Below are 48767 nucleotides of genomic sequence, written 5' to 3' on the forward strand. Positions count from 1 at the left end.
GGTGGGAGGCGCCGTTGCCGTGCGACGCCGGAGCGCCAGGGCGGCGAGACGGGCGGCCGTGGCGAAGGGCATGGGGCGAGCCTAGTGGCGAGGTGAGGGCGGCGTCGCCGATCCATCCGGCGCGTGGCCGCCGGATCAGTAGGGTGGACCCCATGTCTGTCGAGAGTCAGGTGGCGGCGCCGATCGCCAAGCGGGTGCCGACCGAGCGGGTCCATCACGGCGACGTCTTCGTCGACGAGTACGAATGGCTGCGCGACAAGGAGAGCCCCGAGGTCATCGGCTACCTCGAGGCCGAGAACGCCTACACCGAGGCGCAGACCGCGCACCTGGCCGGGCTGCGGGACAAGATCTTCGAGGAGATCAAGTCGCGCACCCAGGAGACCGACCTGTCGGTGCCGACCCGCATGGGCGAGTACTGGTACTACTCCCGCAGCTTCGAGGGCAAGCAGTACGGCGTGCACTGCCGGTGTCCGATCGACGCGAGCGCGGGCGAGATACAGGCGTGGACGCCGCCGCAGCTCGAGGTCGACCGGGAGATCCCCGGCGAGCAGGTGCTGCTCGACAGCAACGCGCTCGCCGAAGGCCACGATTTCTTCGCCCTCGGCGCGTTCTCGATCAGTCACGACGGCCATCTGCTGGCCTACTCGGTCGACACCGTCGGCGACGAGCGCTACACGCTGCGGGTGAAGGATCTGCGCACCGGCGAACTGCTGCCCGACGAGGTCGCGGGCACCGCGCCCGGGGCCACCTGGTCGCTGGACGGGACCCACATCTTCTACCAGACCGTCGACGAATCCTGGCGACCCGACACCGTCTGGCGCCATCGCCTCGGCACCGCCACCGACGCCGATGTGAAGGTCTTCCACGAGCCCGACGAGCGCTACTGGGTCAGCGTCGGCGCGACCCGCTCGGAGAAGTACCTGATGATCTGGGTCGGCTCCAAGATCACCACCGAGGGCTGGGTACTGGAGTCCGACGATCCCGAAGGCGAGTTCCGGGTGATCCTGCCGCGCCGCGAGGGCGTGGAGTACTCCGCCGAACACGCGGTGATCGGCGGAGTGGACCGTTTCCTGATCCTGCACAACGACATCGGCGCCGACGGTGTGAAGGCACAGAACTTCGTGCTGACCGAAGCGCCCGTGGACAACCCGTCCGAGCTGCGTACCCTCATCGAGCACCGCGACGACGTGCGGCTCGAGGACATCGACGCCTTCGCCGACCACCTGGTGCTCAGCTACCGTCGTGAGGCGCTGACCCGGGTCGCGGTCTGGCCGCTCACCGAGTCCGGCTACGGCGAGCTGCGCGAGCTGGAGTTCGATCTCGAATTGTTCTCCGTCGGCATGGGCGGGAACCCGGAATGGGAACAGCCGACCCTGCGCATCGGACTGACCTCGTTCATCACCCCGATGCAGGTCTTCGACTACGTGCCCGCCACCGGCGCGCTGCTGCTGCGCAAGGAACAACCGGTGCTCGGCGGCTACGACGCGGGCGACTACGAACAGCGCCGGGACTGGGCGGTCGCCGAAGACGGCACCCGGGTGCCGATCTCGGTGGTGTGGCGCAAGGGCTCGGCCGATCCCGGTGAGCAGGCCCGCCCGCTGCTGCTCTACGGCTACGGCTCCTACGAGTCGAGCATCGATCCGGGCTTCTCGGTGGCGCGGTTGTCGCTGCTGGACCGCGGCATGGTGTTCGCGGTCGCGCATGTGCGCGGCGGCGGTGAGATGGGCAGGCTCTGGTACGAGAACGGCAAGACGCTCAGCAAGAAGAACACCTTCACCGACTTCGTGGCCTGCGCCCGCCACCTGATCGAGACCGGGGTCACCGCGCCGGATCGCCTGGTCGCCGACGGCGGCAGCGCGGGCGGGCTGCTGATGGGCGCGGTCGCCAATCTGGCGCCGGAGCTGTTCGCGGGCATCCTGGCCAATGTGCCGTTCGTCGACCCTCTGACCTCGATCCTCGACCCGTCGTTGCCGCTCACCGTCATCGAGTGGGACGAGTGGGGCAACCCGCTGGCCGACAAGGACGTCTACGAGTACATGAAGTCGTACTCGCCGTACGAGAACGTGCGGGCCGGGGACTACCCGGCGATTCTGGCGATCACCAGCATCAACGACACCAGGGTGCTGTACGTGGAGCCGGCCAAGTGGGTCGCCAAACTGCGCGCCACCCGCACCGGCGACGCGCCGCTGCTGCTCAAGACCGAGATGAGCGCCGGGCACGGCGGGGTCAGCGGCCGGTACGCGAAGTGGAAGGAAATCGCCTTCGAGTTCGCCTGGGTGCTCGACACCGTCGGTCTCGCCGCGTGAGGTGACGGACTGCGCCGTCGCGGTGCCGGTGGTGCCCGTGTGACGGTATTGCCGACGTCGTGACAGGGAGTTCGTCGCCCCGTCATGTCGGCTGCACGGGGTGTACACGTGCGTCCGGCATCGTGGTGTCATGAACGCCGAGCTGATCGTTTCCGTGTCGGGGATCAGGGACACCACGCGCGATGCGGCGATCGAATTCGCCGCCGAGATGGATCGGCGGCGGGTCCGGCTCTCGCTGTTGGTGGCACCTCGGCTCAAAGGCGGCTACCGGCTGACCGAGGACCCAGCCACCCAGGCGTGGTTGCGCGGCAGGCGCGCCAGGGAGGACGCGATCGTGCTGCACGGCTACGACCAGGCCGCCACCAAGCGCCGCCGCGCGGAATTCGCCGCGCTGCCTCGCCATGAGGCGCGGCTACGGCTGACCGCCGCCGACCGGGTGATGGAGCAGGTGGAGTTGCGCACCCGCTTGTTCGCCGCGCCCCGCTGGAGCGCCTCGGACGGCGCGCTGGACGCGCTGCCCGACGTCGGCTTCCGGGTCGCCCTCGGTCTGACCGGCATCTACGACCTCGAACGCGGCAGCGTGCAGCGGGCCCGTGTCTACGGGATCGGCGAAGGGTTCCGTGCCGAGCCCTGGTGGTGCCGGGCACTGGTGATGGGCGCGGCCAGAACCGCGCGCCGGGGCGGTGTGCTGCGGCTGGCGATCTCCGGTGCTCAACTCCAGCGCCCCGGCCCGCGTCAGGCGATGCTCGACGCGGTGGATCTGGCGCTGTACCACGGCGCGATCAGCGAGGTCTACCGCCGCGAGCCTGCCTCCGTCCGCCGCGCGGCGTGAGCCGGCTCCTCGGGGGATGACAATTCGGGTCGCGATTCCGCGGCGCAATTGTGACCAAGATCGCGGGTAGTGGCGCGGCCGGGCGGCATACCCGGCCCGAGTGATCCGAATCAGGCTGTGGGTGGCGGCATTCGCGGCGTTCGATTCCCGGCGTGCAAACACACCGCTATCTACGATGTCGGCGGCGATTTCCGGTGTTTCGGTCGGATTCCTGCGATTTCAGATGATCGTGGCCGGTCAATCCGGTGGCCTGGGAAAGATTTTCGAGAAAATTTCGCCCGCGCGGTTTGTGATCACCGCGAATGAGCAAACCTCCCAGTGCAAGCACCCATGACACAGACGAAAGGATGCACCATGGATAGCCTGCTCGAACTCATCGTGGAACTGATGGTCTCGCTGAGCGCGGACGATCCGATCTGAGTCGGTTCCGCCGTTCTCTTGACCGCCGCCCCGCACCGGAGTTCTCCGGTGCGGGGCGGCAGTCGTTCGCCCTTGCTCGTCGCGGCGCGAAACAGTCGCGGGAGAAGGGGATCAGGCCGGGAAGTCGCGGCTGTCCTCGGCGGGCAGCACGGTGAACTCGGTTCCCTCCGGTCGCATTTCGGTGAGCCGCCCGAAGTAGATGCCCCTGGCCTCCGGGGCGACGATGCCGTAATGGATCGGAATCGCGGTGCGCGGGTTGACCGCTCGCAGATAGTCCACCGCCTCGCTGATCTTCATCCACGGCGCGGCCGCGGGCGTGGCCAATACGCCGACCGGCACCGGCGGCACCCACAGCGAATCGCCGGGGTGCACCAACTGTGCGGGGTCCTCGGCCGTCCCCAGCTGGAAGACGGTGTTGTCGATCACCGGCAGCTCGGGATGGATGACCGCGTGCCTGCCGCCCCCGCCGGTGATGCGCAGCCCGTCGAGATCCAGGACGTTGCCCGCGCGCACCGCCTCCCAGCGGCCGCCGCGCTGTACCGCGGTCTGCGGGTCCGACAGCAGCCGCGCGCCGGGATTGGCCTCGGTCAATGCGTCGATGCGTGCCGGGTCGATGTGGTCGGGATGCTGATGGGTGATCGCGATCGCGTCCAGGCCGGTGATGCCTTCGAAACCGTGGGAGAACGTCCCCGGATCGAACAGGATCTTCTTGCCGTGCAGCTCCACGAGCAGGCAGGAGTGTCCGAAATGGGCTATGCGCATGGCGCCATGCTATGCGGCTCGACCCCGCAGGTGGCCGGACACCGGAGGACAACTAGGCTGCATGGGTATTCCCCGCAACCACCACCCTGCTCGGGTGGTGTCCTCAGAGCTAGGAGCAACTCGTGGCACGAGTCGTGGTCGAGGTGATGCCGAAGGCCGAGATCCTGGACCCCCAGGGACAGGCCATCGTCGGCGCACTCCCGCGCCTGGGATTCGAGGGCATCTCGGATGTCCGCCAGGGCAAGCGGTTCGAACTCGACGTGGCCGACGACGTCAGCGATGCCGAGCTCGAGCAGATCGCCGAGCGCCTGCTGGCCAACACCGTCATCGAGGAGTGGAAGGTGGTGCGGCTCTCGTGAGCGCGCGCATCGGCGTCATCACCTTCCCCGGCACCCTCGACGACGTCGACGCGGCGCGGGCGGTGCGGCTGGCCGGCTCCGAGGCGGTGAACCTCTGGCACGCCGACGCCGATCTGAAGAACGTCGACGCGGTGATCGTGCCCGGTGGCTTCTCCTACGGCGACTACCTGCGCGCGGGCGCCATCGCCCGGTTCGCGCCGGTCATGGGCGAGGTCGTCCGGGCGGCCGGGCAGGGCCTGCCGGTGCTGGGCATCTGCAACGGCTTCCAGGTGCTCTGCGAGGCGGGCCTGCTGCCCGGCGCGCTGACCCGCAACGAGGGCCTGCACTTCATCTGCCGCGACCAGTGGTTGTCGGTCGAGTCGGTGAACACCGCCTGGACCTCCCGTTACGAACCCGGCGCGCAGATCCTGGTGCCGCTGAAGTCCGGCGAGGGCCGCTACCAGGCCTCGGCCGCGGTGCTCGACGAACTCGAGGGCGAGGGCCGCGTGGTGTTCCGCTACGCGGGTGAGAACCCGAACGGCTCGCAGCGCGGCATCGCGGGCATCGCCTCGGCCAACGGCCGGGTCGTGGGCCTGATGCCGCACCCCGAGCACGCCACCGAGCCGTTGACCGGTCCCAGTGACGACGGCCTCGGCCTGTTCCTGTCGGTGCTCGACAGCCTCGTCACGGCCTGATCCCGACGCCGTGGAGGGTGTCGACGATCTCGAAGTCGACGCCATCGACGCGTGCCAGGCGGCTGGGGCGCACGGCTTGCCTGCCACGGAAGAAGCACGGCCCGTCCGGTGCGTCGAAGGCGGGCTTGTCGCGGACACTCCGCTCGATGGCGGGCACCTCGAGGGAGCCCGCGGTCTCGGCGACCTCGCGCAGTGTGTGCAGGGCCTCGTACCCGGCGTTGCTGAAGGTCGTCAGGCCCGGGGTGAAGGTTCCGAAGCGGCGGCGATATCGCGCCCTGAGATCGTTGCCACGGCACTGACCGACGAAGAAGCTCGAGGGCACGTAGAGATTGCGGTGCGCGGTCGGACCGCCCGCCAGCAGCACGTTCTCATCGACCGACGGGCCGACCCTGACCTGCGTACCGTCCCGGCCCGAAGCGGCGAACTGCCGGTTGAACGCCGCGGCGTCGGCGCCGAGCAGCAGGACCAGCACGCCTTCGGCGCGGTCCAGATCGGGGTGGTTCAGGAAGTCGGTGAAGTCGCCGAGACCCGGCGCCAGGAACTGTTCGAGCACCACCTCGCCGAACTCCGCGTCCTCCCGACGCATCGTCTTGGCGAGTTCGCGCGGCCAGACGTAATCGGCGCCGATGATCGCCCAGCGTTGCACCCCGAGTTCACGGCGGGCCCAGGACAGCGCCGCCAAGGTGTGCTCGGCCGGATGCTCGCCGAGCATCAGCACGCCGGGTGGCGTCGGCAGGCCCTCGTGACAGGCGGCGTAGACATACGGCACGCGCCCGCTGTTGGCCTCCGCCACCGCCATCCGCACCGCCGAGGTGTGCCAGCCGGTGATGGCGTGCACCATGCCGGTCGCCAGCAGCGCCGAGATCTCCGCCGCGACACGTTCCGGCGCGCGTCCGCCGTCGATGTTCGTGACGCGGATCTCGCGGCCGAGAATCCCGGTGCCCGAGTTGATCTCCTCGGTGGCCAGCGACACCGCGTTGTCGCTGGAAGGGACGGCGATCGCCAGCGGTCCGCGCATCGGCACTATGTTGAGGATCTCGACGGTGTCCTCGGCGCTCTCGCCGTACGCGGACATTCGGTACTCTTCTTCTCGATCGAGCGAAAATGGCAGGCGGGAAAACGATGACCACCATTGTAAGCCGCACCGCGACATTGCACGGTGCGCTGCGCGCCGCGGAACGCCGATGGCTGCGCCACCTCGACGACACCCTGTGCGCGCGGCAACTCTCGCCCGATCAGTGGTCGATGCTGTGCAATCTGTCCGCCGATACCGGCATCACCATGAGCCAGCTGGCGGCCAGGGCGCAGCTGGCGCCGTCCTCGGCCACCCGGCACGCCGACCATCTGGCCGAACGCGGACTCATCTTCCGGGTCGCGGCCGAGGAGGACCGCAGGCGCATCCTGATCGGGCTGAGCACGCGCGGTGTGGAGCTGGTCGCCGCGGTGCGCGCCGACGAGGCGCTCGCCGAACAGCGGGTACGGACGACGCTGGGCGCGCGCCGCTACGAGGAGCTGTTGCGGCTGCTCGAGGTCGTCGCCGAGGCCTGAGCGCGGCGAGCCGCGGACCGTCCCGGCACCGTGGTCTTTCCCGGCGTCGCGGGCGGTGCTGCCTAGGATCGGCGGTATGCCAGTTGCCGCCACCCCGACCACCCCGACCACCACCGCCACCGCCGAAGGGCTGTGCGCTTTCATCGACGCCTCGCCCTCGCCGTTCCACGTCTGCCGGACCGTCGCCGCCGAACTCGACGCGGCGGGTTTCACCCGGTTGTCGGAATCCGCCGCGTGGACCGCGGGTGCACCGGGCAGGTACTACGTGGTGCGCGGAGGTTCGCTGGTGGCCTGGGCCGACACCCCCGGCTCCGCCGCCACGCCGTTCCGGGTGGTCGGCGCGCACACCGACAGTCCCAACCTGCGCGTCAAGCAGCATCCCGACCTGGTCTCGGCCGGGTGGCGGATGGTCGGCCTCGAGCCCTACGGCGGCGCGTGGCTGAACTCCTGGCTCGACCGTGAGCTGGGATTGTCCGGCCGCTTGACCGTCCGCGACGGCAACTCCGTGCGCACCGAACTGGTCCGCATCGACGATCCGATTCTGCGGGTGCCGCAACTGGCGATCCACCTGTCCGAGGACCGGCGCGGGGTCAGTCTCGATCCGCAGCGCCACGTCAACGCCATCTGGGGCGTCGGCGAAACGGGCGGCGCGTTCCTGGATGTGGTCGCCGAATATGCCGCAGTGCCACCGGAATCGGTGCTCGGCTGGGAACTGATGACCCACGATCTGGCCCCGAGCCGCCTGGTCGGCCGCGAACGCGACCTGGTCAGCGCGCCGCGGCTGGACAATCAAGGCACCTGCTACGCCGGTCTGCACGGGTTCCTGGCCGCGGCCGCCGCGCCCGGCACGGCCACCCCGGTGCTGGCCATGTTCGATCACGAGGAGGTCGGCAGCCAGTCCGACCGCGGCGCGCAGTCGGATCTGCTGCCCGCCGTGCTCGAGCGCATCGTGCTCACCCGGGGCGGCGGCCGCGCCGAATACCTGGCCGCGCTGGCCGGTTCGATCTGCGCGTCCGGGGACATGGCGCATGCCACCCATCCGAACTACCCCGAGCGCCACGAACCCGCGCACCGCATCGAGGTCAACGGCGGACCGGTGCTCAAGGTCAATCAGAACCTGCGCTACGCCACCGACGCCACCGGCGCGGGCGCGTTCGCGCTGGCCTGTGCCCAGGCCGGAGTCCGGTTGCAGCGCTATGTGCATCGCGCGGATCTGCCCTGTGGTTCCACGATCGGCCCGATGACCGCGGCGCGCACCGGTATGCCGACCGTGGACGTGGGAGCGCCGCAGCTGGCGATGCATTCGGCGCGCGAACTGATGGGCGCGGCCGACGTGGTCTCCTACGCCGCCGCGCTGGCCGCGTTCTCGGCGCCCGAAGGCGAGGCCGCGGACTCGGGCCGGTAGGTGAACGCGGCGACCGCGAGTACGCCCAGGGTGACCAGCACGTAGCTGCTGCCGATGATCTGTTGCCACCACGCCCAGTCGAGCTCGCGGTCCTCGGAATGCGGCAGCAGCCAGTGCGGCCCGATCAGATACAGCACGGTGATCGCGCCCGCGACGCCGGCGAACAGCCGCCACGGCGCCTGCCCCGCGCGTCTGCGCACGATCACCTCGGCGGTGAGCAGCAGGGCGGGCGCGGCCCACACCCAGTGGTGCGACCAGGAGACGGGGGAGACCAGCAGGATCGCGGCCGCGTTCACCAGCAGCGCCGCGACGTGCGCCCCGGCCCGGATCAGATGGTGCATCCACACCGCGGCCAGCGCCACCGCGATCACCGCGAGGACGAGCCAGACGACCGTCGCCGCGGTGTCGGGGACGCCGAGCCGGAAAGCCAGGCCCTTGAGTGACTGGTTGCCCGCGAAGTAGGGCGGACCGATGCGGCCGGTGTCGGCGAGCGTGCGGAACCAGTACTCCACCGAATCGCTCGGGAACAGCAGGAAGCCCAGCCCGACCGCGCCGATCGCGGAGACCACCATGGTGCCCGCGGCCTTCCAGTCCCGGCGCAGCAGGAAGTACAGCAGGAAGCCGCCCGGAATCAGCTTGATGGACACCGTGATACCGATGAGCATGCCGCGCGGCCAGAAAGGCTTGCGCACCAGGCAGTCCACCGCGACCGCGGCCATCAGCACCAGGTTGATCTGACCGAAGCCGAAGGTCTGGCGCACCGGTTCCAGGTAGAGCGCCAGCGCCAGCGCGGCGATCACCACCGGCACCGCCACGCGCGGGTCCAGGCCGGGGCGCAGCCGGGCGAGCACCAGCCACAGCGTCAGGCCGAGGCAGCCGAGCGAGGTGAGCAACACGACGACCTCGGCCAGTACCAGCGGCATCAGCGCCAGCGGGGCGAAGAACAGCGCGGCCAGCGGCGGATAGGTGAACGGCAGTCCGATCCCCGCGACCGGCGGCATCGGCCCGTACAGCTCGCCGCCGTCCAGCCACACCCGGGCGCCGTTGCGGTAGACCTGCAGGTCGATGTATCCGCTCCACCAGTGCGCCAGCAGCGAGACCAGCGCGGAGACGGCGAAGAGCGCGAGCGCCGCGGCCAATAGGCGCAGCCGCGAACCCGCGGGCCCGGCCGCGGGTTCTGCCGATCGGCGGGAGGGGGATTCGGCGCTGTCGGGGTGGGGGGTGCCCAGGTCGGCAGGCTTCGCGGCCTGCTCGGCCACCCCCGATCGTTCGTTCACCCGCCCAGAGTACCGGTGCGCTCCCCTTGCCCGGCCCGGAGTTCGGAGTCCGGGCAACCGCACGGTCACGGGCGGTGCTCTGTTCCTGACCGGCTGTGTGGTGCGCGGACACTCTGTGCCGCGCGCGATCTCGGGTGCGCTGCGCGCCCGCGGCAACGGCGCAGCGACCGCAGTGGACGGGGAATCGGTTGTCGGCGGGGCGTGCCCGGTATGTCCGAGTGTGCCCCCGCGGCCGTCGGCGGGGCCCTCACCTGCGGGGCCGTCGCGGGTGACCCGTAGACTGAGCCCGCCCTCCCGTCATGTCGACGGGACCGGAGCTCGTCGCTTCACAATGCCCGGCCGAAAGGACCCTGGTACTCCGTGACTCCGCAGGTCGACACCGTCAGCGCAGCCGCAGCAACCCCCGAGGTCGCGCAACCCTACAAAGAACTGGGTCTCAAGGACGACGAGTACGCCCGCATCAAAGAGATCCTCGGTCGCAGGCCGACCGACGCCGAGCTGGCGATGTACTCGGTGATGTGGAGCGAGCACTGCTCGTACAAGTCCTCCAAGGTGCACCTGCGCTATTTCGGTCAGACCACCACCGACGAGATGCGCGCCTCCATGCTGGCGGGCATCGGCGAGAACGCGGGCGTGGTCGACATCGGCGACGGCTGGGCGGTCACCTTCAAGGTGGAGAGCCACAACCACCCCTCCTACGTGGAGCCCTACCAGGGCGCGGCCACCGGCGTCGGCGGCATCGTGCGCGACATCATGGCGATGGGCGCGCGCCCGATCGCGGTGATGGACCAGTTGCGCTTCGGCGCGGCCGACGCCCCCGACACCCGTCGCGTGGTCGACGGCGTGGTGCGTGGTGTCGGCGGCTACGGCAACTCCCTCGGCCTGCCGAATGTCGGCGGCGAGACCGTCTTCGACGCCTCCTACCAGGGCAACCCGCTGGTCAACGCGCTGTGCGCGGGCGTGATGCGGGTCGAGGACCTGCACCTGGCCTTCGCCTCCGGCACCGGCAACAAGATCATCCTGTTCGGCGCGCGCACCGGTCTCGACGGCATCGGCGGCGTGTCCGTGCTCGCCTCGGACACCTTCTCCGGTGACGAGTCGGGCTCCGGGCGCAAGAAGCTGCCCAGCGTCCAGGTGGGCGACCCGTTCACCGAGAAGGTGCTCATCGAGTGCTGTCTCGAGCTGTACGCGGCCGAGTTGGTGGTCGGCATCCAGGACCTCGGCGGCGCCGGATTGTCCTGCGCCACCTCCGAACTCGCGGCGGCCGGCGACGGCGGCATGTTCATCGAACTGGACAAGGTACCGCTGCGCGCGACCGGCATGACCCCGGCCGAGGTGCTCTCCAGCGAGTCCCAGGAGCGCATGTGCGCCGTGGTGACCCCGGAGAACGTCGACGCCTTCATGGCGGTCTGCGCCAAGTGGGACGTGCTGGCCACGGTGATCGGCGAGGTCACCGACGGTGATCGCCTGGTCGTCAGCTGGCACGGCGAGACCGTGGTGGACGTGCCGCCGCGCACCGTCGCCCACGAGGGCCCGGTCTACGAGCGCCCGGTGCGGCGTCCCGATTACCAGGACGCGCTGATCGCCGACGCCGCCGACGCGCTGGCCCGGCCGAAGACCGGCGAGGAACTGCGCGAGACGCTGCTGAGGATGATCTCCAGCCCGCAGCTGTGCAGCCGCAAGTGGATCACCGAGCAGTACGACCGCTACGTGCGCGGCAACACGGTGCTCGCCGAGAACGCCGACGCCGGCGTCATCCGCATCGACGAGGAGTCCGGCCGCGGCATCGCCCTGGCCACCGACGCCTCCGGCCGCTACACCAAGCTCGACCCGTACACCGGCGCGCAGCTGGCGCTGGCCGAGGCGTTCCGCAATGTCGCCACCACCGGGGCGACCCCGAAGGCCGTCACCAACTGCCTGAACTTCGGTTCGCCCGAGGATCCCGGCGTGATGTGGCAGTTCCAGCAGGCCGTGCGCGGCCTGGCCGACGGCTGTGTGGCCCTGGGCATTCCGGTGACCGGCGGCAATGTCAGCTTCTACAACCAGACCGGTCAGGACGCGATCCTGCCGACCCCGGTGGTCGGGGTGCTCGGCGTCATCGACGACGTGCACCGGCGCATCCCCACCGGTCTGGGCCTCGAGCCCGGCGAGACGCTGATCCTGCTCGGCGACACCCACGACGAGTTCGGCGGCTCGATCTGGGCGCAGGTCGTCCACGATCATCTCGGCGGCGTGCCGCCGAAGGTCGACTTCGCCCGTGAGCAGCTGATCGCCGAGGTGCTGGTCGCCGGCTCGCGCGACGGCATGATCTCGGCCGCGCACGACCTGTCCGAGGGCGGTCTGGCCCAGGCGGTCATCGAGGCCGCGCTGGCGGGAGAGACCGGCTGCCGCATTCTGCTGCCCGAGGGCGCCGACCCGTTCGTGACGCTGTTCTCGGAATCGGCCGGTCGCGTGCTGGTGGCGGTGCCGCGCTCGGAGGAGACCCGGTTCACCAAGATGTGCGAGGCCAGGCAGCTGCCGTGGGTCCGCATCGGCGTGGTCGATCAGGGCTCCGAGGAGATCGAGGTGCAGGGGCAGTTCTCCATCCCGATGACCGAGCTGCGTGCGGCCTTCGAGGGCACCCTGCCGAAACTGTTCGGCGCGCAGACAGTCTGAGCGGACAACCGGCATCCGGTCGCGGCCGTCCGGCCACTCCGTGGCAGGCCGGGCTGCGCCGGGCAGGTATCCGGACCGACCACGCATACTGTTCGGGTGCTCGAGAAAGCGGACACCTTGACGAGGCTGCGTACGCGCGGCGCCGTCCTGGCGCGCCGGGCCGAGGTCGTCATCGACCTCAATTACGTCGGAATGGTCGTCGCCACGCTGTTCTTCGCGCTGTCGGTGACCCCGTCCCTGGTGCCGCGTGACTGGCTCTTCCAAGGGCTGATCAGCGGGGTCAACGCCGCGCTCGGCTACGGCCTGGGCTGTCTGCTGGAGTGGGGCTTCCGTTCCTGGATCCGGCCCAGGCTCACCAGGATTCCGCCCGCGCCGACCTGGGTGCTCTACGCGGTGAAGACGGCGGTGCTGGTGACCGCCGGGCTGACCGCGGCGCTGATGCTGGTGCAGTCGGCGCGCTGGCAGCGCGAGATCACCGCGCTGATGGGCATGGAGGGCACCACCACCCCCGCCTACCTGCGTACCGGGCTGCTGAGCCTGGTGATCGGCGTCGTGGTGGTGGCCGTCTACCGCACAGTCCGCGAGATGGTGCTCTTCCTGGCCAGGCACCTCAACCGCTGGGTGCGGGTGCCGCGCGAGCTGGCCCCCGCCGTCGGCGCGCTGGTGCTGGTGGTGGTGGCGACCACGATCTTCAACGGCGTCGCCACCCGGGCCTTCTTCGCCGTCGCCAACTCGGCGTTCAGCGTGCGCAACGATCACACCTCGCCCAACGCGGTGCAGCCGCAACTGCCGCAGCGCTCGGGCAGCCCGGATTCCTTCGCGGCCTGGGACACCCTGGGTTTCGAGGGGCGCTGGTTCGTCTCGCAGGGGCCCACCGCGAGCCGGATCGCCGCGGTCACCGGCCGTCCCGCTCGAGAGCCCATCCGCGCCTACGTCGGCCTGGAATCCGCCGAAGGTGCGGAGACCCAAGCCGAGCTGGCGGTGCGCGAGCTCGACCGCGCGGGCGCTTTCGACCGGAAGGTGCTGGTCGTGGCCACCAGCACCGGCACCGGCTGGGTGAACTCGATGGCCGCGGGCGCGATCGAGTACATGTACGGCGGGGACAGCGCGATACTGGCCACTCAGTACTCGTATCTGCCCAGTGTGCTGTCGTTCCTGGCGGACAAGAGCAAGGCCGCCTCGGCGGGCAGGCAGATCTTCGACGCGGTGTACCAGCGCTGGTCGCGTGAGCCGGTGGAGGGCAGGCCGAAGCTGTTCGTCTACGGGGAGAGCCTCGGTTCGCAAGGGTCGGAGGAGGCGTTCACCGGGCTGGCGGATCTGCGCGGCAAGGTCGACGGCGCGCTGTGGGTCGGGCCGCCGAATTCCAACCGGCTGTGGAAGCAGATCGTCGATCGCCGCGACCCCGGCTCGCCGGAGGTACTGCCGGTGTACGCCGACGGGCTGGTCGTGCGCTTCGCCGCCGACGCACCGGATCTGGCGGTGCCCGGCCCGGAATGGCAGTCGCCGCGCATCGCCTACCTCCAGCACGCCTCCGACCCGATCGTCTGGTGGTCGCCTGACCTGATCTTCTCCCGCCCCGACTGGCTGGCGGAACCGCGCGGTTCGGATGTGTCCTCGCAGATGCGCTGGGCGCCGTTCATCACCTTCTGGCAGGTCACCGCCGACCTCACCAACGCTCAGGGTGTCTCCGACGGTCACGGCCATCGCTACGGCAGCCTGGTCGTCGACGCCTGGGCCGCCATCGCCCAGCCCGCCGGCTGGACCCCCGAACTCGCCGAACGGGTGCGTTTCCAGCTGGAGTCGGCCGAGGACTTCGAACGAGCCACCAAGTGAGCCGGCGCTTTTCCCGCGGGCACGCGATCCGGTCGCTCCCCGCAGTCGCCGCGCTGATCGCCCCGCCGCTGTGGAACAACCGGATCGCCCCCGCGCTCGGCCTGGGCCGCCGCGGCCGCACCCTGGCCCACCTGGGCTTCGCCGCCGGTTACGCCGCCATCCTGGGGGGTCGGCCGAACTGGCGTTCCACCGAGGGCGTTCGGGTAGGGCTCACGGTGAGCTCGGTCCTCGCGACCGGCGCCGCCGCCGCGCTCGCCGTCGCCCCGGTGCGCTCCGCCCTCATCGAGACCCCCGCCCGCGTGCCGGAGGTGTCACCGGCGGAATGGATCGCCGTGCACATCCCGTTCGGCACCGTTCTGGTCGAGGAACTCGTCTTCCGCGCCACCCTCGACCCGCTCCTGGCCGACCGGTTCGGCCCCCGCCCGGCCCTGTTCCTCGGCGCGGCCGCCTTCGGCCTCTGGCACGTCCACCCCGCCCGCAGCGCGGGTGATCCGGTGATTCCCACCGTCGTCGCCACCACCGCCGCGGGCGCCCTGTTCACCCTGCTGAACCGCTACGCCCACAGCACCGCCGCCCCCGCCCTGCTGCACTTGACCCTCGATGCCACCGGAGCGGTGATCGCCACCCTCGTTCGGCTCGGCGGATAGCGCGCCACCGGGCACTGTTCCCGTGTGCCGGTAGCGAGCGGTCCGCGGCGTCGACGGTGTGGGCAACGGACACCTCCCGAAGCCGGTCGGTGTCGTCGCAGGACCGAGACGTCGTGGCAGCGGCCGGCGAGGACGGCGGTAGCCTCGGCGGGTGGCACGGCGCAGAGTTGATCCGGGGGAGTTGCTGGCCGCGGTGGCGGCGGTGGGCGAGTGGTTGCGCGACGAGCGGTCGGCCGCGCCGACGCGCGCGGAGATCGCGGCCGCGGTGCGGGCGACCGCGCGGGCGCTGGCGGATTCCGCGCCGGGCCACTCCGTGGAGGTGCGGGTACCGCCGTTCGTCGCGGTGCAGTGCGTGGAGGGGCCGAGGCACACGCGCGGGACGCCGCCCAATGTCGTGGAGACCGATCCACGCACCTGGTTGCTGCTGGCCACGGGACTGTCGGAATTCGCCCGCGCGGTAGAGGACGGGGTGGTCACGGCGTCGGGAAGCCGGGCGGGCGAGATCGCGCGCTGGCTGCCGATCACGCGACCGCCCGCTGAATAGTAGGCGACGAACAGCCCGCGACCGATCTCACACCCGGTCCGCGCCCGAGCGCGTGCCGAGCCCACGCCGGGCGCCCCGGCTCAGGCGGGAACGCGCTCGCCCGCGCTGCGGTGCAACCCCTTGTGGTCGTAGAAGCGGGTGACCACCAGGCCGAAGATCGCGCCGAACACCAGGCCGAAGATCGTCATCCACAGCCCGCGGCTCAGCCCGGCCGTGAAGTCGGCGTTGAAGTACAGGATGGCGCGCACGGACAGGTACACCTGGTGCATGGGCTCGAACGTCGCCAGCCAGGCGAAGTAGCTCGGCGTCGCCTCGATCGGCACGGTGCCGCCCGAGGAGGGCAGGCCGAGCACCACGAACAGGATCAGGTTCACCAGCAGACCGGCCGAGCCGAACGCCGCCAGCATGGACAGGCCCGTCACCCCGACCGCGATGATCGCCAGCGCGCTGTAGAGGTACAGCGCCAGCGGGCGCTCGACCGGCATGTCGAGGGCGTGCGCCACCACCAGGAAGACCCCGGCGATGACGATCGCCGCGACGGTCATCACGCCCCATTTCAGCGCCAGGGTGCGCACCCGCGAGATCGGCGTCGGCGGGAAGTGCACGTACCAGGGGCCGTACTCGGTCGGAACGAAACCGAACGCCGCGTCGACCATGGTGTGGATCGTCATCGCGCCGATCACGCCGACGAGCAGCAGCAACAGCGCGAAGAAGAACGCGGTCAAGCCCTCGCCGGTGCCGCTGGGCAACGGCCGGAACTCCTCGTGCACCAGCCGGAGCGGGGATTCCAGGGTGAGCTGGGTCGCGCCGCTGATCTCGGTGGGCTCGCCGCCGTCGGGCGGGGTGAGCTGGGCCCGCACCTGCTCGGTCAGCTGTCTGCCGACCTGCTCGTTCACCCGGGGGAACATCTGATCGGCGATGCGGTCGACGATGGTGGTCGCGAACGGGCCGACCCGGGGATTGGTCTGCACGATGATGATCGGCTGCTCCATGTCGCCGGGCACCACGCTGCCCACGCCCAGGATGCCCAGGCGCTTGCTGAAATCGCCGGGGATGATGATCGCGCCGTACACCTGCCCGTTGCGCAACTGCCGTTGCGCCTCGCCGATGCCCAGCTCGCGCAGGTCGATCTCGTCGGCCGGAACCTCGGCCAGGATGCCCTCGGCGACCTGTGTGCCGAAATTCACCTGCCTGGGTTCTTCGGGTGTGCCGAGCGTGTCGCCGACGTCCATGTTCACCAGCGCCACGGGGAACCCGTGCAGGTTCTCCTCCGGATCGGCCACGTAGGCCAGGTACAGATAGCTCAGCAAGGTCGCGACCAGTGTGATCACGACCAGCGGAAAGACCGTCGCGCGCAGCAGTGTGTGCGACCCGCGCGGGCGGGACGGTTCGGTCTTTTCCGTCGGCTGGTTCTCGATGGTCACGATCGAAAGGTACCGCCGAGGCGGCTGTCGGCACATCGGCCGGAAGTGTGATTGCCGTCGGTATGCCGAAGCGATGATCGCGCGACCAGCCGACACCCGTAGAATGGCTGGAGCCCCCAAGCCCGCCCGAACAGGGAGCGTACGGTGATCAACGCCGAATCCGCGGCCGACTACGTCGCCGCCACCTCGGACCAGGACGAGAACGAACCACGCGAGGAGTGTGGTGTTTTCGGTGTCTGGGCCCCGAGCGAGGACGTGGCAAAGCTCACGTACTACGGCCTCTACGCGCTCCAGCATCGCGGCCAGGAAGCAGCGGGCATCGCCGTCTCCGACGGTCAGCAGATCCTGGTGTTCAAGGATCTCGGCCTGGTCAGTCAGGTGTTCGACGAGCAGACGCTGGCCGCCATGCCCGGTCACATCGCCGTCGGGCACTGTCGCTACTCCACCACCGGTGGGGTGACCTGGGAGAACGCTCAGCCCATCTTCCGCACCACCGCCGTCGGCTCCGGCCTGGCCCTCGGCCACAACGGCAATCTCGTCAACACCGCCGAACTGGCCGGTCGCGCGCGGGAACTCGGCCTGATCGGCACGCCGGTCGCCGAAGGCCGCCCGCAGCCGGTGGGAGCCACCTCCGACTCCGATGTGATGACCGCGCTGCTGGCCCACGCCGCCGCGGACTCGAGCATCGAGCAGGCCGCGATGACACTGCTGCCGCAGTTGCGCGGCGCGTTCTGCCTGACCTTCATGGACGAGCACACCCTCTACGCCGCGCGTGACCCGCACGGCGTACGCCCGCTGTGCCTGGGCAGGCTCGAGCGCGGCTGGGTCGTGGCCAGCGAGACCGCCGCCCTCGACATCGTCGGCGCCGCCTTCGTCCGCGAGATCGAACCCGGCGAGCTGCTGGCCATCGACGCCGAGGGCGTGCGGTCGATGCGCTTCGCCAACCCCGAGCCCAAAGGCTGTGTCTTCGAGTACGTGTACCTGGCCCGCCCGGACTCCACGATCGCCGGCCGCTCGGTACACGCGACCCGCGTGGAGATCGGGCGCAGGCTCGCCAAGGAGCATCCGATCGAGGCCGATCTGGTGATCCCGGTGCCCGAATCCGGGACGCCCGCCGCGGTCGGCTACGCCCAGGGTTCCGGGGTGCCCTACGGCCAGGGTCTGATGAAGAACGCCTACGTGGGCCGCACCTTCATCCAGCCCAGCCAGACCATCCGTCAGCTCGGCATCCGGCTCAAGCTCAATCCGCTGCGCGAGGTCATCCGCGGCAAGCGCCTGGTCGTGGTCGACGACTCGATCGTGCGCGGCAACACCCAGCGCGCCCTGATCCGGATGCTGCGCGAGGCGGGTGCGCTGGAGATCCACGTGCGCATCGCCTCTCCGCCGGTCAAGTGGCCCTGCTTCTACGGCATCGACTTCGCCTCCAGGGCCGAGCTGATCGCCAACGGCGCGGGCGCCGACGACAGTTACCAGGACATGGTCGAGGCCGTGCGGCGCTCCATCGGCGCGGATTCGCTCGGCTATATCTCCACCGAAGGCATGATCGCCGCCACCGAGCAGCCGCGCTCGCGACTGTGCTGCGCGTGCTTCGACGGCGATTATCCGATTCCGCTCCCGACCGAAGCTTCCATCGGGAAGAATCTGCTGGAGGGCATGCTCACCGGACAGCCGGAATCGGTTCTGCTCGGCGACAATGCCAACGCCAGCGCGCTGAGTCGACCCTGACTACCGAGTCGACCCTGACTACTGTCCTCGAGCCGTCTCGCGATCGGGTCGCGTGCGGCCGACACCATGCGTGCCCGATATCCGGTTCGGGTAGCGTGATCAGGCATGTATCCGCCGATCCGGTTTGGAGCTCTCCCCGAAAATGACTGAACAGACCCCCACCGGCGGCGCCTCGTACGCCGCGGCAGGCGTGGACATCGAAGCCGGTGATCGCGCAGTCGAGTTGTTCGGGCCATTGGCGAAGAAGGCCACTCGCCCCGAAGTCCAAGGTGGCCTCGGTGGGTTCGCCGGTCTCTTCGCGCTCAAGGGTGGCTACCGCGAGCCGCTGCTCGCCGCCTCCACCGACGGCGTGGGCACCAAGATCGCGGTCGCCCAGGCCATGGACAAGCACGACACCGTCGGACTCGACCTGGTCGCCATGGTGGTCGACGACCTTGTCGTCTGCGGCGCCGAACCGCTGTTCCTGCAGGACTACATCGCCATCGGCAAGGTTGTCCCGGAGAAGGTCGCCGAACTGGTCTCCGGCATCGCCGAGGGCTGTGTGCTGGCCGGCTGCGCGTTGCTCGGCGGCGAGACCGCCGAACATCCCGGGCTGATGGACCCCGACGACTACGACCTGTCCGCCACCGGCGTGGGCGTCGTGGAAGCCGACGCGGTGCTCGGTCCGGACCGGGTGCGCCCCGGCGACGTGGTGCTCGCCATGGGCGCCTCGGGCCTGCACTCCAACGGCTACAGCCTGGCCCGCAAGGTGCTGCTGGACATCGACCGGATGTCGCTGACCGGTCACGTCGAGGAGTTCGGCCGCACCCTCGGTGAGGAACTGCTCGAGCCGACCCGCATCTACGCCAAGGACTGCCTGGCGCTGATCGCCGAGACCGATGTGCGCACCTTCGCGCACGTGACCGGCGGCGGCCTGGCGGCCAACCTCGCGCGCGTGATCCCGGCCGGCCTGGTGGCCGAACTCGATCGCGGCACCTGGAACCCGGCGCCGGTGTTCAAGATGATCGCCCAGCGCGGCCGGGTCGAGCGGGCCGAGATGGAGAAGACGTTCAATATGGGTGTCGGCATGGTCGCCGTGGTGGCGCCCGAGGATGTCGACCGCGCGCTGGCGGTGCTGACCGCCCGCCACGTCGAATGCTGGACGCTGGGCACCGTGAAGAAAGCCAAGGACGCCGATTCCGCGCGGGCCCATTTGCTGGGCGAGCATCCTCGATTCTGAGGTTTTTCGCGGACCGACGAGAAGGGCCGATCATCCGTTGTGCGGACGATCGGCCCTTTTTTCGTGCCGAGGGAAAATCCGGTTCCGGTGAATTCCGCGGCTGATCGGTATCGATGAGAAATTGCCGGACGCCCGCGCTGCGGCGACGACGAAATCGTCGTTCGGGACTACCCGGCGAAATTCGTTGCCCGGCAACCACAAAGGGTCACCGGCCACCGAATTGTCTTGGCAAGCCTGCTCGACCGAGCCGCGTACCCGGCAACGTGCAAAAGGGAGGCCCCGTCGGCCTCCCCTGTTGACGTTGATTCCGAGTCAGCGGCGCCAGTCGTCGTAGTCGTCCTCGTCCCAGCGGGACAAGGAGTCGTCCGAGTCGTGCTCATCGGACAACACGCCACCACTGTGCTTGGTGGGGTGTCCCGAGAGCTCGCGCTGAAGGCTCGCGAAGTCGGTTGGCGTCGAGCTGTACTTGAGCTCTCGAGCAACCTTGGTCTGCTTTGCCTTAGCCCGGCCACGGCCCATGGCTGACCCCCTCGCGTCACAGCGGGGCGGCCTGGGGTGTGTTGGCGGCCCCGTTCGAATTAATACTCTTCCTGACAGACACTTTAGCGTGTGTCAGGCGTCCGCGCCTCCATGAGTGACCGAAGTGCCCTCACCTGGGGTTCGGGTGCCGGAATTCCGCCGTATGCCGCGTCGCTCAGAGTATGCCGGGGATGGCCCGGATCACCCCCACCCGAGCGCCGCCGCCGAGCACCGGTCGGGCCGCCAAATCGTCATGGACGGCTGTCCAATGGATCCCCATCCGCTGCAGAATCGCCAGCGTCAGGGGCATGCGCGCGCGGTCGCCGCCGTCTTCGATCTTGTAAGCGAAAGCCGATCCGTCGGGCAGCGCGCCGGCGTGCACTCCGTCGGCCCCGATCTTGCAGACGAGTCCGGGAGTCGCGTTCATGATCATCAGGTCCGGCGCGTTCGTGCCCGAAATCACTCGCGGATGGGCGCGGATGGCGTCGGCGACCCGACGCTGCGGGGTGCCGGCATCGGCGGTGGCCAGCCGGGCGTACGCGCGGGCGAGGTTGACCAGCGAGACGGGGATGATGGGCAACCCGCAGCCGTCGATGCCCAGATCGGTCTCGGGTTCGCCGGTCAGTTCGACGACCGTGGCGGCGACGGCCTGCTGCAGCGGGTGGTTCTCCGCGAGGTAGCCCTCGGTGGGCCAGCCGTTGACCGCGCAGGTGGCGAGCATGGCGGCGTGCTTGCCCGAGCAGTTCATATAGATCGGGCGCGGGCCCGCGGCCAGTGCCTGCGCGCGGGCGTGTTCCTCGAACGGCAGATCCGGTGGGCAGGCCAGGTCGGCCTCGGTGAAACCGAATCGGGTGAGCAGGCGCTCGACCAGTTCGATGTGGTCGCGCTCGCCGTAGTGCGAGGCGCTCGACAGCGCCAACTCCACCTCGTCGGCAGGTTCGAACCCGAGACGCAGCAAGGTCAGCGCCTGCATCGGCTTGTTGGTCGAGCGCGGGAAGATCGGCAGATGCGTTTCGCCGAGCGACACCGTCGGTTCGCCGTCCGGGCCGAGGACGACCACCGAACCCCGGTGCACGCACTCGCGGAAGCCGGAACGCACCACCTCGACCAGTTCCACGCTCATGAGGCCACCTCGTCCTCGACGTTCCCCCCGGGTACAGCGCCGGCGGGCACAGCGGCGGTGGGGGAGAAGACTCCGTGACGGCGGGCATGCCGGTCGATCTGCATCCGGACGTCGTCGGAGATCGTCGGCTCCTCGGCGAGCAGGGTGGCCAGCCGGTTCATATCCCCGCCGGTGAACACATCGCGCACGGTGATGCCGTGGCCGGGCTGGTGCACCACCTCGACGCGATCGCCCGCCCCGATCGTGCCGGCTTCGAGCACCCTCAGGTACGCGCCGGTATGCGCGCGCTCGGCGAAGCGCTTGACCCACCGTGCCTCACCGGCCACGTGTCCGAAGGTCGCGCACGGCACGCGTGGCGCGCTCACCTCGAGCAGGGTGTCGCCGATCGCCCAGCGAGCGCCGACCACCGCGTCGGAGACGGCCATCCCCTCGATGCGCAGGTTCTCGCCGAACCAGCCCGCCGGTAGCTCACGGCCGAGTTCGGCCGCCCACAGCCGCGCGTCCTGCTCGGCATAGGCGTAGACGGCTTGGTGCACGCCGCCGTGGTCGGCGGTGTTGCAGACGTGGTCGCCGGTCAGCCCGAGCGGACCGACCTCGACCCGGCCCGGCACCGGGCGCTTGTCGATGGCGGTACGCCCGACCCGGCCCGGCACGATGAGTTCCGCGTGGACCACGCACACGGCGAGCACCCGGGCGGGCCCGGGGTGATCATCGGTACGCCGCATCGGTTCGCCTCCCCTGTTCGGCCGAGCGCGCGAAGCGGCTCGGTACGGACACGTCATCGCTGCCGATCCGGCGCCGCCCGCGCCGGGGGGTGCCGATCACCGGCCCCGCAGCCGCTCGACCGCGAGCCTGCCCGCCTGCGGGCCGCCTTCGCCGGGCACCGAGTCGGGGTCGATGGCCGCGGCGCAGGAGCCCACGGTGAGCGCGGTATCGACGGGCACGGCGCGCTTGATCAGCGCCAGGGCGATCGGGCCGTATTCGAAGTGGTCGACGACGGTGCCGAGCCTGCCCACCGTGCGCCCGCCCGCGGTCACATCGTCACCGGGTGCGGGGCGCTCGTCGCTGGAGCCGTCCAGATGCAGCAGCACCAGCTGCCGGGGCGGCTTGCCGAGATTGTGGACCCGGGCGACCGTCTCCTGCCCGCGGTAGCACCCTTTGTCCAGGTGCACGGCGCCGCGTTCGGCGACTCCGCCGATCCAGCGCGCCTCGTGCGGGATGGTGCGCTCGTCGGTGTCCAGCCCGATCCGGGGGCGCAGCGCGGCCACCCGCAGGGCCTCGAACGCCCACATCCCGGCGGGCTCGGCGCCTGCCTCGGTGAGTTCGGACCACCAGGCGGTGAGCTGGTCGCGGGGGACGACGAGGTCGTAGGAATCATCGGTGGGCCAGGGCATCCGGCGCAGGAAGCCGCCGCGGGGCAGCGGGGTGACCTCGTAGACGTCCGGCAGTTCGGGCACGCCGAGCGCGTCGCGCAGGCTGTCCACCCGGGGACCGAGCAAACTCAGCACCGCGTGATCGGTGGCGGCGACAGGTTCAGCGGCGGCCCAGAACACCATCTTCGTCAGGAAGTCCAGCAGCGCGGGCCCGCGCTCGCCTTCGGTGTCGATCCACAGGGTGCCGTCGAGATCGCTGAGCACGAAGTGGTGCTGCACGCGACCGTTGAGATCCAGATCGAGGTTCTCCGCCGACTGCCGGTCGGCGAGCCCGGTGAGATGCTGACTGGAGATGGTGTGCAGCCAGCTCAGCCGCTCGGCTCCGGTGATCCTCAGGACGAACCGGTGCGAGCGATCCACGATCGCGACCCGCTCGGCGGCCGCGCGTTGTTCGCCGAGGGGATCGCCGTGATGCCAGGCCACGGCGGCGTCCGGAGAACCGGGCGGGCCCGCGACAGCGCCCGCGACGGAGAGCAAAGGGCTGGGTGCATCGTCCACGGACACCTCATCCACTCTAGGCGTGCCCGGGCTCAGGTGTGCGCACCGGTCCCGGACGAGCCCGAAATCTCACGCGCCGACGGTGAATACGCGCCGTTTCGGCGGTCGCGGGACGGGCGGGGGCGCATCCGGTGCGAAGAATGCGAATCCGGTGGTGGAAACTCGCGATTGACGTAGGCACGGGCAACCCGTTCCGCCTAGGCTCGACGCATGGTAGATCGAGTTCTTGTCACCCTCGACGGCGTCGTTCGCGACGCCGACGAGCCGCTGCTGTTCGCCGACGACATCGGGGTGCTGCGCGGCGACGGAGTCTTCGAGACGGTGCTGGTGCGCGATGGCGATCCGTGTGCGCTGGAATTCCATCTCGGCCGGCTGCGCCGCTCCTCGCAGGCGCTGGATCTACCCGAGCCCGAACTGGCCAAGTGGCGCGAGGCCGCGCAGATCGCCGCCAAGGAGTGGGGCAGCGACCGCGAGGGCATCCTTCGCCTGGTGCTCACCCGCGGCCGCGAGTCCGAACTGAACGCGCCCTCCTCGGTCACCTCGGGTGATCTGGCCGCGGCGGTGCCGGTGCCGACCGCCTACGTACTGGTGACGCCGGTGCCCGAGCGCGTCGAGAAGGCCCGCACCGAGGGCGTGTCGGTGGTGACGCTGGCCCGCGGTATCTCGATCGACCTGGCTCAGGCCGCGCCGTGGCAGCTCATCGGCGCCAAGACGCTGTCCTATGCGACGAATATGGCCGCGCTGCGGTTCGCGCACCGGATGGGCGCCGACGACGTGATCTTCACCAGCACCGAGAACCGGGTCCTGGAAGGGCCGCGTTCGACGGTCGTCATCGCCAGGGACAAGGAGCTGATCACTCCACCCGCCAAGAACAGTGTGCTGCCGGGCGTGACGCAGCGCGCGCTCTATACCGAGGCGACCAAAGCGGGCTGGGAATGCCGCTACGCGCCGCTGTTCACCGCCGACCTGCTGACCTGCGACAGCATCTGGATGCTGTCGAGCGTCACGCTGGCCGCGCGGGTGAATTCGCTGGACGGTCTGCGGATGTCGGCGCCGGACAACGCCGAGGAGATCATCGACCTCGTCGGTCGCGGCATCGAACGCGGCGGAGCGATCGGCGACTGGTGATCCTCGCGGCCCGGCGGCGTGACGCTGCGCACTTCCGGTGCGTGGTAGGCACCGCCGGGCCGGAAAACCGCAGCTCAGTGACGAGGTGATGTCAGTTCGTGATGCGCGCCTCGTTCTCTCCTGGCGCCAGCCGACGTAGCCTTGGCTACGACATTTCGTAGTAGGTCGGGTTGGAGGTTCGGATGGATGTGCTGGACATATCCCGGTGGCAGTTCGGTATCACCACCGTCTACCACTTCATGTTCGTCCCGCTCACCATCGGTCTGGCGCCGCTGGTCGCGGGCATGCAGACCGCCTGGGTGATCACCGGCAACGAACGCTGGTATCGCCTGACGAAGTTCTTCGGCAAGCTGTTCCTGATCAATTTCGCGCTCGGCGTCGCCACCGGCATCGTGCAGGAATTCCAGTTCGGCATGAACTGGAGCGAATACTCCCGCTTCGTCGGCGACGTCTTCGGCGCGCCCTTGGCGCTGGAAGCGCTCATCGCCTTCTTCATGGAGTCGACCTTCATCGGCCTGTGGATCTTCGGCTGGACCCGGCTGCCCCGGCTGGTGCACCTGGCCACCATCTGGATCGCCGCGATCGGCGTGAACGCCTCCGCCTACTTCATCATCGCCGCCAACTCGTTCATGCAGCACCCGGTCGGTGCGCGCTACAACCCCGAACGCGGCCGCGCCGAGCTCACCAGCATCTGGGAAGTGCTCACCAACAACACCACCCTGGCCGCGTTCCCGCATGTGATCGCGGGCTCGTTCCTGGTGTCGGGCACCTTCGTGGCCGGTATCGCCGGCTGGTGGATGGTGCGCAACGCGCGCAGCGGTGACCCCGAGAAGCTGGAAGAAGCGCGCAGCATGTGGCGTCCGGCCGGGCGGATGGGCGCGTGGGTGATCGCGGTCTCGATGATCGGACTGGTGATCACCGGCGACATCCAGGGCAAGCTGATGTTCGACCAGCAGCCCATGAAGATGGCCTCGGCCGAATCGCTGTGCCACACGCAGGAAGATCCCGACTTCTCGGTGCTCACCGTCGGCACCCACAACAACTGCGACAGCGTCAGCCACCTCATCGAGGTGCCCTATGTGCTGCCGTACCTGGCCGAGGGCAAGTTCGACGGCGTCACCCTCGACGGTGTGAAGGACCTCCAGGACGCCTACGTCGAGAAGTTCGGCCCCGGCGACTACCGGCCCAACCTGTTCGTCACCTACTGGTCCTTCCGCGCCATGATCGGCCTGGCGGCCGGTTCGATCCTGCTGCTGCTGGCCGGATGGTGGGTGACCAGGCGCGGCCGCGTGCCCGATCAGCGCTGGTTCTCGTGGCTGAGCCTGCTGGCCATCCCCACACCGTTCCTGGCCAACAGCGCGGGCTGGGTGTTCACCGAGATGGGCAGGCAGCCGTGGGTGGTCGTGCCCAACCCGACCGGCGACCCGTTGCTGCGGATGACCGTGCAACAGGGCGTCTCCGACCACGCGACGAGCACGGTGGTCATCTCGCTGGTGGTGTTCACCCTGCTCTACGGCCTGCTCGCGGTGGCGTGGTTCTACCTGATGCGCCGCTATGTGATCGAGGGCCCGGACCCGGCGAGCCGCCCCGAACCCCACGGTCCCGAGGACTACACCGGCGGCGCGGGCGGTGACCGGGGCGAGAAAGACCGAGAGCCCGCCGTCGAACAACTGTCGTTCGCGTACTGAGGAGCCAGGCAATGAGTCTCGCGGAATTCTGGTTCGTACTGATCGGCGTCCTGTTCACCGGCTATTTCGTGCTGGAGGGCTTCGACTTCGGTGTCGGCATGCTGATGCCGATCCTCGGCAAGGGCGACGACACCCGCAGGCGGGTCGTGCTCAACACCATCGGCCCGGTGTGGGACGGCAACGAGGTCTGGCTGATCACCGCGGGCGGCGCCATGTTCGCCGCCTTCCCGGAGTGGTACGCCAGCGTGTTCTCCGGGTTCTACTTCGCGCTGCTGTTGGTGCTGGTGGCGCTGATCCTGCGGATCTGCGCCATCGAATGGCGCGGCAAGATCAACGATCCGCGCTGGCGGGCCCGCTGCGATCTCGGCATCGGGATCGGTTCGTGGGTGCCCGCGTTCGCCTGGGGCTGGGTGTTCGCCACCATCGTGCACGGCGTTCCGCTGGACGAGGACAAGCAGATCACCGGTTCGGTGGGGGATCTGCTCAGCCCGTACTCGCTGCTGGGCGCGCTGACCACCGGCCTGCTGTTCGCGCTGCACGGCGCGATCTTCCTCGGGCTCAAGACCGGGGGCGAGGTGCGCGCGGACGCGGTGCGCATCGCCAAGCTGCTGCTCGCTCCGACCGCGCTCGTGGTGGCCGGATTCGGGATCTGGACCCAGGTGGCCTATGGGCAGGGCTGGACCTTGATTCCCCTGGCGCTGGCTGTGGTCGGGCTGGTCGTCGCCGCTGTCGCGGTGCTGGCAGACCGGGACGGCTGGGCGTTCACCGGCACCGCGCTGACCATCGCCGCGGCCACCGTGCTGCTGTTCGGCGCGCTGTTCCCGAATGTGCTGCCCTCGACGATTTCGGATGCCTTCTCGCTGACCGTCGACAACGCCTCGTCGACGCCGTACACACTGAAGGTGATGAGCTGGGCGGCGGTCGTGGTGACCCCGGTGGTGCTCGGCTATCAGGCATGGACCTATTGGGTGTTCCGTCAGCGCCTGAGCGTCGAACACATCCCGGCGCCGATCGGGCTGAGCCGGCGGCCGGGCAAGGTCTGAGCCCCGATGGCCCGTCCGCCCGTCGATCCCCGCCTGTGGCGCCATGCCCGCTCGGCGCGCCGCTATCTCGGCTACAGCGTCGGCCTGTCGGTGCTGACCACGGTCTGCATCGTCGTCGCCGCCGTGGCGCTGAGCCGGGTGCTGGCGGGGGTGATCACCGACCCGACGCGCCGCGAGTTCGCCGACTGGACGATCGAACTCGCGGTGCTCGCGGTGGCGCTGGGCGGGCGCGCGGTGGCGAGCTGGTGGCAGGCCAGGCTGGCGCACCGGGCGGGCGCGAGCGTGGTCGCCGAACTGGAGACCGCCGTGCTGGCCGCGGGAGCCGGGCTCACCCCGCGTGAACTCGACAATCGCAGAACCGAACTCGCGGTCGTGGTGGGCACCGGACTGTCCGGGTTGCGCGACTACCTGACCGGCTACCTGCCCGCCCTGCTGCTCACCGTCCTGGTGCCCCCGGTGCTGCTGGCGGTGATCTTCGCCCACGACCCGGTTTCCGGCGGCATCGCCGTGGTGACCCTGCCGCTGATCCCGATCTTCATGATCCTCATCGGCCTGCTCACCCAGGGCCGGGCGACGGCCACGCTGGAAGCGACCACCCGCCTGTCCGACCAGCTGCTCGACCTGTTCGCCGGCATGCCCACCCTGCGTGCGCTCGGCCGCGAAAGCGCCGGGAACGACACGGGCGCGTCGACGGCGCCGTCGATGGTCCCGCGCGTCCGGGCGCTCGGCGACAGCCTGCGTATCCGCACCATGCGCGCGCTGCGCGTGGCCTTTCTGTCCTCGATGGTGCTGGAACTGCTGGCCACCCTCAGCGTCGCCCTCATCGCCGTGTCCATCGGCCTGCGCCTGGTCTACGGCGGGATGGACCTCTACGACGGGCTGGTGGCGCTGATCCTCGCGCCCGAGGTCTACCTGCCATTGCGCACCCTGGGGGAGCGGTTCCACGCCGCTCAGGACGGAATGGCCGCCGCGGACAAGGCGTTCGCGGTGCTCGAGCCCGCCGGTGCGCGCCCCGGCGGGACCGCCGTGACGACCGAGAAGCCGGGCGCGCGACGGCCGAGCCAGGGCGCCGCTCATATCGAAGTGCGGGGTCTGGGGGTGCGCGCCCGGGAAGGCTGGGCGCCGTGGGAACTGAACGCCGATGCGCGGCCGGGGGCGGTGACCGTGCTGGCCGGTGCCAACGGCAGCGGCAAGTCCACCGCCGTGTCGGCGATCCTCGGGCTCATCGAACCCGAGCAGGGGCGGGTGCTCGTCGACGGGGTGGACGTACGCGCGCTGGATCAGCGGGCGTGGTGGGACCGGCTGGCGTGGCTGCCGCAGCGACCGGTGCTGGTGCCGGGCACACTGCGGGAGAACCTGGAACTGCTCGGCGCGGGTGACCTCGCCGACCTCGATCGCGCCTGCGCCGCCACCGGATTCGACGCCGTGCTCGCCGAACTACCACGCGGATGGCAGACCGTCGTCGGTGCGGGCGGGCACGGCCTGAGCCTCGGACAGCGGCAGCGACTGGCATTGACGCGGATGCTCGCCACGCACCGGCCGGTGCTGCTGCTCGACGAGCCGACCGCGCACCTGGACGAGGCGAGCGAAGCGGGCGTTCTCGCCGCGCTGCGCGAGCGGGCGGCCGCGGGCGCGACTGTCGTGGTGGTCGGGCACCGGCCCACCGTGCTGGCATCCGCCGACGAGATCGTGCCGGTGCTGTCGAAGGACGCGGTGAGTGCGTCGTGAGCGCGTCGTTCCGCCCCGACCTTCGTCCCGGCTCCGGCTCCGGCTCCGGCTCTGGTTCTGGTTCTGGCATCGGCTCTGGTTCTGGCATCGGCCCCGGCTCTGGTTCGCGCTCCGGTTCTGGTTCTGGCATCGGCTCCGGTTCGGGTTCGGGCTCCGGTTCGGGGTCTGGCATCGGCCTCGGTTCGGGCTCGGGTTCCGATTCCGGTTCAGGCGCCGGGGCCGGGGTCGGCTCAGGCGTCGGCCCCGGTGCTCGCGCGGGCATCGGGTCAGGGTCAGGCACTCGCACCGACGTCGACAGCGATCCCGGGCGACGGCGATCGGGACTCACGTCGCTGTTGGCGGATCTGCGCAAGATCTGGCGGTTGCTCGAACTCGCGCCGCTGCGGGTGGGCGTCGCGATCGGGTGGGGTGTGTTGTCCTTCGGTAGCGCGCTCGCCCTGGCGGGGCTGGCCGCCTGGCTGATCGCCCGGGCCTGGCAGATGCCGCCGGTGCTCGACCTCAGCGTCGCCGTGACCGCGGTACGCGCGCTGGGCATCTCCCGCGGCCTGTGCCGGTACCTGGAGAGGTTGGCGACCCACGACGTCGCCCTGCGCTCCATGACCACGGCGCGCACCAGCGTCTACCGCGAACTGGCCGGCTCCGACATCTGGCTGCGCCGCGAACGCCGGACGTCGGAAGCCGCCGAGGGCCCCGGCCGCCCGTTGCGCCGCGGCGACCTGCTGGTCCGGGTCGGCAGCGATATCGACGATCTCGGCTCGGTGGTGGTGCGTGCGCTGGTCCCCATCGCCGTCGCGGTGGTGCTCGCGCTGGCCGCGGTCGGCGCCATCGCCTTCATCTCGCCCGCGGCCGCGGTGATACTGGCCGCGTCCCTGGCGGTGTCGGGAGTGCTCGCCCCCTGGCTGTCGGCCCGCGCCGCCCGTGAGGCCGAGGTCGCGGTGGTCGCCGATCGCGCCGAGTTCACCGCTCGCGCGCTCACCGTTCTCGACCACGCTCCCGAACTGCGGGTGGCGGGCCGCCTCGACGACACCGTGGCCGCTGCCCGGACTTCGGGACAGCGCGCGGTGGCCGCCGAGGACTCCGCCGCCGCCCGGACCGCGTGGTCGGCCGCGGCCACACCGCTGGCGATGGGCGCGAGCGTCCTCGGCGCGCTGCTGGTCGGCGTCGCCGTCTACGGCCCCGGCGGAGGCCTGCCCGGCGGCATGACCCCGATGGCGCTGACGATCCTGGTGCTGCTGCCCTTGTCGTCCTTCGAGGCGATGGCCGCACTTCCCGCCGCCGCCAGAGCCGTCACCACGGCCCGCGCGGCGCTGGGCCGCATCGAGCGCGCCGAACGCACCGTGCCCGACAGGGACGATGCCATGCCCGATAGGGACGATGTCATTGCGGCGATAGGGGAAGACCTTCCGTCCGACCTCCCCGGCCTCCCCCCGGGCCGCCGCATCGCGGTGATCGGTCCCAGCGGTGCGGGCAAGTCGACGCTGCTGATGGTCTGGGCCGGTCTGCTCGGTGACCAGGGCGCCGCTCAGCGTGCCGGGATCACCTACTTCGCCGAGGACGCGCACCTGTTCGGCACGAGCGTGCTGGAGAACCTGCGCGTCGCCCGTGGCGATCTCACCGAAGCCCAAGCCGAGGACGCACTGCGCGCCGTCGGTCTCGGGAACTGGCTCGACACCCTGCCCGACGGTGTGCGCACCGATCTCGTCGGCGGCGCGTCGGCGGTGTCCGGCGGCCAGCGCCGGCGTCTCCTGCTCGCCCGTGCCCTGGTCTCCCCGGCCCGAGTGCTACTGCTCGACGAGCCGACCGAGCACATGGAGGCCGATGCGGGCACCGACCTGCTGCGCGCCCTGCTCGACGTCGACTCCGGCCTGGTGTCGCCCGATCGCGTGGTCGTCGTGGTCACCCATCAGCTCCCCGCCGAGCACCGCGCCGACACCGTGGTCCGGGTCGCACCGCCCTGGCGGATCGATATCGTCCCCGGCCCGTGCGCGCCGGATTCGCGCACCGCGAACGTCGCGGAAAATACATTGCCGACCTCCTGAACGGCGACTACTTTCGTCGGTACACAGGAAGGGAGGTGGTTCGAGGAATGGATAGTTCCAGGACATGTGAGGTGGCTGTCCGCTAGGCGCCCACCACTGGTGGTATCCGCCCGTACCCTGTGCGCCGAGCGAATACCAGACAGTCACCCGGCCCCCGAGTCCCCGGTCGAGTCCGCCCGGGATCGGCGCAGGCACCAGCCCGCGCCGATACGACTCGGGGGTCGTTCCGTTTCCGGAACGATCGACTGCCGGACCGATCGACGAGAGAAAGTTACGCTGGGACGATGACCGTCGAGTCGCTCCCCGACTGAGTGATCCCCCCTCGTGCTCGCGGTCGAGGGCGGTCTTGCCGGATTCGGTGGAACGCGACAGGGAGACCGAGCCGCTGAAGTACGCGAATGCCGGTATCCCGCATTTCTGGCGTGTGGAGCGCGGAGCCGATGATCGTGTCGTCGTCTACGCCTACGAACTCGATCCGGCGACGAACCGCTATGTCCCGGTCGGCATCTTCCATGACCGGGTGCGGATCTCCGCGCCGTTTCCGATCGACATCGACCTGACCGCGCTGGGCTGTCGCGGCTGAGCGGCGACGTGGGGTTCGGACGATCCGGTCAGCCGATGTAGCGCTGGAGCCGAGCGGACAGGCGCGGTTCCAGCGGTCCGTCCGCGACGACGCGCTCCTCGACATATGCCAGGTCGCCGCCCTCGACGATGCCGTAGAGGCGCTTGGCGCCGCCGACGACGATGCCGGACTGGCTGCGGATCACCACGTCGGTGGCCAGTTCCCAGGACGCCTGGGTGAGGGCGGTGCCGTAGAAGAGTTCGACGATGCCGGTGCTGTGGGTCAGCAGCAGTTCGATGACTTCGTCGTTGCCGTCCACGCCGACCCGCCAGAAACCGGTCTCGCGCAGGTCGGGACCGTCGTAGTTGCCCTCGTCGTCGAGGAACCAGCTCCGCGATTCCCAGGACAGATAGTCGCCGCCGTCGTGGGAGACGACGATCTGCTGGCCGAAGCGGTAGTCGCCGCGCGCGGGGTCGTAGCCTTCGCCCTCGCCGCGCCAGACGCCGACCATCGGCAGCAGCGCCAGCACGGCGTGATTGAGGTCGGGTCCGAGCCGCAGATTCGCGGTGTCCTCGGGCAACGGCAGATCCGGCAGCACCGGAATGTTGCGGCCGGCGGTGGATTCGGCGCGCTCGGCGGCGTCGGCAACGGCTCGATCGCCGCTGCGGCGTGGCGCTGCGGCGTGGCCGTTCATGGTGTCACTCGCTCGCTCGGCCGGTTCGGAACCTTCGCTCGCGAGACCGCTCATGATTCGGTGAACAGCCGGTAGAACACGTACAGACCGAACCACGCGATCAGTACCGACACCAGGACCAGCAGAACTTCGAAGAAGAGGACCACGTCGCCGAGTCTATCGAGCCCGTTCCGAGACAGCGAAACGGCCCCGCGGCAACCCGTCGGATCGTACCGATCCGGCGGGGCCGCGGGGCCGTTCGCGCCCTGAGGGTCTTACTTCGCGACAGCGACGTCCACGTTGTGGATGCCCGCGCCTTCGGGCCTGACCTCGGCCGAGCCGTTGCCGGCCGAGGACAGCGCGCGCACGGTCCACGAGCCCGGCGCGGCGAAGAAGCGGAAGTCTCCGGTGCCGGAGGCGACGACCTCGGCGGTGAAGTCACCGTTGCCGTCGAGCAGACGCACGAACGCGCCGCCCACCGGCTGACCGTCGGTGCTCAGGACACGGCCGGTGATGACCGTCTCCTTCTCCACGTCGACGCCCGCCGGAATGGCCTGTCCCTGAGTAGGTGCTGCACACATGACTGATTACTCTCCCAACTCGATCGGTGCACCGATGAGGGAGCCGTACTCGGTCCAGCTCCCGTCGTAGTTCTTGACGTTCTGGTGGCCCAGCAGTTCCTGCAGGACGAACCAGGTGTGCGAGGAACGCTCGCCGATGCGGCAGTAGGCGATGGTCTCCTTCTCGCCGTCCAGGCCCGCGTCCTTGTAGAGCGCGGCGAGTTCCTCGTCGGACTTGAAGGTGCCGTCCTCGTTGGCCGCCTTGCTCCACGGCACGTTGATCGCGGTGGGAACGTGGCCGGGCCGCTGGCTCTGCTCCTGCGGCAGGTGCGCGGGGGCGAGGATCTTGCCGGAGAACTCGTCGGGCGAACGCACGTCGACCAGGTTCTTGGTGCCGATGGCCGCGATGACCTCGTCACGGAAGGCGCGGATCGACAGGTCCGGCGCGGCGGCCTTGTACTGGGTGGCCGGGCGGCTCACGGCGTCGGTCGACAGCGGGCGGCCGTCGAGCTCCCACTTCTTGCGGCCGCCGTCGATCAGCTTGACGTCGTTGTGGCCGTAGAGCTTGAAGTACCAGTAGGCGTAGGCCGCGAACCAGTTGTTGTTGCCGCCGTAGAGCACGACGGTGTCGTCGTTGGAGATGCCGCGCGCGGAGAGCAGGTCGGAGAACTGCTCCTGGCTGACGAAGTCGCGACGGACCGGATCCTGCAGATCGGTCTTCCAGTCCAGGCGCACGGCGCCTTCGATGTGACCGGTGTCGTAGGCGGAGGTGTCCTCGTCGACCTCGACGAAGACCACGCCGGGGGTGTTGAGGTTCTCTTCGGCCCAGTCCACGGAGACCAGGACATCGGAGCGAGCCATTGTGTTCCTTTCAGCGATGACAACTGCAGGGTCGGAAGTAACAGTGCAGGGTCAGTTCGATGCCGGGGATCCGGCCGGACGGAAACGGGCGACCAGCGGATAGATCCGGCAACCCAGGCAGATTCCGAACGCGGCGTTCAGGAACGCCGCGAACAGGGCGAAGCCGGCGAACACCGCGCCGACCACGGTGGAGCCGAGCACGAAGCCCAGCAGGGACACGGCCGCGAAGGCGAAGCCGAGCAGCTGGGCGAAGCGCAGCGGCGGCGTCGGCTCGGTTTCGGTGACCGGCCCCAGCCGCGGCGCGACCAGCGTGCCGAAGATCAGGCCGTAGGGATGCTTGCGGGGCCCCGTCAGCGCGCCGACGGCGAACACGACCGCCTGCACCGCGATCAACGCGGTGGCCAGGCCGGGGGCGGCGGACGCCGCGAGCAGCACCAGCACCAGCACGGCGGTGGTGATCCAGGCGACGAACCGCGGTCCGCGCACATCGACCTGATCGAATGCGGGCCGCGAGGCGGCCTCGGTGCGGGGCTCGAGGCCCGAAGACGTTTCGAGGTGAGAAGACATGGTGCGTACTCCTGCGCTGATTGCTTTCGGTGGCGGAATGGCCAGGTCGCCGGAGGATCTACCGGAAGGGATCACTCGCGCGGCGGGCAGCGGTCGGCGTCGGATGGAACTTCGGAAGACGGCCGGCCGTCAGCGGCACAGGCAGCAACAACCACCGAGTCGACACAGGTCAACTGTGCGACGTCGGGTGAGCATCAGCTCGTGGTTGGCTTGCACGGAAGGCAGTTTACCCAATTCGAGCGGGAAATGGACCAGCGGGGTCGGGCAACGGGTGCTCAGCCCTGGTCGGCCCCTGTCAAGGGGTCCAGCGCGGAGCGCAGGTCGGCCGTCTTCGGAACGCCGGAGATGCGGAAGCGTTCACGGCCCGCGGCGTCGAACACGAAGGTCGTCGGCAGCGAGAGCACATTGAGTTCGCGGGCGAGGGCAGGCTCGGCATCGATGTCGATCTCGATGTCGCGCGGCGGTTGCGGGCGATCCGCCAAATCCGCTGTGACGCCGGAGACCACGCGCCGCACCGCCGCGCACGGCCCGCACCATTCGGCGGAGAAATGCAGCACCGCCGGACCGGCCGTGCCGATGCCCGCGGCCGTGAGCAGTTCGGTGCGCCGGGTGTCGGTCGCCGCGGCCGCCGTCGGCCTGGCGCGACCGTCCCGACGCCGCACGAACAGCCCGATGCCCGCGGCGACGATCAGGACGACGATCAGGATTGTGATTTCGGTCATGGCCTCTGCAACTGATCCAGGTCGATGGTCACGTTCTCGCCCCGGCCTTCCACCACGATCTGGCCGCCGAGCGCGAACGCCTTGGTAGGGGTAACGCCGAACGGCAGGTCTTTGGTGTCGATCGTGCGGGAGAACATCGCGAGCACGGCGGGCTCGTCCACCTCGGGCACCACGGCCGCGGTGGCGAGGTCGCTCTCGTCGCTGCGGTGCAGGCCGGTGGCGGTGATCCGGATCTGGTCGCCGTCGAGCACCAGATCGGCGTCGACGGCCACCGCGACGCCGGTCTGCCCGGCGGCCATGTTCGTCGGCGCGCCTGTCCGTGGGACTGTGCCGGTGAGCACCAGCGCCCCCTCGGTCGTCATGCCCGATCCGCCCGATCCGCCGGTCCCGTCGGATTTGTCCGCCGGGCGCGAATGCACTTGCAGGTCGGGGATGTTGAACAGCCTGCCGAGTTCGGTGGGCCGGACTCGCATGGCCGCGTCGACCCGCTCGACCGGCACCCGCCTGCCGCCGCCGTCGTCGAGGTCCTCCAGGTTCAACCGGACACCGGTCAGCGTCGCATCGATGGAGATCTCGCCGGGGATGTCGGGCCGGACGGCGACAGCGGTGATGACCACGCTCTCGAACCTGCCGTCCAGGGCATGGGCGAGGAAGGGGAAGCCGTGGATGGTCACCTCGGGGTCGGCGCCGAGGTCGGCTCCTTCGCGCAGGGTGCGCGAGACCTGGTACTCGGAGTAGGCGGCGGCGCCGAAGTCGACGATCACCGCCAGGCCCGCCAGGCACAGCAGCCCGATGATCACCTTGCGCATGTTCGCCCACACTAGTGCGGCGCCCGGTTGCCGGACGCGACGGTCCCGGCGCGGGTACATTCACCCGGACCGCGAGGTCATCGGGTTGCACGCGCTAATCTTGCATCCGATCACCTGTAACAGCGATGCGGCTTCGGTGCTCCGGTGTTGCTCGTGCTGCCCGGCTTCGGCGCCGTCGCCACACGTAGGCCGTGCTATGAGATGGGAGGAGGGCTTGTGGAGCTGCTCCTGCTGACCTCCGACCCCAATCCTGAGTCGGTGCTGCCCTCGCTCGTGCTGCTCGCGCACAATGTGCGACCCGCGCCGACCGAGGTCGCTTCGCTGCTCGAGGCGGGAACCGCCGACGTCGCGCTGGTAGACGCCCGGACCGATCTGGCCGCCGCGCGCGGACTGTGCAGGCTGCTCGGCAGCACCGGGTCGTCGGTGCCGGTCGTGGCGGTACTGACCGAGGGCGGGCTGGTCGCGGTGAACGCGGACTGGGGTCTGGACGACATCCTGCTGCCCGGCACCGGCCCCGCCGAGCTGGACGCCCGGCTGCGCCTGCTGGTCGGTCGCAACGGCGGCGTGGCCAGCCCGGAGAACACCGGCAAGATCACGCTGGGCGAACTGGTCATCGACGAGGGCACCTACACGGCCCGGCTGCGCGGTCGCCCGCTCGACCTCACCTACAAGGAGTTCGAGCTCCTCAAGTACCTCGCCCAGCACGCCGGCCGGGTGTTCACCCGCGCGCAGCTGCTGCAGGAGGTCTGGGGTTACGACTTCTTCGGCGGCACCCGCACCGTGGACGTGCACGTGCGACGCCTGCGCGCCAAGCTCGGCAGCGAGTACGAATCGCTGATCGGCACCGTGCGCAATGTCGGCTACAAGGCGGTGCGCCCGGCACGCTCCTCGGCCAAGGGCGGCGAGGCGGCCGAGGCGGCAGGGGTAGGGGAAGCGGTGACCTTCCCCGACGAGGACGGCGGCTCCCCCGAAGCGCCCGGTGACGACGCGTTCGCCCCGAGCAACAGATCGGCCCAGTAACCGATGAGCGACCTCGTCCTGCGGTGGCAGGAGACCTCGAACATCACGGACGAGGCGGTGCGGGCGCTGCTGGAGCGGGCTCGCGTGGCCGACAGCGTCGCGCCGGTCTCCGAACAGGCGGTGCTCTCGCTGACCACGCCCGGCACGGCGCGGCACCTGCTCGCCGAGCAGGACGGTGCGCTCGCCGGATACGCGAATCTTGTTCCCGCGCACGGCGACCACCCCGCGATGGTGGAGGCGGCGGTCGATCCCGGGCAGCGCGGTCGCGGTATCGGCACCGAGCTGGTGCGCGCCGCACTGGCCGAGGGCGGTCCGGGCGCGCGGATCTGGGCGCACGGTGATCTGCCCGCGGCCAAGAGCGTCGCGGCGCGGCTCGGGCTGACGGTGGCCCGCGAGCTGTGGCAGATGCGTCGCAGTCTGGCGACCCCCCAGCTACCCGAGCTGGAGGTGCCGGAGGGGCTCGTGCTGCGGACCTACGCCGGACCCGCGGACACCGCCGAGCTGCTTCGCGTCAACAACGCCGCGTTCGACTGGCATCCCGAACAGGGCGGCTGGACCGAACGCGAGATCGAGGCCAGGCGCGCGGAGTCCTGGTTCGATCCGGCGGGCCTGTTCATCGTGGCCGAGGCCGCCGCGCCGGAACGGATCCTGGGCTTCCACTGGACCAAGGTGCACACCGAGACCGCGCCGCCGCTGGGCGAGGTCTACGTGGTCGGCATCGATCCGGTGGCGCAGGGCCGTGGCCTGGGCAGACTGCTCACCCTGGCCGGCCTGCGGCATCTGCGTTCGCGCGGCCTGGACACCGTGCTGCTCTACACCGAAGCCGACAACACCGCGGCGGTGGTCACCTATACGAAACTGGGGTTCACCCCGTTCCATGTCGACGTGGCCTACAGCGAGCCGGTCGCCGGTTAGCGTGCTCCGCGCAGGGTAATCACCGGGTGTCGATCCGATGTCGGCGAAGTGGCGCGTAGCGACACGGTGGCAAATATCACGCAATTCAGACGCAATCGCGCGATCCTGTTCACCCTGCGTTCATCCTGGCTCGTCCGACTGTCAACCGGAGAAATCTACTTTGTTCCTTGGGCAACACGATTGTTGCCCGGTGCGCGAGTTCGTGTGAACGGCCACCATGACCACCCGCCCGGGCCGGTGAGGGACCGGGCGTGTCGGAAGCGATCCCCGGAGGAACAGTGAATTTCAAGCGGAGCAGCGCCTTCGTCGGTGTGCTGGCGGCGGTCTCCATGCCGCTCGTCGCCTGCGGCAGCGACGACAACTCCTCTGACGGCACCGCCGAGGCCAACAGCAGCGTGGCCTGCGGTGGCACGACTGCGCTGAAGTCGAGCGGTTCGTCCGCGCAGAAGAACGCCATGGAGCGCTTCGTGGCCGCCTACGAGGCCAACTGCGACGGGTACACCCTGAACTACACCTCGAGCGGTTCGGGTGCGGGCGTCAACGAGTTCCTCGGTGGACAGACCGACTTCGGCGGCACCGACTCCCCGCTGAGCCAGAGCAAGGGCGAGCCCGCCAAGGCCCAGGAACGCTGCGGCTCCCCGGCGTGGAACCTGCCCACCGTCTTCGGGCCGATCGCGATCACCTACAACATCGACGGCGTCACCGATCTGGTGCTGGACGGCCCGACCACGGCCAAGGTCTTCAACGGCACGATCAAGACCTGGGATGCCCCCGAGATCAAGGCGCTCAACCCGAACGCCGCGCTGCCCGCCGCGCCCATCGCGGTCGTGTTCCGCAGCGACGAGTCGGGCACCACCGACAATTTCCAGCTCTACCTCGACGCCGCTTCGCAGGGCGCGTGGGGCAAGGGTGCGGGCAAGTCGTTCGCCGGCGGTGTCGGCGAAGGCGCCAAGGGCAACGAGGGCACCTCGGCCGCGGTGAAGAACACCAAGAACTCCATCACCTACAACGAGTGGTCGTTCGCGAAGGCGCAGAACCTCTCGGTCGCACGGGTGGTCACCTCCGCCGGTCCCGAGCCGGTCGAGCTGACCGTCGAGTCGGCGGGTAAGGCCATCGACAGCGTCAAGATCAAGGGCGAGGGCAACGATCTCGTGCTCGACGTCTCCTCGTTCTACAACCCGACCTCGGCGGGCGCGTACCCGATCATCCTGCCGACCTACGAGGTGGTCTGCTCGAACTACGCCGACGACGCGACCGCGACCGCCGTCAAGGCGTTCCTGGTGTCGGCCGTCACCAACGGTCAGACCGGTCTCGAGGACAACGGGTACATCCCGATCCCCGAGAAGTTCAAGACCAAGCTGACCGCCGCCATCGACGCCATCTCCTGATCGCGTAGCCATGACCGTGCACCCCGAGGTGGCCGCTGTGGGCCAGTCCGACTCGACTGGCTCGGCAGCGGCTGGAGATACTGCGCTTATGCCGAGTGAACCGAGCCCCGAACCGTCCGCCAAGCGGGCGCGGAGCGTCCCCAGTCAGCGAATGGAGGTCGTGTTCCGATCTCTGGCGACAGCGGCCGGTGCGACCATCGTCGCGGCCATCGCGCTGATCGCGCTGTTCCTGCTGATTCGCGCAATCCCCTCGGTCATGGCGAACGAGGCGAACTTCTTCACCAGCACCGAGTTCAGCACCGGCGATGCCGACCATCTTCGGTTCGGCATCCGCGACCTGTTCATGGTCACGGTGCTGAGCTCGCTGTTCGCGCTGGCCATCGCGGTGCCGATCGGCATCGGCATCGCGCTGTTCATCACCCACTACGCGCCGAAGCCGGTCGCGCGACCGTTCGCCACGCTGATCGATCTGCTCGCGGCGGTCCCGTCGATCGTCTTCGGCCTGTGGGGCTTTCTGGTGCTCGCCCCGAAGATCGAGCCGGCGCAGCGGTTCCTCAACGACAACCTCGGCTGGTTGTTCCTGTTCGACGACGGCAACGTCTCGATCTCCGGCGGCGGCACCATCTTCACCGCGGGCATCGTGCTCGCCGTGATGATCCTGCCGATCATCACCTCGGTCTCGCGTGAGGTGTTCAACCTGACGCCGGTCTCGCACATCGAGGCGGCGCAGGCGCTCGGCGCGACGAAATGGGAAGTCGTGCGGATGACCGTGCTGCCCTACGGGCGAAGCGGCGTCATCGCCGGCTCCATGCTCGGCCTCGGCCGTGCGCTCGGTGAGACCATCGCGGTGCTCATCGTGCTGCGGACTTCGGCACAGGCGGGGAGCTGGTCGCTGTTCGACGGCGGCTACACCTTCGCCTCCAAGATCGCTTCGGCGGCATCGGAGTTCAGTTCCCCGCTGCCCACCGGCGCCTACATCGCGGCCGGCTTCGTCCTCTTCGCGCTGACCTTCGTGGTCAACGCGCTGGCCCGGCTCGCCGCAGGCGGAAAGGTGAACGGCTGATGACCACGCTCACGAAGTTCGATCAGCCGGTCAAGGCGCCCACCTTCCGGCATGTGAGTTCCGCCAGGCGGTTCAAGAACAACCTCGCCACCGCCGTCGTGACCCTGTGCTTCGCCATCGCCCTCGTTCCGCTGGGCTGGGTGCTGTGGATGGTGGTCGGCGAGGGCATCGGCGCGATCATGTCCTCGACCTGGTGGACCAACTCGCAGAAGGGGATCCTGCCGGAGCAGAGCGGCGGCGGCGTCTACCACGCGATCTACGGCACGATCGTCCAGTCCGCGGTCGCCGCGGTCATCGCGGTGCCGCTGGGCATCATGGCGGCGGTCTACCTGGTCGAGTACGGCAAGGGCAGGCTGGCCAAGGTCACCACCTTCATGGTCGACATCCTGGCCGGTGTGCCCTCGATCGTCGCGGCGCTGTTCATCTTCGCGCTGTGGATCGCCACTTTCGGCGCGCCGCAGAGCGCCTTCGCGGTCTCGCTGGCCCTGGTGCTGCTGATGCTGCCGGTGGTGGTGCGCAGCACCGAGGAGATGCTCAAGCTGGTGCCCGACGAGCTGCGCGAGGCCTCCTACGCGCTGGGCATCCCCAAGTGGAAGACGATCGTGCGGATCGTCATCCCGACCGCCGCGCCCGGCATGATCAGCGGCATGCTGCTGGCGCTGGCCCGCGTGATGGGCGAGACCGCGCCGGTGCTGGTGCTGGTCGGTTACGCCAAGTCCATCAACACCAATCTCTTCGACGGCAACATGGCTTCGCTGCCGCTGCTGATCTACCAGGAGCTGGCCAACCCCGAGGCGGCCGGTCGCGAACGAGTCTGGGGCGCGGCGCTCACGCTGATCCTGCTCATCGCGCTGCTGTACGGGGCTGCCGCGGTCGTCAACAAGCTGCTCACGCGGAACCGATAGAAGCGAACGGAAACTCACATGGCCAAGCGGATCGACGTCAAAGAACTCAACATCTTCTACGGCAAGTTCCACGCCGTGGCCGATGTCTCGCTGACCGTGCTGCCGCGCAGCGTGACCGCGTTCATCGGTCCGTCCGGCTGCGGTAAGTCCACCGTGCTGCGTTCGCTGAACCGGATGCACGAGGTGACTCCGAACGCCCGTGTCGAGGGCGCGGTGCTGCTCGACGGCGAGGACATCTACGGCGACAACATCGACCCGGTCGGTGTGCGCCGGACCATCGGTATGGTCTTCCAGCGCCCGAACCCGTTCCCCACCATGTCGATCCGCGACAACGTGGTGGCCGGCCTGCGTCTGCAGGGCGTGCGCGACAAGAAGGAACTCGACGAGGTCGCCGAGCGCTCGCTGCGCGGCGCCAACCTGTGGAACGAGGTCAAGGACCGGCTCGACAAGCCGGGCGGCGGCCTGTCCGGCGGTCAGCAGCAGCGTCTGTGCATCGCCCGCGCCATCGCGGTCTCGCCCGACGTGCTGCTGATGGACGAGCCCTGTTCGGCGCTGGATCCGATCTCCACTCTGGCGATCGAGGATCTGATCACCGAGCTGAAGAAGGACTACACGATCGTCATCGTCACGCACAACATGCAGCAGGCCGCGCGCGTGAGCGATCAGACCGGTTTCTTCAACCTGGAGGCCCAGGGCAAGCCGGGCAGGCTGATCGAGATCGACGACACCGAGAAGATCTTCTCCAACCCGGGCCAGAAGGCCACCGAGGATTACATCTCGGGCCGTTTCGGCTGATCGGCCGCTCCGGCAGAACCCGTGGTGGGGTGAGCCGGTCCGGCTCACCCTCGCTCATACAGCAGGCCCGCGCGATTGTCGCGCGGGCCTGCTGTCGTGTCGGGGTGTCTCAGTTGTCCTTGTCGGGCGGGAGCTCGCCGGTGACCAGGAAGATGACCCGTCTGCCGATTTCCACGGCGTGGTCGGCGAAGCGCTCGTAGTAGCGCCCGAGCAGCGTGATGTCGACCGCGGCGGCGACGCCGTGCTTCCATTCCCGGTCCATCAGCAGGGTGAACAGATGGCGATGTAGGTCGTCCATCGCCTCGTCGTCCTGGTTGAGCTGGGCGGCGCGCTCGGGATCGCGGGATTCGAGCACCTCCCGCGCGCTGTGGCCCATGTTGACCGCGATCCGGCCCATCTCCGCGAAGTAGCCGTTGACTTCCTCGGGCAGGGCGGGCTGGGGATGGCGACGGCGGGTCACCTTCGCCACGTGCACCGCGAGCACGCCCATGCGATTGACATCGTTGACGATCTGGATGGCGCTGACCACCTGGCGTAGGTCGCCGGCGACCGGCGCCTGCAGCGCGAGCAGCGCGAACGCGCGTTCCTCGGCGTCGGCGATCAACTCACCGATGCGATCGCTCTCGCCGATCACCTGCTCGGCGAGTGCGAGGTCGGCCTGGAGCAGCGACTGGGTGGCCCGGTCCATGGCCGAACCCGCCAGATCGGCCATCTCGCCGAGAAGGGAGGCGAGATCGGCCATTTGCTCGTTGTAGATGACACGCATGCTTGCAAAGCGTAGTGCGGTGTGGCGACCACGTCACCAACGGTGGGTTACAGAAGGGTGCGGCGGTGTTGCCGACCGCCCGGGAATCGCCCGGGTGGTCGGCTCACGCGCACAACTCGCCCGCCGCGTTGACGTGCTCCAGGTCTTCGGGCAGTTCCAGCGGAGTTTCCTTGGACGCGCCCACGGCGGGCAGTCCGGTGATGGTCGCGCCGACGTCGGTCGGGCTCTGCACCACCAATCCGTTCGCCGAGTCGGCGCCGATGACGATCTCGACGATGCCGCCCAGATCCTCGTCGATCTCCAGGCTCGCGCCCGGCACCGCGCTCGCGACGGTGGCCGCCTCGGCCTCGTACCCGGAGGAGAAGCGGACCTTGGTGACCGAGGAGGTGCCACCCTCGAAGTTGGCGGTGTTGTAGATGGAGAAGCCCTCGTTGCCGAACCTCGTCGCCGCGGCGGCCGCCAGGCCCGAGTAGCCCGAGCCGTTGGAGACCAGCAGGCTGATCGTCTCCGGATCGACCGCGACGTACTCCGGCGGGGTCTGCGGTTCCGGCGGGGTCTGCGGTTGCGGCTCGTCCGGGGTCTGCTCACCGGGGAGCGGCCGGTCGTCGCGGATCGCGGAGAAGATCGCCTTGATGTCGGTCTCGCGCGGGATCTCGTTGCCGTAGGAGGTGGTGCCCGCGGTGGGGATGGTCAGGAAGGTGACCGCGCCCGCTTCGACCTTCTGCAGCGAACGACCCAGTCGCAGCAGATCCTCGGGCTTCACATTGTCGACGAAGGTGTGCTTGGTGAAGGCGTTGATGAAGCCGTTGAGCTTGCCGGGATCGAGCAGGACATTGCTCGACAGCGCGCCACGCAGCAGCGAGGCCATGAACCGCTGTTGCCGGTTGATCCGGTCGTAGTCGCTGCGTTCCTCGCCGTAGACGTGGCGCGCGCGCACGAAGTTCAGCGCGGTGTGGCCGTTGACGACCTGTTTGCCTGCCTTCTCCAGTACGGTGCCCAGGATGCCGTCCTCGAGCGGCTGGTTCGAGCACACCTCCACGCCGCCGATCGTGTCCACCATCGCCTCGAAACCCGCGAAATCGATGCCGATGAAGTGACCGATGTTCAGGCCGGTCATCTTGCGCACCACGTTCACCAGGCAGCGGGGACCGCCCAGGGCGTACACGGCATTGAGCTTGTCGCCCATCGCCGGGGGGAAGGTCTCGTCGGTGTAGTCGGCATTGTCGTTGTCCCAGCGGTCGCACTGCGGCCGGGTGACGTCGAGGTCGCGGGGGAACGACACCGCCACCACCCGGCGCCGGTCCTTCGGGATGTGCACGAGCATGACGGTGTCGGCCCGGGCGCCCTCGGCGTCCTCGAGCGTGCCCGCGCCCATCTTGCCGTTCACGCCCGCGCGGGTGTCGGTGCCGACGATCAGATAGTTCTCGTCGCCGAGCTGGGCGTCGCCGTCGACCACGTCTTCCGGGTTGCCGTCGAGCGCCGAGACCTGGGTGAAGCTGTTGTTGGTCGACTGCAGGTAGCTCCAGCCGCCGCCGGTGGTCAGCAGGGCGAGCACCGCGAACACCGCCGCCATCGAACGGCCCATCGTCCTGGCCCTGCGGCTGCGGCGTTGCTTGTTGGCGGCCGCCCGTGACAGTGGAGCGCTGGGCACCGATTTCGGCTCGGCCCGCGAGCCGCCCTTCGCGTCGCCGCCGCCCTTCGCGTCGCCGCTGCCCTTCGCGTCGCGGCCGCCCTTGCCGCCGCTGTCGGTGCCGCCGCTGTCCGTGCCGACCGCGGCCTCGAGGTCACGAGCCTTCGTGGCCCTTCCGGGGCGGCCGACCGGCCACCGGCTGCCGCGGCCGGTCTTGTCGTCGGCCACCGGCGGCAGGACGTCGGTGACCTCCTCGGCCCGTTCCGGCGGCACGGCCTTGCCGGGGGCGCCGCGTTTGCCCCGTGCCGGAGCCGCGAAGGCGACCTGCTGTCCGCCCGTGATGTCCTCGACGACGGGCGAGGTCCGGCCGCGTCGGGTGGACTCGCCGCGGCCCGGGGGTGTGGCGGCACGACGTGTCGAGGTCGGCTCCGCGGCGGCGCCACGCCGCGGCGGGGGTGGCTCGGCGGGGGCGGTTCGGCGGGTCGCGGCGGGGTCGGCCGAGGCGGCGCGACGCGCGGGGGGACTGTCGGCCGCAGGAGCGCGACGGGGCGCGGCCGGTGGCTCGGCGGGAGCGGAATGCCGCGACGACGGTGCGCCGGGCGGGGTGGCGCGAGGCGCGGGGGACGCGCCCGCGGTCGGGGGCCGGGAGGCCGGGATATCGGGAGCACCGCGACGCGGCGCGGCCTCGGGATTGCGCGCACCGGACACACCGCGTGGCGGCGTGGCGGCGGGGGGACGAGCGGGCGCAGCCGGGTCGGCGTCACGCCGGGCGGATCGGGCGCCGGCGGGATCGGCGCGGCGGCGCCGCGAGATGCGCTCGCTGTCGACCTTCTCGACGAGATCCTGAACGGTCAGCGGGGCCGCGTCGTCGTCGGTCTCACCGTGCCTCGAACGCCGTGAGGTCCAGACGCCCTCCTGCTCGTCCTCCGCCGCGGGAGTGCGCTCCCACGGGGCACGACCTCCGGGCCGCTGGGCATGCCCGTGCCGATCGTCACCCACCAACGAACCTCGCTTTACTTCTTTGCTGTCGCTTGGGCCGAGCTCGACCAGCACGAAACGATTTCGCCAATGATAACGATTCCGCCACGGTCAGGCAGTCCGGTGCGAAATCGGCTACGCCGCAACAACGTTTCCGCAGATCAACCGCCGCTGTGCATGACATCGGCCGCTGCCGGGACCGCTGGATCGTCGGGATCGTCGAGCCAGCCGTGCGGCAGCGCCACCTTGCCCGGCGAGCCCTGACGCCCGCGCGGACCCTCCGCGTGCCGGGGGAAAGGCGCCCCCGGATCCAGTTGCCCGATCAGATCGCCGAGTTGGTTCAGGCTCGACACCGTCGCGAACGAACGGCGCAGATCGGCGCCGACCGGGAAGCCCATCAGATACCAGGCCATGTGCTTGCGCAGATCGCGCATCGCCTTGTCCTCGCCGAGATGCTCCGACAGCAACGCTCCGTGCCGGTAGAGGATCTCGCCGACCCGCCCGAGGTTCGGCGGCGCAGGCAGCGGCTCACCGCGCAGCGCGGCCTGCAGTTCGGCGAACAGCCATGGTCTGCCCAGGCATCCGCGCCCGACCACGACGCCGTCGCACCCGGTCTCGTCCATCATCCGCACCGCGTCCTCGGCGGCGAAGATGTCGCCGTTGCCCAGTACGGGGATGGTGGTGACCGCTTCCTTGAGCCTGGCGATGGCCGACCAGTCCGCCTGCCCGGAATAGCGCTGGGCGGCGGTGCGCGCGTGCAGCGCGACCGCCCGGGCGCCCTCGCCCTCGGCGATGCGGCCCGTGTCCAGGTAGGTGTGGTGCTCGTCGTCGATGCCGATACGGAACTTCACCGTCACCGGCACGCCGGCCGGTTCGGCGGCGGCGACCATGGCGCGCACGATGCGGGCGAACAGCGCCCGCTTGTAGGGCAGCGCCGCGCCGCCGCCGAGCCTGGTCACCTTGGGCACCGGGCAGCCGAGGTTCATGTCGATGTGATCGGCCCAGCCCTCGCCGACGATGATGCGCACGGCCTCGCCGAGCGTTTCCGGGTCGACGCCGTAGAGCTGCATCGAACGCGGATGCTCGTCGGCGTCGAAGGACATCATGTGCAGCGTCTTCTCGTTGCGTTCCACCACCGCGCGGGCGGTGATCATCTCGCAGACGTAGATCGACGTCGGGCTGCCGAACTCCCGGCACAGCTTGCGGAACGCCAGATTGGTGATGCCCGCCATCGGCGCGAGCACAACCGGCGGGTCGACCGGATACGGGCCGATCCGCAGCGTGGTCTTCGCCTCGGTAGTCATCGTCACGGTCTCCAGTGTCTCATCACCGCGCCCACGGCAGGCCGGACGCCCGAACCGGGTGTAGGACGCGCCACACGCACGACAGACGAGAGCACCGCCTCCGGAAGCCCGGCGGCGGTGCCCTGGGTCGTGCGAGTGCGCGGAGATCAGCCCGCGGTCGCCCCCGTGAGTTCGCGCTTCTTCGCCTCGCGCGCCAGCATGCGGTCGCGCTGCTCCTCGAATTTGACGACGTCCTGGGACAGCTTCTCCAGGAAGGCGGCCAGCCGCTCGCGGGTCTGCTCACCGCGCGCGGTGAAGTCGTTGCGTTCGAAGATGTCCCACTTCTTGAGCACCGGCTGCACCACCTCTTCGAGATGCTGACGCAGGTCGTAGATGCCGTGCTTGGCCATCAGCACGCCGTTGCGGCGGAAGTTGGGCATGCCCGCGCCGGGCATCTGGAAGTTCTCCAGGATCAAGGTGATCGCGTCGAGCGCCTGGTCGGGCACCAGATCCAGGGCCGCGCCGCACATGTTGCGGTAGAAGATCATGTGCAGGTTCTCGTCCGCGGCCACGCGCTGCAGCATGCGGTCGGCGATGGGATCGTCGCAGACCTTGCCGGTGTTGCGGTGGCTCACGCGGGTGGCGAGCTCCTGGAAGGTGACGTAGGCGACCGAGTGCAGGAAGCCGGCGTCGGCGTCGGCGGGGGAGGCGAAGCCGTTGGTCATGTGGATCATGCGCGCTTCTTCGAGCGCGACCGGATCCACGCCACGGGTGACGACCAGGTAGTCACGCATGACGATGCCGTGGCGGTTCTCCTCGGCGGTCCAGCGGCCGACCCAGGTCCCCCAAGCGCCGTCCTGCGAGAAGTTCTCGGCGATCTCCCGGTGGTAGGAGGGCAGATTGTCCTCGGTGAGCAGATTGGTGATCATGGCCGCCTTGGCGACCTCGCTCAGCTTGGACTGCTCGGGATCCCAGTCCACGCCGCCGAGCGCCGCAAAATTGCGCCCCTCGTCCCACGGGACGTAGTCGTGCGGATGCCATTCCTTGGCCAGAGAGAGGTGACGGTTGACGTTCTCCTCGGCAACCGGCTCCAACTCCGTGAGCAGCTCGAGTTGAGTCAGATCCCTTGCCATGTATCAGCCCTTCATAGTCTGCGTGCGCTCTTGCAGGTTGTTTGTCGGAGCGGACCGTGCCCGATGCGGCCATACCTTACGGCACCGTAGGTGTGATACGGAACGCTATCGGCGGTGTGGACCCGAAGTGCGGACCGAAGTCCCCACGCCGGACGACGATGGTCCCCGCGACGGCATTGCCGCAGGCTGCGGCCACTCCGAGTGTATGCCCGACCGGGCGGCGAGTGGGCTGGAAGCCCCGCGCCGCGACCCTCGTTCCCGTCTCTATCGGCACGGCGGCCGATTCGTTAGCGCCGGGTCCGCGTCGAAGGGGAAACGGCGACTGTGCTGGGCCGACGGCGGTGCCCGGCCGCGCGGGCATCCGGCGCGCGGCCGACGGCCCCCTGTGTCTGTTCACGCCCCGGCTCCGGTAGCTCTGTGTCGATTCACGCCGTGCCTGATCAGCCCGATTACCGATTTTCCGCCGGGTGTCGTCTCGTGCACGCACAACGGCCTGTCCGCCGATGCGGTGGGCAGGCCGTTGCCGGCCTCCCGGCGCCGAGGCCGGGATCGGTTTCAGCGCTTGCCGCCGAGCAGCCCGCCGAGAACGTTGCCGAGCGCCCCGCCCGCGTTCTCGGCGATGGCCTTCCCGATCACGGCACCGATGCCGCCGTTGCCGGCGCTGCCGCCGATGAGCCCGCCGAGGATGTCGCCGAGCGCGCCGCCCGCGGGGGCCGGGGCCGGCGCGGGCGCCTGGGCCTGCGGCGCGGCATTGCCGCCCAGCAGCTGCTTGGACAGGTAGGCCAGCACGATCGGCGCGAGGATCGGCAGCAGCTGGGCGACGAGCTGGTTGCCGCCGGTGCCCTCGGTGGCACCCAGCGCGCTGATGACGGGTTCTTCTCCCCGCCGAAGACCTTGTCCACGATCTTGGCGCCGTCTGCCGCGTCGACCTTCTCGATGTCCACCGAACCTGCGCCGGCCACCAGGCTCGGATCGTGCTTGTTCAGCGCGCCCATCAGCGCCGCCGCACCCTCCGGCTGCGTCGCGTTTGCCCGCAGCCCGCCGAGCAGGGTCGGCAACGCGGCCTGCACGGCCGTGCGCGCGGTGGCTTCGTCCACACCCAGCTGGTCGGCGATCTGGGTGACCGGAACGTTGGAAAGCAGTTCGTCGAAGGAAGTCATCGGCTCCGCCTGTGTAGAAATAAGCCACGAGTATGCCCGTGACGTCCCCACAGTAAAGGAAAACCCGTCGGGCATACCCTGTTTCATGGTTGCTGCGACGATGCCGAAACCCCTCTCTGTCGCGCGCGGTGAGAGCGCCGGGGGGACC

General features: G+C 69.7%; 43 protein-coding genes and 1 pseudogene. 25 read left to right on the forward strand and 19 right to left on the reverse strand.

The window, feature by feature from the left end; genetic code table 11:
• The first annotated feature begins 152 nt into the window (after nt 1–152).
• The 3 genes from NS3_RS19680 (at nt 153) to NS3_RS29195 (ending at nt 3472) form a co-directional block, all read left to right on the forward strand.
• On the forward strand, nt 153–2306 hold the full coding sequence (locus NS3_RS19680; RefSeq protein WP_067861869.1) for a S9 family peptidase: 2154 nt from the start codon (nt 153–155) through the stop codon (nt 2304–2306).
• Nucleotides 2307–2436: 130 nt separating this feature from the next.
• Complete coding sequence (locus NS3_RS19685; protein ID WP_067861872.1) at nt 2437–3138, forward strand: DUF2334 domain-containing protein; 702 nt, start codon at nt 2437–2439, stop codon at nt 3136–3138.
• Nucleotides 3139–3238: 100 nt separating this feature from the next.
• On the forward strand, nt 3239–3472 hold the full coding sequence (locus NS3_RS29195; protein ID WP_157101433.1) for a hypothetical protein: 234 nt from the start codon (nt 3239–3241) through the stop codon (nt 3470–3472).
• Between the two features lie 197 nt (nt 3473–3669).
• On the opposite strand, the gene NS3_RS19690 is transcribed toward NS3_RS29195, so the two are convergent.
• The gene (locus tag NS3_RS19690; RefSeq protein WP_067861875.1) at nt 3670–4320 is read right to left on the reverse strand and encodes an MBL fold metallo-hydrolase; all 651 of its coding nucleotides are present in this window, start codon (nt 4318–4320) and stop codon (nt 3670–3672) included.
• 122 nt (nt 4321–4442) lie between these two features.
• Here NS3_RS19690 and purS point away from each other — a divergent pair, with 122 nt between their 5' ends.
• Both purS and purQ read left to right on the forward strand, forming a co-directional pair.
• Entirely contained in the window at nt 4443–4679 is a 237-nt protein-coding gene (gene purS / locus NS3_RS19695) for a phosphoribosylformylglycinamidine synthase subunit PurS (RefSeq protein WP_040794334.1), read from the forward strand.
• Nucleotides 4676–5353, forward strand: a complete 678-nt coding sequence (gene purQ / locus NS3_RS19700; protein ID WP_067861878.1) for a phosphoribosylformylglycinamidine synthase subunit PurQ — start codon at nt 4676–4678, stop codon at nt 5351–5353. Before purS ends, purQ begins: the two co-directional genes overlap by 4 nt.
• On the opposite strand, the gene NS3_RS19705 is transcribed toward purQ, so the two are convergent.
• Nucleotides 5343–6428: a substrate-binding domain-containing protein gene (locus NS3_RS19705; protein WP_067861881.1), complete on the reverse strand. Its 1086-nt coding sequence runs from the start codon at nt 6426–6428 to the stop codon at nt 5343–5345. The genes purQ and NS3_RS19705 overlap by 11 nt on opposite strands.
• Nucleotides 6429–6475: 47 nt before the next feature.
• On the opposite strand from NS3_RS19705, the gene NS3_RS19710 reads away from it, so the two are divergent.
• Nucleotides 6476–6901, forward strand: a complete 426-nt coding sequence (locus tag NS3_RS19710) for a MarR family winged helix-turn-helix transcriptional regulator (RefSeq protein ID WP_067861884.1) — start codon at nt 6476–6478, stop codon at nt 6899–6901.
• A gap of 76 nt (nt 6902–6977) precedes the next feature.
• Nucleotides 6978–8306, forward strand: coding sequence for a M18 family aminopeptidase (locus tag NS3_RS19715; protein ID WP_067861887.1), 1329 nt, complete (start codon nt 6978–6980; stop codon nt 8304–8306).
• Here NS3_RS19715 and NS3_RS19720 read toward each other — a convergent pair.
• Nucleotides 8243–9583, reverse strand: a complete 1341-nt coding sequence (locus tag NS3_RS19720; RefSeq protein WP_084495754.1) for a glycosyltransferase 87 family protein — start codon at nt 9581–9583, stop codon at nt 8243–8245. The two genes, NS3_RS19715 and NS3_RS19720, sit on opposite strands and share 64 nt — an antisense overlap.
• Nucleotides 9584–9943: 360 nt before the next feature.
• Between NS3_RS19720 and purL the strand changes: the two genes are divergently transcribed.
• The 4 genes from purL (at nt 9944) to NS3_RS19740 (ending at nt 15262) form a co-directional block, all read left to right on the forward strand.
• A complete protein-coding gene (gene purL, locus NS3_RS19725; RefSeq protein ID WP_067861890.1) occupies nt 9944–12238 on the forward strand; it encodes a phosphoribosylformylglycinamidine synthase subunit PurL in 2295 nt (764 codons plus the stop codon).
• Nucleotides 12239–12334: 96 nt separating this feature from the next.
• Nucleotides 12335–14071: an alpha/beta hydrolase gene (locus NS3_RS19730; protein WP_067861893.1), complete on the forward strand. Its 1737-nt coding sequence runs from the start codon at nt 12335–12337 to the stop codon at nt 14069–14071.
• Complete coding sequence (locus tag NS3_RS19735) at nt 14068–14718, forward strand: CPBP family intramembrane glutamic endopeptidase (protein WP_067861896.1); 651 nt, start codon at nt 14068–14070, stop codon at nt 14716–14718. The genes NS3_RS19730 and NS3_RS19735 overlap by 4 nt, the downstream gene beginning before the upstream one ends.
• 151 nt (nt 14719–14869) lie before the next feature.
• Nucleotides 14870–15262: a sterol carrier family protein gene (locus NS3_RS19740; protein WP_067861898.1), complete on the forward strand. Its 393-nt coding sequence runs from the start codon at nt 14870–14872 to the stop codon at nt 15260–15262.
• Nucleotides 15263–15342: 80 nt separating this feature from the next.
• Here the strand turns inward: NS3_RS19740 and NS3_RS19745 are convergent, their stop codons facing one another.
• Complete coding sequence (locus tag NS3_RS19745; protein ID WP_307610418.1) at nt 15343–16686, reverse strand: YhgE/Pip domain-containing protein; 1344 nt, start codon at nt 16684–16686, stop codon at nt 15343–15345.
• 144 nt (nt 16687–16830) lie between these two features.
• Here NS3_RS19745 and purF point away from each other — a divergent pair, with 144 nt between their 5' ends.
• Nucleotides 16831–18411 carry an amidophosphoribosyltransferase gene (purF, locus tag NS3_RS19750; RefSeq protein ID WP_067861901.1) on the forward strand — a complete coding sequence of 527 codons (1581 nt, stop codon included), beginning with the start codon at nt 16831–16833 and terminating at the stop codon, nt 18409–18411.
• 142 nt (nt 18412–18553) lie between these two features.
• Complete coding sequence (gene purM, locus NS3_RS19755; protein WP_067861903.1) at nt 18554–19630, forward strand: phosphoribosylformylglycinamidine cyclo-ligase; 1077 nt, start codon at nt 18554–18556, stop codon at nt 19628–19630.
• 312 nt (nt 19631–19942) lie between these two features.
• Here the strand turns inward: purM and NS3_RS19760 are convergent, their stop codons facing one another.
• The 4 genes from NS3_RS19760 to ygfZ all read right to left on the reverse strand — a co-directional run bounded on the left by NS3_RS19760 (nt 19943) and on the right by ygfZ (nt 23209).
• Nucleotides 19943–20149 carry a DUF3073 domain-containing protein gene (locus NS3_RS19760; protein ID WP_040794344.1) on the reverse strand — a complete coding sequence of 69 codons (207 nt, stop codon included), beginning with the start codon at nt 20147–20149 and terminating at the stop codon, nt 19943–19945.
• Between the two features lie 175 nt (nt 20150–20324).
• Nucleotides 20325–21272 carry an asparaginase gene (locus tag NS3_RS19765; protein WP_067861905.1) on the reverse strand — a complete coding sequence of 316 codons (948 nt, stop codon included), beginning with the start codon at nt 21270–21272 and terminating at the stop codon, nt 20325–20327.
• Nucleotides 21269–21997, reverse strand: a complete 729-nt coding sequence (locus NS3_RS19770; protein WP_084495756.1) for an MOSC domain-containing protein — start codon at nt 21995–21997, stop codon at nt 21269–21271. Before NS3_RS19770 ends, NS3_RS19765 begins: the two co-directional genes overlap by 4 nt.
• A 96-nt stretch (nt 21998–22093) precedes the next feature.
• Nucleotides 22094–23209 carry a CAF17-like 4Fe-4S cluster assembly/insertion protein YgfZ gene (gene ygfZ, locus NS3_RS19775; RefSeq protein ID WP_084495757.1) on the reverse strand — a complete coding sequence of 372 codons (1116 nt, stop codon included), beginning with the start codon at nt 23207–23209 and terminating at the stop codon, nt 22094–22096.
• A 204-nt stretch (nt 23210–23413) separates the two neighbouring features.
• Between ygfZ and NS3_RS19780 the strand changes: the two genes are divergently transcribed.
• The 6 genes from NS3_RS19780 to NS3_RS19805 all read left to right on the forward strand — a co-directional run bounded on the left by NS3_RS19780 (nt 23414) and on the right by NS3_RS19805 (nt 31412).
• The gene (locus NS3_RS19780) at nt 23414–24331 is read left to right on the forward strand and encodes an aminodeoxychorismate lyase (protein WP_067861909.1); all 918 of its coding nucleotides are present in this window, start codon (nt 23414–23416) and stop codon (nt 24329–24331) included.
• Between the two features lie 182 nt (nt 24332–24513).
• Nucleotides 24514–26019, forward strand: a complete 1506-nt coding sequence (locus NS3_RS19785) for a cytochrome ubiquinol oxidase subunit I (protein WP_067861912.1) — start codon at nt 24514–24516, stop codon at nt 26017–26019.
• Nucleotides 26020–26030: 11 nt separating this feature from the next.
• Nucleotides 26031–27062, forward strand: coding sequence for a cytochrome d ubiquinol oxidase subunit II (gene cydB, locus NS3_RS19790; RefSeq protein ID WP_067861915.1), 1032 nt, complete (start codon nt 26031–26033; stop codon nt 27060–27062).
• Between the two features lie 6 nt (nt 27063–27068).
• On the forward strand, nt 27069–28790 hold the full coding sequence (cydD, locus tag NS3_RS19795; protein ID WP_067861918.1) for a thiol reductant ABC exporter subunit CydD: 1722 nt from the start codon (nt 27069–27071) through the stop codon (nt 28788–28790).
• A 335-nt stretch (nt 28791–29125) separates the two neighbouring features.
• Nucleotides 29126–30829 (forward strand): thiol reductant ABC exporter subunit CydC, encoded by a 1704-nt coding sequence (gene cydC, locus NS3_RS19800; RefSeq protein ID WP_067861922.1) that lies wholly within the window; start codon nt 29126–29128, stop codon nt 30827–30829.
• A 358-nt stretch (nt 30830–31187) separates the two neighbouring features.
• Entirely contained in the window at nt 31188–31412 is a 225-nt protein-coding gene (locus tag NS3_RS19805) for a hypothetical protein (protein ID WP_245649705.1), read from the forward strand.
• Nucleotides 31413–31440: 28 nt separating this feature from the next.
• Here NS3_RS19805 and NS3_RS19810 read toward each other — a convergent pair whose 3' ends face one another.
• From NS3_RS19810 to NS3_RS19835, 6 genes are all read right to left on the reverse strand, one after another.
• A complete protein-coding gene (locus NS3_RS19810; protein ID WP_067861927.1) occupies nt 31441–32139 on the reverse strand; it encodes a heme-binding beta-barrel domain-containing protein in 699 nt (232 codons plus the stop codon).
• A 200-nt stretch (nt 32140–32339) separates the two neighbouring features.
• The gene (locus tag NS3_RS19815; protein WP_067861930.1) at nt 32340–32645 is read right to left on the reverse strand and encodes a DUF1416 domain-containing protein; all 306 of its coding nucleotides are present in this window, start codon (nt 32643–32645) and stop codon (nt 32340–32342) included.
• Nucleotides 32646–32651: 6 nt separating this feature from the next.
• The gene (locus NS3_RS19820) at nt 32652–33485 is read right to left on the reverse strand and encodes a sulfurtransferase (RefSeq protein ID WP_067861932.1); all 834 of its coding nucleotides are present in this window, start codon (nt 33483–33485) and stop codon (nt 32652–32654) included.
• Nucleotides 33486–33536: 51 nt separating this feature from the next.
• A complete protein-coding gene (locus NS3_RS19825) occupies nt 33537–34052 on the reverse strand; it encodes a DUF4395 domain-containing protein (protein WP_067861935.1) in 516 nt (171 codons plus the stop codon).
• A gap of 275 nt (nt 34053–34327) precedes the next feature.
• The gene (locus tag NS3_RS19830) at nt 34328–34774 is read right to left on the reverse strand and encodes a thioredoxin family protein (protein WP_067861938.1); all 447 of its coding nucleotides are present in this window, start codon (nt 34772–34774) and stop codon (nt 34328–34330) included.
• Nucleotides 34771–35583: an LmeA family phospholipid-binding protein gene (locus NS3_RS19835; RefSeq protein ID WP_067861973.1), complete on the reverse strand. Its 813-nt coding sequence runs from the start codon at nt 35581–35583 to the stop codon at nt 34771–34773. Before NS3_RS19835 ends, NS3_RS19830 begins: the two co-directional genes overlap by 4 nt.
• A 216-nt stretch (nt 35584–35799) precedes the next feature.
• Between NS3_RS19835 and NS3_RS19840 the strand changes: the two genes are divergently transcribed.
• From NS3_RS19840 to pstB, 6 genes are all read left to right on the forward strand, one after another.
• Complete coding sequence (locus tag NS3_RS19840) at nt 35800–36603, forward strand: winged helix-turn-helix transcriptional regulator (RefSeq protein ID WP_067861978.1); 804 nt, start codon at nt 35800–35802, stop codon at nt 36601–36603.
• 3 nt (nt 36604–36606) lie between these two features.
• Complete coding sequence (gene mshD / locus NS3_RS19845; RefSeq protein ID WP_067861941.1) at nt 36607–37518, forward strand: mycothiol synthase; 912 nt, start codon at nt 36607–36609, stop codon at nt 37516–37518.
• Between the two features lie 278 nt (nt 37519–37796).
• Nucleotides 37797–38906 (forward strand): phosphate ABC transporter substrate-binding protein PstS, encoded by a 1110-nt coding sequence (gene pstS, locus NS3_RS19850; RefSeq protein WP_157101434.1) that lies wholly within the window; start codon nt 37797–37799, stop codon nt 38904–38906.
• A gap of 88 nt (nt 38907–38994) precedes the next feature.
• Nucleotides 38995–39969, forward strand: a complete 975-nt coding sequence (pstC, locus tag NS3_RS19855; RefSeq protein ID WP_157101435.1) for a phosphate ABC transporter permease subunit PstC — start codon at nt 38995–38997, stop codon at nt 39967–39969.
• Nucleotides 39969–40874: a phosphate ABC transporter permease PstA gene (gene pstA / locus NS3_RS19860; protein ID WP_067861947.1), complete on the forward strand. Its 906-nt coding sequence runs from the start codon at nt 39969–39971 to the stop codon at nt 40872–40874. Before pstC ends, pstA begins: the two co-directional genes overlap by 1 nt.
• An 18-nt stretch (nt 40875–40892) precedes the next feature.
• Nucleotides 40893–41669, forward strand: a complete 777-nt coding sequence (gene pstB / locus NS3_RS19865) for a phosphate ABC transporter ATP-binding protein PstB (RefSeq protein WP_067861950.1) — start codon at nt 40893–40895, stop codon at nt 41667–41669.
• A 109-nt stretch (nt 41670–41778) separates the two neighbouring features.
• Here pstB and phoU read toward each other — a convergent pair whose 3' ends face one another.
• From phoU to NS3_RS30675, 5 genes and pseudogenes are all read right to left on the reverse strand, one after another.
• The gene (phoU, locus tag NS3_RS19870) at nt 41779–42435 is read right to left on the reverse strand and encodes a phosphate signaling complex protein PhoU (RefSeq protein ID WP_067861953.1); all 657 of its coding nucleotides are present in this window, start codon (nt 42433–42435) and stop codon (nt 41779–41781) included.
• A 103-nt stretch (nt 42436–42538) separates the two neighbouring features.
• On the reverse strand, nt 42539–45064 hold the full coding sequence (locus NS3_RS30130; protein ID WP_245649706.1) for an LCP family glycopolymer transferase: 2526 nt from the start codon (nt 45062–45064) through the stop codon (nt 42539–42541).
• A 140-nt stretch (nt 45065–45204) separates the two neighbouring features.
• Complete coding sequence (gene dusB / locus NS3_RS19880) at nt 45205–46347, reverse strand: tRNA dihydrouridine synthase DusB (RefSeq protein WP_067861960.1); 1143 nt, start codon at nt 46345–46347, stop codon at nt 45205–45207.
• Nucleotides 46348–46493: 146 nt separating this feature from the next.
• The gene (locus NS3_RS19885; RefSeq protein ID WP_067861964.1) at nt 46494–47459 is read right to left on the reverse strand and encodes an acyl-ACP desaturase; all 966 of its coding nucleotides are present in this window, start codon (nt 47457–47459) and stop codon (nt 46494–46496) included.
• A 555-nt stretch (nt 47460–48014) separates the two neighbouring features.
• Nucleotides 48015–48619: pseudogene (locus tag NS3_RS30675) on the reverse strand (DUF937 domain-containing protein).
• Between the last annotated feature and the right edge of the window lie 148 nt (nt 48620–48767).

Source organism: Nocardia shimofusensis NBRC 100134 (genome assembly GCF_001613125.1).
Taxonomy (GTDB): Bacteria; Actinomycetota; Actinomycetes; order Mycobacteriales; family Mycobacteriaceae; genus Nocardia; species Nocardia shimofusensis.

Coding starts and splice junctions, on each gene's coding strand:
- phoU (WP_067861953.1), bottom strand. CDS start 42,435: ATGCGTGTCATCTACAACGAGCAAATGGCCGATCTCGCCTCCCTTCTC.
- NS3_RS19765 (WP_067861905.1), bottom strand. CDS start 21,272: ATGAGCGTGGAACTGGTCGAGGTGGTGCGTTCCGGCTTCCGCGAGTGC.
- mshD (WP_067861941.1), top strand. CDS start 36,607: ATGAGCGACCTCGTCCTGCGGTGGCAGGAGACCTCGAACATCACGGAC.
- NS3_RS19785 (WP_067861912.1), top strand. CDS start 24,514: ATGGATGTGCTGGACATATCCCGGTGGCAGTTCGGTATCACCACCGTC.
- purM (WP_067861903.1), top strand. CDS start 18,554: ATGACTGAACAGACCCCCACCGGCGGCGCCTCGTACGCCGCGGCAGGC.
- NS3_RS19815 (WP_067861930.1), bottom strand. CDS start 32,645: ATGTGTGCAGCACCTACTCAGGGACAGGCCATTCCGGCGGGCGTCGAC.
- cydB (WP_067861915.1), top strand. CDS start 26,031: ATGAGTCTCGCGGAATTCTGGTTCGTACTGATCGGCGTCCTGTTCACC.
- dusB (WP_067861960.1), bottom strand. CDS start 46,347: ATGACTACCGAGGCGAAGACCACGCTGCGGATCGGCCCGTATCCGGTC.
- NS3_RS19820 (WP_067861932.1), bottom strand. CDS start 33,485: ATGGCTCGCTCCGATGTCCTGGTCTCCGTGGACTGGGCCGAAGAGAAC.
- NS3_RS19825 (WP_067861935.1), bottom strand. CDS start 34,052: ATGTCTTCTCACCTCGAAACGTCTTCGGGCCTCGAGCCCCGCACCGAG.
- NS3_RS19715 (WP_067861887.1), top strand. CDS start 6,978: ATGCCAGTTGCCGCCACCCCGACCACCCCGACCACCACCGCCACCGCC.
- NS3_RS19760 (WP_040794344.1), bottom strand. CDS start 20,149: ATGGGCCGTGGCCGGGCTAAGGCAAAGCAGACCAAGGTTGCTCGAGAG.
- pstC (WP_157101435.1), top strand. CDS start 38,995: ATGCCGAGTGAACCGAGCCCCGAACCGTCCGCCAAGCGGGCGCGGAGC.
- pstB (WP_067861950.1), top strand. CDS start 40,893: ATGGCCAAGCGGATCGACGTCAAAGAACTCAACATCTTCTACGGCAAG.
- NS3_RS19690 (WP_067861875.1), bottom strand. CDS start 4,320: ATGCGCATAGCCCATTTCGGACACTCCTGCCTGCTCGTGGAGCTGCAC.
- NS3_RS19830 (WP_067861938.1), bottom strand. CDS start 34,774: ATGACCGAAATCACAATCCTGATCGTCGTCCTGATCGTCGCCGCGGGC.
- NS3_RS19705 (WP_067861881.1), bottom strand. CDS start 6,428: ATGTCCGCGTACGGCGAGAGCGCCGAGGACACCGTCGAGATCCTCAAC.
- NS3_RS19770 (WP_084495756.1), bottom strand. CDS start 21,997: ATGCGGCGTACCGATGATCACCCCGGGCCCGCCCGGGTGCTCGCCGTG.
- NS3_RS19835 (WP_067861973.1), bottom strand. CDS start 35,583: ATGCGCAAGGTGATCATCGGGCTGCTGTGCCTGGCGGGCCTGGCGGTG.
- pstA (WP_067861947.1), top strand. CDS start 39,969: ATGACCACGCTCACGAAGTTCGATCAGCCGGTCAAGGCGCCCACCTTC.
- NS3_RS19780 (WP_067861909.1), top strand. CDS start 23,414: ATGGTAGATCGAGTTCTTGTCACCCTCGACGGCGTCGTTCGCGACGCC.
- cydD (WP_067861918.1), top strand. CDS start 27,069: ATGGCCCGTCCGCCCGTCGATCCCCGCCTGTGGCGCCATGCCCGCTCG.
- NS3_RS19685 (WP_067861872.1), top strand. CDS start 2,437: ATGAACGCCGAGCTGATCGTTTCCGTGTCGGGGATCAGGGACACCACG.
- NS3_RS19710 (WP_067861884.1), top strand. CDS start 6,476: ATGACCACCATTGTAAGCCGCACCGCGACATTGCACGGTGCGCTGCGC.
- NS3_RS19680 (WP_067861869.1), top strand. CDS start 153: ATGTCTGTCGAGAGTCAGGTGGCGGCGCCGATCGCCAAGCGGGTGCCG.
- NS3_RS19810 (WP_067861927.1), bottom strand. CDS start 32,139: ATGAGCGGTCTCGCGAGCGAAGGTTCCGAACCGGCCGAGCGAGCGAGT.
- NS3_RS19885 (WP_067861964.1), bottom strand. CDS start 47,459: ATGGCAAGGGATCTGACTCAACTCGAGCTGCTCACGGAGTTGGAGCCG.